This window comes from Acinetobacter gandensis, assembly GCF_001678755.1.
Taxonomy (GTDB): domain Bacteria; phylum Pseudomonadota; class Gammaproteobacteria; order Pseudomonadales; family Moraxellaceae; genus Acinetobacter; species Acinetobacter gandensis.
Window position 1 is genome coordinate 1 of sequence record NZ_LZDS01000028.1, and the last position, 57,671, is coordinate 57,671.

Below are 57,671 nucleotides of genomic sequence, written 5' to 3' on the forward strand. Positions count from 1 at the left end.
TAACAGTTGTGCTGGCGACAATAGCAAGAGTGAACCACCTGATCCCTTCCCGAACTCAGAAGTGAAACCTCTTAGCGCTGATGGTAGTGTGGGGTTACCCATGTGAGAGTAAGTCATCGCCAGCTCATTATTCAAAATCCCCCTAACTCTTATGAGATAGGGGGATTTTTTTATGCGATAAAAATAGAAATGGTAACTTTAAGTAAGAAGAGCATGAAGGAGAACCCCAATTCTTGTTTTAATTAATCCATTGAAAAGTCATTTTCAGCTAAGGCGAAAAATGAATAAAACAGTATAATTACATCAAATTTATAATTTTTTATAGGGAATCTTAATGTTCAAGAAAAAATTATTAGCGACAAGCTTATTATTAACAATAACGTTAACTAATGCTGGTGTTTATCAAGATAAGTTAAGTGAATGTCTAAGTAAGTCGACAACAGCTGAAGAAAGCCAAAATTTAACAGCCTGGATTTATTTAGCATTTTCGGCTCATCCAGAGATTGCAAAATATAATAAAGCAACCCCAGATGAAGTCGCTAAAATAGATAAAAATATGGCAAAATTATTTCAAGATTTATTAACAACCCGTTGTAAAACTGAAATAAAAGCAGTGACCGAAAATGAAGGTACAAATGCTTTAGCAAATGCATTTGAATTATTAGGAAAAACCGCTGCAGAAAGCCTTATGCAAAATCCAGCTGTAAACACACGAATTTCTGCATTTACCCAATATTTCGATGAAGAAGCAATCCGAAATTCAATGAAATAAATATTTAAAATTGTTTATGAACTTGGTAATTGATATTGGCTAAGTTCATCACTGACTTTTCTAAGTGAGTATAACAATTGTCCTAATAACACATCTTGAGAGGTTAAAAGGACTAATATCATTGGGTGTAGGGGATGGGAAATCGCTGTAAGTAAAGCTTTTCCATTTTCAGCATCTAATGTAATTGTTTGACAGCCTACAAGATTAATTTCATTGGTAAATGCTTGAACCATTGCCAAAATTGAACTGCTAACAGCGGCAAGCTTTCCAGAATTCTCAATATTTTTCTTTTGAATGGACTTTAATTCAAAACCATCAGTTGAGCATAACATTACATACTCAACGCCTGAAACATCCATAATTAATTCTTTCATTAAACTATGTGCATGCTCAATGAGTAGCTGTGGTGCTGTGCGACTTTTTCGTATAGATAAACTCATATGGACATAACCTTAAATAGAAAGTTGAACTTCAGCTTTAGCAATAAGTGTTTCAAGAATAAAAAGAATATCGGACTTCTTTCTAGCATCAATATAGAAGATAGGATGATGGGTTTGTTGCTGCTCTTGCCATTCCTTATAGAGCTTTGTAGATTGATACTGTGTACTATCTAAATGGGTGATAGCAATAATAAGGTTTTCATTATTTTTTGAAAAAAAATTCAAATATTCATTAATTTGTTGAATGGGATTGTTATGTGTATGATCAATTAAAATGATTGTACCTATAGCACCATTGCAAATTGTATTCCAAATAAAGTTGAATCGTTCCTGCCCAGGTGTACCATATAACCCTAATTTTATACCATCTTCGAGTGTAAGCTCACCATAATCTATTCCTACTGTCGTCAACATTTTTTGATGTGCATGCTGATCTGTATTTAAAGCCTCAGTACAAAGTACAGGAATATCGGAAATGCTTTGAATAGCAGTAGTTTTTCCGGCCCCCATTGTTCCGGCAAAAACGATTTTGTATTGCTGTAAAATCATATTAAAATTTATATTCCAAGTTTTTTTCTAAGGCTACGGAAAAGTTGCTGTAAAGGTTTTGACGATTGTTCTACAACTTGTTGAGTATGGAATACGGTAGCCATAGCAGGTATTTCTTCAATCATGTTTGCAATGTCACAAGCAAAAAGAAATCGATTAATGAAATTTTGACTTAATTGCATTTTTTCAGCGACATATTGCGTTGAGCTACCTTCCATAAAAAATGCTGACATTTTCAGTAATGATTTACGTTCGATACAGTCGATAGGTTGTGGCCAATGCAAAAGTCTATAATGTTTTGAAAAAGTAGGGGTTTCATAACCTACGTAGTCCCAAACAAACTGCCATAATCCATGTTGTAAATTGATTGATTTAGAACTGTATTTGAAGTTAACAACAGTATTTGTATCAGCTGGTATGAGTGTGAGTTCAGATTTTTGCAAAATTTTTATCTGAGATTTAATCCAAAACTCATTGTTAATGTTATCAATCAAGCCGATTGGATTTGTATCTAGTAAAATGAGTAGACGTTGGTGATTATTGATTTGTGTAAATAGATTAGAGAATTGTTGATGACTTAATTTATACTCAACATCTTTAACTATCGGTTGTAATATATTATTTTGCAGCTGATTACAAGTTTGAGTTAAGACAGTATTAACTAACCAAATTTCAAATTCTGTTGGATTAGTTAGTGGCAAAAATAAAGTGTCATGTTGGATTTTATTGGCATGTAATTCATTTTTTTTTAGTTTGAGTATAATTAATCGATTATGCTTAATTTTATTTATATTCGGTAAATCAATGAAGTCATCATTGATTAATAGTACTTGAAGTTTGCTATCAGCAATGTGTGTCCAATGAATAGTGATATTTGTTGCTAACTTATTTGAAATAATCGATTTAATTTCATTGATAACATTTAGATTTAAGCCAAAGACTGAAATATATAATGTGTTATTCATGCTAGATTCCACAAAAGTGGGTTATTTCAGTTGAAATAACCCAATTAGAATTAAGAAAAATCTAATTCTTTTTCGAAACGTTTAAGTTCGTGGCGTGCCATAGCAAGGTTAGATTTACTGCGGTCTAATACTAGATAGAGAAATAAAGCTTCATTTGAATCTAGTGGACGAATTAAGTGATATTGTTTACCTAAAGTAATTAAAATATCTTCGATTGAATCGTTTAGATTTAATGCTTTGGCAACTTTACGCTTCGAACGAACAACTTCTGTATTACCAGCAGCAGCTAATTCTAAGTCGATATCGTTATTACCTTGTGTAGCCAAAGCTAAACCACTTTCACTATCAACTAATGCGGCAGCAACAAAACCGTCAATTTCAGTTAATCCATTTAAAGATAATTTAGCCATTATTAACCCCAATAATTTATATGTTAATCAGTAATATATTTTTACTGATATGTACGATATTAACTAAATCTAATGAATAAACAATGCTGAAAAATTTCATGTGGTTGATTATTGTTAATCATAAATAAATGAAAGATTGTGAATAGAATATTTTAAAATTTTAAACATGTGTAATTGTGTAGAATATTTAAACTATATTGGTTTTTATTAACATTGGCAATATATAAGTATATTGTTTTTTATAGAATTTTTATTAATAGTTTTAAAGTATTATTTTATCTTTTTAATATATTAAAGATATTGTCTTATATAAAAATGGTATTAAATAAAAAATCTGTTTGTTTGTTAAATATTCACTTAAATATTAAATATAATATTTAAGCCAATCTGAATAATGCGACTTAAAGCACTTAATTGTAATTAAGTGTGTTTTGATTTGAAAAGTTCAATCCTACGTTTCATCGGATTGAACTTGGATTTATTACAGTGCACTTTTTAGATTTTTTTGATGTTGCTTAACTTGCTTGGCATATCGTTTACCTTGTTTCTTCATTTTTCTATTTGTATTGTAGGCTGTAGGGCCAACATTATAGTAAGCAAGTGCTTTAGGCATACTTCCAGCAGAATTCTTATACTTAGTTAAAATATACGTTCCACAATTAATATTTGTGAGTTCATCATATAGATCACCCTGACAGGTTGTTTGCCAATAACGCGGCATAACTTGAGTCAGTCCAACAGCTCCTGCGGGTGATGTGACGTAAGGCCTAAATGTAGACTCTTGACGTATTACCGCTGCAAGTAACAGGGGGTCGACGGCATATTGATCAGCTGTTTGTACAATATATGGTGAAACACGATTGGCAGTCTCTGGATTTACGGCATATGCCTTTTGAATACCTGTGGATAGCTTTGATGCACGTTTGGCAACAGAACCACCACCTAAGGATGAGCAGCCAGTCAAAATTGAAGCGGTAAGCAAGACACTTAAAATTTTGAGGTGATGGTTTTTAGCGGTTTGAATAGTTAAAGAAACGTTATGTAATTTATTCTGTATCAATTTCATAGTTCAAGTATTTAGCCAGATCATATTTACTGGCTTTGATCTTATGAATCTGGCTTAGAATGGTCAAGGTTTTCTCTATTGAACCTCTACAGTGTATTTGTAATATACGCTTATTTTTTCTACATCAATCAATAATAGATAATAAAATAGCCCACTTTGGGTGGGCTATTTTATTGCAGTTTCTCTTTTCGTACATTTTCCATGTGCAGCTAAACTTATTATTGTTGTTTTATGTTGAGAGGAATTTCCGTTTCCTTCATGACATCTTAAGGATTTGTATCAATACAGTCAGTCGTTATTCACTTGATCTTATGTAAGCTAAAACGGCTAAGTCTGTCTCTTAAAGATATAAACTGTTTGGAGATGTTGAACTATACGTTTTTCAACATCCAAATTTCACAAGCTTGACTATGTCCTGTGTTTCCTTTCGGCGCTTCTAGATGTTTAAAACCCTTTTTTTCATATAGTTTAACGGCTTGCCCAAGAGAAGCTGTAGTTTCGAGGTAACAGGCCTGAAATTGATTGTTTCGCGCGAATTCAAAGCATTTTTCTAAAATTTTGGCTGCAAAACCATGTCCACGTAGTTCAGCTAAAAAATACATTTTCTGGATTTCGAGAATATCGTCTGAGCCTTTGAGTGGTGATAAACCACCGCCACCAAGGATAGTACCTTGTTCATTTTCAATGACCCAATATTGTGAGTTATGTTGGGTATAAACTTCGTAAAGATTATCTAAGATAGGGTCTGCAACTGCAAAACCAGATTCTGCTGCTAAGCCAAACTCTGCTGAAACTTTACGAATAATAGCGGCAATAGCTGAATTATCTTGAGCTTGAATAGTACGTATACGAAACATATTGAATTAAAAAGGTAAAATAAAAGATGGATTGTTTATAGACCGATGTCATAAAAAAATCCATCTTTCAGTTGTAGATTTAAACCGATTATTTTAATTCACTTGAACTTTTGCCAAGTTCACGACGTGCAACGATGAGTTGTTGAATTTGTTGGGTACCTTCAAAAATATCCAAGATTTTTGAGTCTCGTGCCCATTTTTCCAATAGTTCATCTTCGTTATATCCAACGGATGCTGCTAATTCTACACATTTAAGTGTTATTTCATTACCTACTCGTCCTGCTTTTGCTTTAGCAATAGAAGCTTCACGTGAGTTTGGTTTTTTATTATCGGCCATCCATGCAGCTTTAAGCATCAATAAACGCGATGCCTCCCATTCAGCTTCCATTCTATAAATTTGAGCTGCGATATTTGAACTTTGTAAAAATGGCGTTACATATTCCGCATCAAGTTCATCTTTAAAAATTTCTTTGATTCGCTCAAGTGACGCTTTAGCACAACCAACTGCCATTGCTGCGACTAAAGGGCGTGTATTGTCAAAAGTTTCCATGACACCAGCAAAACCTTTGGCTACATCAATTTCTGCATTTCCAAGCAAATTGGCCGCAGGAACGCGACAATCAATAAAGCTAATCGCAGCGGTATCGGAAGCTTTAATACCGAGTTTGTGCTCTAAGCGCTCCACAGACATACCTAGTGTGCCTTTCTTAACTACAAAAGACTTGATGGCTGCACGACCTAATTTTTTATCTAAGGTTGCCCAAACCACAACTGAATCTGCACGTTCACCAGAAGTCACAAATATTTTTTCGCCATTAAGTACATATTCATCACCATCTTTCGTCGCCGTGGTGCGAATGGCAGCTGAATCTGAGCCACAGTTGGGTTCAGTAATCGCCATGGCTGCCCAAGTGCCTTTAAGGCGTTCTAGTTGCTCATCATTTGCAACGGCAGCAATAGCTGAATTTCCTAATCCTTGGCGCGGCATACTCAGTAAAAGTCCTGTATCGCCATAACACATCTCTATCACACTTAAGGCTGTCGACATGTTCACGCCATTTTTATTTCCACTATCTGTATCACCACGCTTGTTTACCGCAGCACCTGCATTCATGCCATCTCCACCGTCGTTCATGCCATCAACGAGTGATGACAACATATCTAATTCCTTAGGATATGCATGTTCGGCTTTGTCATATTTACGTGAAATAGGGCGGAGCACATTGAGTGCAACTTCGTGTGCTTGATCGATCAGCATTTTGAATTTTTTTGGATTTTGTAAATTCATGATTTATTCCTTATTTTTTATACTGATCTAAGCATGTAAGCCAGAGTGTAAAATTGCAGTGGCACGTAAATCACGGTACCAACGTTCAACAGGATGTTCTTTGGTAAAGCCATGACCACCTAAAATTTGCACACCATCAGTACCAATTTTCATGGATTTTTCAGCACAGAGCAGACGAGCTAAATAGGCTTCACGATGAAAAGGTTTACCTGCCTCAGCTAAACTTGCAGCATTTAAAATCAACATATGCATAGCATCTAGCTCAATAGCCATATCTGCAATCATAAAAGCGACACTTTGACGATGTGAGATGGGTTCACCAAAGGCCGTTCGTTCGTTGGCATATCGAATACAGTATTTTTTAACGGCTGTAGCAGTGCCTACAGCGATTGCACACCACATCAAATTGCCTAAATCAACAAATGCGCTGTAGTTAAAATCATCATCACCTAAACGTTGAGCAGGCGTCTGATTAAAGTTGAGTGTTACCGTTTCCGTTGCTTTTAATCCCATTGCTGGGGATTTTTTTGCGCTGATGGTTTGATCACGTTGTACTACAAATATTTCGGGTTGGCCGTTTAGCATGGCTGATACTAAAATTACATCAGCTTTCTCACCGAGTATGACTAAGGTTTTTTCACCACTGATTTTATAGTTTGAACCATCTGCGATAGCGCGGGTTTTTAGTTGCATGGGATTAAATGCAGCCGTTGCTTCTTGGACGGCAAATGTTGCGATGATGTCTGCGTCTTCAGCAAATACAGGTAAATATGTTGCTTGAATAGATTCTGAGCCCCATTGTGTTATTGCATTGATACAACTAAAGGTCGAAAGCAACCCAGCTGTAAGGCTAAAATCACCTTCGGCAAGCTGTTCTGCAATTAAGATATTACTGATAATATTTTTCTCTGCAGCTACGCCGCCCAAAGCTTCAGGCAGGGCATAATAATTTAAACCTAAATCTTGTACATGCTGCCAAAGGACGTCAGGAAATTTTTCATCCTGATCTGCTTGGTGAGCAAGCGGATAAAGTACTTCACTGGCAAATTGCTGCATTGCTTCAGCAGTCATGTGCTGTTCTTCGGTCAAATTTAAATCGAACAATGATTTTTGCTGATTAGGTAGACGTTGCTTATGTACATCCTTATTGGTTTTAAAGGCTTTTTGCGTATGGCTCAAGGTTTTAAATCCAGCCTTTGAACCTTGATACAGCGATTTCTCAACCAATTTGCGTAATTTAAATTGATCTAATACGTGACTACCAGCCATTTTTGTTAAAAGAGAAAGCCCAAATCCTTGTGCCTTGTTTACCATATTGGTCATTGTTGTTTTCCATTCACCTTGTTCTATTTTTATGCTGACATGGCGCTTACATAAAAACCATGTCAGAAGTGACATGCTTAATTGTCAATGATGAACGGCTTTGGCTGGGTGGTATGTAAATATAAGATATTAAAATTATTAAATTTATTGAAAAAATAAAATGAATGTTTTTTTTATTAATTGACTTGGCTGACATTTTTTCAACCAAGTCGTTGGCGAATTGTAATTAAAATTATTGATACTTTTGAATCATACGACGTACATTGGTTCTCGCCTCAATGACGGTCATAAACGTATAAGCACCAATAAATTTACGGCTAATAAACATAAACTCTTTCGGTGGAACAGAGAAATAACGCGATGCCATTGATTTAGACGCTTGTTGCATAACACGACTATGTAATTGGCTTTTTTTCCAATCATAGTGATTTTGCTCGTCCATAACGCCAGCAGGGATGTTTGGATTATTTTCATTGCTACTGAATGCTTCAGTCGCAAGTAAGAAAACTTTAGCCATATCTGGCTTGATACTTTGTGGAATGCCATCAAAGAATTCATAACCTGTCATGGCTTTCACCATTTGATCCGAACTGTGGTTATAACCTGCAGTAATTAAATTACGAGCGACGTTAAGTAAATGTTCATCGAACTGACGAATTGCACCGAAGTCGAGTAAAACAATCTTATCAAGTACATCGGCACCATTGCCTAGACGTACCAAGTAATTACCAAAGTTTGGGTCAGTTTGCATTTCACCCCATTCGAAGATTTCACGTACGGCAATTTCAAGAGAAGCTTCGCCTAATGCATTACGTCGCTCTTGAGGTAGCGAGAGCATGACTGGGCTATTAATGGGTACGCCACGTTCAAATGTCATACACAACACTTGATTGGTTGAGTAGCCATCAATGATTTGCGGCACAATATAGCGTGGATCTTCTTTTAAGCGCGAAGCAAAACGGCGTGTCGTATCTGCTTCAATTTTATAATTGACTTCGCGGTGCATCATTTCACGCACTTCATCAAACCATTGATCAAATTCACGGGTTTGAGGCACCATACGGGTGAGTTTCAGCATGTTTTTGAATAGATTCATATCTGAATCAATAGCATCTGCCACACCCGGATATTGAATTTTTAAGACCAGCTCTAGGCCATCAGATTTGCGTTTTGCACGGTGCACTTGCGCTAAAGATGCTGTACCCAGAGGCTCATGATCAATAACTAGATCATCAAGTTTTGAACCGAGTTGATCTTGTAGTTGAACTTTTATTGCAGGCCATGCCAAAGCGACAGTCTGGTTGTTAAGTGTATTTAAGGCTTGCGTAATTTCTTCTGGCAGGAAATGCTCACCATATAAAGCCATCATTTGCCCAATTTTGACGATTGAGCCTTTTAATTTTCCAATTTCTGCGACGAGATATTCAGCCTGATCTTTCATCGCTTTTTTACGTTTTTTCTCTTTTTCTTCTTCACTTGAAAACATAGAAGTAGCGTTAGATGCAGCCCAACGAGTACCTGCAAGCAATGAAGCTTTAGCGATAGATAAGCGACGATCCATAGAGGAGGTTTTCAGTTGTTTAAGCTTATCGTTCTGATCTGACATGTAAATTAAATCCTTTAATCAGCAATTCGCAGAAAAATACATTGTATCGAATTCTAGCGTTTCTTAACGTATTAAAATAGTTCAACTTACTGAATCAGCAGTAAGGTTATGCAAACTGATTACTAAAGCTTTATTTTTAAGCAGGATTAGAGATCAAATTTTATAGATTAAACTTGATTTTAACGCTGCTGTTTCGCTGTAACTCAAGTTTGTGTGCTTCTATATGTTGCTTAATCAAGTTGTGCACTTCAGTGTGAGTAAAGCCAGAAGCGTAACCTTTTACAATGACGATACTGGGCAAGCTGAAAAATAAAGCACGCGCATTTTCAATCGTTGCTTGAGGGAAAATATCCAAATCAACCAACATTTGCTGAAAATATTTTTTTTCAGATTGTACGGTTTGTGATTGGGTGTCGTCCCAATAGCTTTGACGCATAGCCATCAAATTATTATGTTTGTAGCTCATATTTAGCCCAAAATAAAACTTAAAATTATCAATGGGGGTAAAAGTACAGACTTAAAGGGCTTTTTATCACTAACCGATAAACACTCTTTTGATAAAAGAAATATTATTAATCGTTTCAATTTAAATCATCATTGAGTAATTAGATCTAAGTGAAGTATATGACTTTAAAAATGAATCGATTACACAGATGTTTGAAAAATGATTTTCTAGAATGAATAAAAACATAGTTGCATGATCAATAGGGCCAAAAACAAGGTATCATAAGCCGTTTAAAAAATTATGACCTTGGAGACGCCTTAAGTGGATCGACCGACTATTAGCCCTGAACATTTACAGGAAGCAGCTGAAAACTTAACGACAATTCGTGATTTTATTCGTTTTGGTGTTACAGCTTTACGTCAATATGATGCTCACTTAGGTCAAGGTACAGAAGATTATGTTGCTGAAAGTTCAGCACTGGTATTACAGACATTATCTCTTGATTGGAATGCAAACCCAGAGATTTTAGATTCTAAATTGCTTCCAAGTGAAATTGCAGAATTCTTGGCATTACTTGAACGTCGTATTAACGAGCGTATGCCAACGTCTTATTTACTAAACTTAGCTTATTTCTTTGGTAAGCCATTTTATGTAGATGAACGTGTTTTAATTCCGCGTTCACCAATTGTTGAATTAATTGAAAATCGTTTTGCACCTTATTGTTTAGGCGAAAATGGCGAGATGGGTGCTGCAGTGAACAATCTGCCAGAAAACCCAAATCCAAAAACACCACAACGCATTTTAGATATGTGTACAGGTTCAGGCTGTATTGCTATTGCATTAGCTTATGCATTTCCAGATGCCGAAGTGGACGCAACTGACTTATCCAAAGAGGCTCTTGAAGTTGCGCAAATTAACTGTGAACATCATAACAAACAGTACCAAGTTGCTTTGCTTGAGTCTGATTTATTTGCAAAAATTCCTGCTGAAAATCAATATGATTTGATTGTGTCAAATCCACCATATGTTGATGCTGAAGATATGGCCGATCTACCTGATGAATTCCATCATGAACCAGAAATGGCATTGGCAGCAGGTCAAGACGGCTTAGATCTAGTACGTAAAATGTTAGCGCAAGCTGCGGATTACTTAACTGAAGATGGATTGATTGTCATCGAAGTCGGCAACTCTGAATGGGCGATGCGTCAAAACTTTAATACTGTTGACTTCTACTGGTTACAGTTCCAACGTGGTGGCACAGGTATCTTTGCTTTAACTGCTGAGCAGTGCCGCAAATACCGCGATTTATTCATTCAATCTGTTCAAGCATAAGGAGTCGTTTGACATGGCAGGTAATAGTATAGGGCAACTCTTCCGTGTAACGACTTGTGGTGAATCTCATGGCGTTGGCTTAATGGCTATCGTTGATGGGGTTCCACCAGGTATTGAACTTTCTGAAGCTGATTTACAAAAAGACTTAGATCGTCGTAAGCCGGGGACGTCTAAGTTTGCAACTCAGCGTAAAGAACCAGACGAAGTTGAAATTATTTCTGGTGTATTTGAAGGTAAAACAACTGGTACATCAATTGGTTTGTTGATTCGAAATACGGACCAAAAATCAAAAGATTATGGCAACATTGCACAAACTTTTCGTCCGGGTCATGCTGACTATACCTATACCCATAAGTATGGTTTCCGTGACTACCGAGGTGGTGGTCGTTCAAGTGCACGTGAAACTGCAATGCGTGTTGCAGCGGGTGCAATTGCTAAGAAGTTCTTATTTGAGAAATTTGGTATTGAGATTCGTGGACATGTGACTCAAATTGGAACGGAAAAAGCAGAAAAACTGGATTGGAATGAAGTACCAAACAATCCATTCTTCTGTGGTGATGCTGATGCAGTCCCACGTTTTGAAGCTTTAGTGACCTCACTTCGTGAGCAAGGTACAAGCTGTGGTGCAAAACTTGAAATCATTGCATCAAAAGTGCCAGTAGGTTGGGGCGAGCCTGTATTTGATCGTTTAGATGCAGATATCGCCCATGCCATGATGTCAATTAACGCAGTAAAAGGCGTGGAAATTGGTGACGGTTTTGGCGTAGCTGAACAATTCGGTCATGAGACACGTGATGAGTTGACGACAGATGGTTTCCTTGCAAATCATGCTGGCGGTATCTTAGGTGGTATTTCTAGCGGTCAGGATATTCGTGTTTCGATTGCGCTGAAACCAACGGCTTCCATCACGACTCCGGGCAAAACTATTACCATTAACCGTGAAGATACGGATGTCCTGACCAAAGGCCGTCATGATCCTTGCGTGGGTGTACGTGCAACCCCAATTGCTGAAGCGATGCTAGCAATTGTTTTGATGGATCACTTCATGCGTCATCGTGCACAAAATGCCGATGTTGTTGCTCCATTTGCACCGATTGAGCCAAAATAATGTAGCGCTTTATTTTGTGTGTAAAGTCAGACTTCGGTCTGACTTTTTTATTGATGAAATTTAGTAAAAGTGAGGATGAACAAAGGATAAAATTCAATGAGGCTTAACTTTATTTGCTCTAAGCCTTTGAAGTAGTTGTTCTTTATTGATGTCAATTTGATCAGCATTTGTTTGTGTTGAAAGTAGATGACGTGGTTTCTCACCTAAAAAATATTTAATACGTTCAGCATTGGCACCTGACGGATGGGGTAAACCACTCAAGATTTGTTCTTGCTTTAAATAGCCTAAGTTAGATATATAATTGAGTACCTCATCAACACCTTTACCTAAAGGAATATATAAGGCATTAGGAAGTTGTAGAACCATTGGAATAAAATAGTCATAAATATGTTGTTTTAAAAAGTCATTTTTTAGCATGGACGGTGCTGATCCAGCATAATTCTTAGCATGAATGAGTATGCACTGCTGTAATGCAGAACACAGCTGAACCATTTCCTGATGATCTGTAAACAATTCTGAGGTGGATGAAATTCCAAGTCTTTCATTAAGACCGATATGATCGAGCAATCGAGTTAAGTTGTGGCGAATTGCTCCACTAAATGCACCGCTATTCTTTGCAAGATTTAAGGCTTCTTTTTCAGGTAAATTTAGTACTAAGGCTGATTGCATCGCTAAAAGTGCATTTCGCCATTGCTGCTGGCCTGGGCAAATTCCAACGATCACGACTTTAGCCTGAGTATTTATGGCTTCAAATGGTGCATAAAAACTTTTTATCTTTTCACTTTGTCCAACTAACAACAAATCACTTTGAGTTAACTCATCAATTGGATGTGATGCGATGATTGAAGCGAATTGTGCGTAAAGTGCTGAATTGGGCATGGCAAAAATAATTTAAAAAAACTGCTCAATCATATTCTAATTCTTAATAATGAAAATCAATAGCTTAGTCTTGAAATTAACGATATAGAACGTCTTTAAAAATAAAAATTAACAATAATTTGAAAATTAGGGCTTGAGCTTTGGTATAAAAATTGCTCATATCTAGTTAAGGCAAAATACAAATATGTGCTGAATAACAAACCACAGGTGGTTGCAGGAGAGAAGCACGAGATGTGCTCGCCGAAGGAGCAAGTTCCCCCAGGAAACTCTCAGGCAAAAGGACTGTAATCATCCATAAAATCTGGAGAGAAGTAAGCACGACTTACTCACCGAAGGGGAAGGTTAGCCACATCATGGCTCACCGAAGCTCTCAGGTATCAATGACAGATGGGGCGAGCATAGGAAATAAAATTTCCAAGGAGCCTATATGTGTCATATTGTTGTCATTGGAGCGGGTATTACAGGGGTTACGACCGCTTATGAATTAGGTTTATTGGGATATAAAGTCACAGTTGTTGATAAACATTTATATCCCGCAATGGAAACATCATTTGCCAATGGCGGGCAACTTTCAGCATGTAATGCTGAAGTCTGGAACCAAAAAGCCACTGTGCTGAAAGGCATAAAGTGGATGTCGCAAAAAACAGCACCGTTGTTACTCAACCCAAGTTTTAATTTGCATAAGTACTCATGGCTCTTTGAGTTCATGGGGCATATTAAAGATTATCGTGCCAATACGCATGAAACAGTACGTTTAGCCTTGATGGCGCGTCAACGTTTGTTTGAAATTGCAGAAAATGAAAAACTACAATTTGACCTCGAAAAGCGCGGTATTTTACATTTCTTTCATAATCAACATGATTATGAAGTTGCAACTCAAGTCAATAATATGCTCTGTGAGGGAGGGTTAGAGCGTCATCCTGTAACTTTGGCTGAAATTAGACAAATTGAACCGAGTTTGACGGGTGAATATTATGCTGGATTTTATTGTCCCGGAGATGCAACGGGAGATATTCATAAATTTACCACTCAGCTTGCTAAAGCCACAGAACGCTATGATGTAAATTATTTATGGGGCTTTGAAGTCACTGATTTTGAACATCATGATCATGGTGTAAATTTACGCTTAAAAGCAAGTAACGAAAACATGGTAGCTTCAGAAGAAACAGAAATACTCAAAGCTGATGCAGTCGTGGTCTGTGGTGGTGTTGGAAGTTATGAACTTGCCCATAAATTGGGAGATCGCGTCAATGTTTATCCAGTTAAAGGATATTCAATTACAATTAACTTAAATGATGAAGAAAGTCAGGCAAATGCACCTTGGGTGAGCTTACTTGATGAAAGTGCCAAGATTGTAACTTCACGATTAGGAGAAAATCGTTTACGTGTCGCAGGTACAGCCGAGTTTAATGGCTACAATCGCGATATACGTGCTGATCGAATTCAACCATTGATTGATTGGTCTAACCGCAATTTTAATCTTTCAACTGAGCATGTAGTGCCTTGGGCAGGACTTCGACCAATGATGCCGAATATGATGCCAGTCGTGAATGCGGGCAAACGAGAGCATATTTTTTATAATACAGGCCACGGTCATTTAGGTTGGACTTTATCTGCTGCAACGGCTGCGATGATTAGCCAACAAGTCGCACGTACACATCCAATTTAAGGCAATGTATTAAAAAGCCTCAATTATTGAGGCTTTTTAATTTTTTAGAATTAATCGTATAGTCGATAAATCCCAGAAAACCGCTCACAACCTTTTTGCGTAGTTTGTACAGAAAGCAGTGCTTTGCTGTAGTTAAAGGTGTACTTACAGTCATTTTCATTGTCTGTAATTTCAGTTTTTTGATTTGGTGTTGTGTAGGCTAGAAACGGAATCGTTTGCGTTTCTACGCGATTGTTAGGATTGCGGTAGGCAATACCTTCAATTTTGATTCGGTCTTTAGTCAACTGATGAACTTTTAGATGCACAGGCGAAGCTGCAAAATGACCATTTTCAAATTTTAGAAAATGCTGAGTTAGGCTCTGATTCATTGAGGTATAAATATTCAAATCTTCATGACGTAACTCAAACTGCTGCTTAAAACAATCTAAGTTTTTACATTGTTGAATACGGTTATACCACAGTGTTTGCGTATCGATGAGTAAACGTACTGGTGCATCAGTAATAAGTTGTGCAGTCAAAAATAAATTGTCTAGCTTTTCGCGAGGTTCGTCTAAAGCCTTAGAGCAATATTGCTTCTGTGATGCATGCTTCGGTTGTGTGCAGTCAATACTGTTCGCATGGGCCATACCTGTAAAACAGTGCCCAAATAACACAATTAAGCCGAATTTTTTGATGATATTTATATCAGTTTTCAACAGCATGATCGCTTATACTTTCACTATGTTGCGCTTGCCCACACTATAGCGAAATAGAAAGTGGGAATACAAGATTTCAATTATTATTTTCTAAAGGATTTATGCCGTGATTGCTCAAATTCGTATTGGTCAAGGAATGGATGTACATGCTTTTGACAAAGGTGACTTCGTTACTTTAGCGGGTGTACAGATCCCACATACACATGGCTTAAAAGCTCACTCAGATGGTGATGTTGTACTGCACGCATTGTGTGATGCTTTGCTAGGCGCATTAGCACTGGGTGATATTGGACAGCATTTTCCAGACACCGATGCAAAATTTAAAGGTGCTGATAGTCGTGTGTTACTCAAGCATGTCTATCAACTCATTTTAGATCGTGGTTATGTGTTGAATAACGCAGATATCACCGTGGCGTGTGAACGCCCAAAACTTGCAAAACATAACTTAGAAATGCGTCAAAGTATTGCCGATGTATTGCAAGTTGATGTTACACAAATCAGTGTGAAAGCGACTACAACAGAAAAGCTAGGGTTCACTGGACGTCAAGAAGGTATTTTATCAACAGCGACGGTTTTGATCACTCACGCAAAATGATCAGGGTGAATCAGGGCATGTTGTAAATCTTGTGTTGCTTTACGGCCTTGTAGCTGTACAGCGACAGCATGAATTAAGCCTGTCCAAGTTTCATTTGGTTCCCAAATTTGATGCAAGTGTTCTTGTGCTGTAGGCATGTCTATATCCATAAAATATTGGCGATATAGATACATTAAACTGCTGACACGGAAGTTTTTAGCACAGTGTAGCCACACAGTTTGGCCTTGAACCAAATGATCAATCATGTCTAGTACCAATAAACATTGGTCATCAGATGGTGTGTCCCAAGAAATAGGAATTTGAATATAGTTTAGCCCTAGATCCAAGCAAATACGATCTTCATTGTCGATGTGATTCGATGCATCGGTAAGCGCTAAATTGATGACTGTTGAAACACCATATTCTTTAATTGTTTGCAGTTCAGTTGGCGATGGTTGTCCTGAGGTCAATAAGTGCTCATGTATATATTGGAAGTTTTCAATATGACTTAACGTATTTTCGATTTCATTCATTAGACTTATTTCCCCTTAAAAGTAAAACGCCATCTTTAAGATGGCGTTTTAGTCACTTAGCGAGTCGGCAAGACATCTTTAAGTGCTTCATGCATCTCTAACAAGACTTTTTCAGTTGTATCCCAATCGATACAACCATCAGTCACTGATTTACCATATTCGAGGTCACACAGGTTGACAGGAATATCCTGACGACCACCTTTTAAGTGACTTTCGACCATAATACCCACGATTGACTTGTTGCCGTCAAGGATTTGTTCAGTAATGTTTTTCAACACAAGGGGTTGTAGGTACGGGTCTTTGTTTGAGTTCGCATGACTAGTATCAATCATAATTTTGCTACTTACTTTGGCTTTAGCAAGAGCAGCTTCCGCTTCAGCTACAGAGCCTGCGTCGTAATTTGGTTTACCGTTACCGCCACGAAGTACAACGTGACCATAAGGGTTCCCGCTTGTACGAATAACAGAAACTTGTCCTTGATCGCTTAAACCTAAGAAGCTGTGGCCATGTTTAACCGATTGCATCGCATTTGTTGCAACAGTTAAACCACCATCAGTTCCGTTTTTAAAACCGACAGGTGATGAAAGACCAGAAGACATTTCACGGTGAGTTTGACTTTCAGTTGTTCGCGCGCCAATAGCAGACCATGAAATCAGGTCTTGGTAGTATTGTGGTGAGTTCGGGTCTAATGCTTCAGTTGCACAAGGTAAACCTTTTTCATTCAACTCAAGTAAGAGTTTACGACCAATGCGTAGACCTTTTTCAATATTGAATGAGTCGTTCATATCAGGGTCATTAATGAGACCTTTCCAACCGACAGTAGTACGTGGTTTTTCAAAATAAACACGCATCACCACATAAATTGAATCTTTAATTTTATCACTTAACGCTTTTAAGCGATCTGCATAATCATGCGCAGCGACTGTGTCGTGAATTGAGCATGGGCCAATGACAACAAATAGACGTTTGTCATTACCATCTAAAATATTACGAACAGTTTCACGGCCTTGTAGGACTGTTTGATAGGCAGTTTCAGTCAGAGGTAACTCTTTTTTTAGTTCTGCAGGAGTAACAAGTGGCTGAATGCTTTTTACATTCACGTCATCAATGTCGTTTTGGAAAGTAGAATTAGACTGTAAAGTATTCATTGCCGTCACTGGTTTGAGTATACAAAAGGTTGTTTCGTGACCCGAATATAACATGAATGTACCACTCAAATGTTATAAAAAAGATCAATAAGTCTCTGAAAAAAAAGTGATGAATCGGGGAGTTAATTTAAACCTGAGTGTTAATTGCTGCAGGTGCAGCAAGTGTTGCAACCACTGGCTTTTCTACAGGTTTCGCTTTTACTGGATTGATAATGAAATTCATACCTAGCATAAATAGCGTGATACCTAAAACTTTACGGATAACTTTTTCAGGTAAACGTGAACTAATGAGCGTACCAATGATAATGGCAGGAATAGAACCACAAAGTAACCAACCTAATAAATGAAAATCGACGTTACCTGAACTCATATGTCCTAAACCTGCAACTAAAGTTAGGAGCACAGCATGTACAACGTCTGAGCCAATAATTCGAATCATTGGTAAATTAGGGAACATTAAAACCAATGCCATAATACCGAAAGCACCTGCACCCACAGATGATAAGGTCACAAATACACCTAGAACGATACCCATAATGATAATTAGAGCGCGTTTATTTTTGGCTTGTAGATTAACGCGTTCTAAGTCAGAACTCATGTCGTCGAATTCAGATTTTTTACGGAACTTATTAAAGAATTGTTCAATATGACCACGGAAAATAATTGAGATCCCTGTCAGGGTCAGCATGAAGCCAAGCACCATTGTTAAGACCGTTTTATAGTGCGTAGATTGGCTTAAATAGTTTTCAAGTACCCAGTGTGTGGCAAATGATGCAGGAATACTTCCGACAGCTAGCCAGATGACGATGGGCCAAACAATGTTCATTTTACGGGCATGGACTAAAGAACCACAAAATTTTGAAATTGCGGCATAAAGTAAGTCCGTACCAATTGCAATGTGAGGTTCAATTTTATATAGGCTAATTAATATTGGGGTCATGAGAGAGCCACCACCAACACCGGTAATGCCTACGCAGAAACCAACTACTACACCTGCCAGAATGAACTCTAAAGGACCAACCATTGTTATATGCCAAATATCAAAAAACGTGCATATGTTATGACTAATTCATATAAGTCGTTGTCTCGATTAGTGATTTACTTGTGAAAAAAATAGATAAAGATTGTTTGCAATGAATATCTTTTTATTGCTTCAGTGTTTGTATATTCTTATTTTTGTGTAATTCATAAGTCAAAATGAAGAAAATAGATAACAAAAATGAAAAAAGTAAATATTTATTTTTTGAGTTTAAATTTGCTGTTTGATCAATTGATTTTAATCCTTCTTTAAAATTGGAATAAGAAAATATTTGTATGGGTTTAATCATTAAACAAATTTAAAAGCATTCGAATGCCAAGACTAAATATAAAAACACTATGGTAAAATACAGCAAAATTAAGAGGACATGCACTTGCAAAATCGGAAGCTCAAAATAGGTATTGTGGTCGGAGAAGTTTCCGGTGACACATTGGGTGCAAAACTCATCCGTAGTTTTCGTGAGCAGGGGATAGATGCCGAATTTGAAGGCATTGGTGGTCCACAAATGATCGCTGAAGGCTTTAAAAGTTATTTTCCGATGGATATTTTATCGGTCATGGGTATTGTTGAAGTACTTAAAGACATTAAAAAACTTTTTGCGGTACGTGATGGTCTGGTTGAAACCTGGACAAAAGAGCCTATCGATGTATTTGTCGGCATTGATGCACCAGATTTTAATTTAAGACTGTCTAAAAGCCTGAAACAAAAAAATCTACCAATTAAAACCGTGCAATATGTTAGTCCTTCAGTATGGGCATGGCGTCAAGGCCGTGTGCACGGAATCAAAGCCAGTATTGATTTGGTACTGTGTCTATTTCCATTTGAAAAAGCATTTTATAAAAAATGGGACGTACCGGCAGCATTTGTCGGACATCCATTGGCAAGCCAGCTCCCTTTAGAAAATCCAATAGCTGCGGCTCAGCAAGAACTTGGTTTGGATCAAAGGACCAAGCACATTGCATTGTTACCAGGCAGTCGTCGTGGTGAAATTGAGCGATTGGGGCCATTGGTTTTGTCTGCAGCAGAGAGCATTAGCAAAAAGCATCCTGAATATATCTTCTTAATTCCAGCCATTAATGATGCGCGTAAGCAACAAATCGAGGCTTTGTTACAGCAATATCCGGAAGCTTTACAAACGAAAGTCCGCATAATGGAAAATACTGACACCGAATCTAAAATTGGTCGTCAAGTGATGAATGCATCGAATATTGTTGCTTTGGCATCGGGTACAGCGACATTAGAAGCCATGTTATTACACCGTCCAATGGTAACGTTTTATAAGCTGAATTGGCTGACGTATCATGTGGTGAAATTTTTGATCAAAATTCCTTATTATTCTCTACCCAATATTATTGCGGGTAAAAAGGTCATTAGAGAATTGATTCAGCATGATGCTACACCTGAAAATTTGGCGTCTGAAATTGAAAAATTGATGAATATTGAAACTGCGCAAATTCAGTCGATGCAGCATTTGACCATGCATAAGCAATTATTGGCAGGTAACAGTGAAGATCCAGTGCAATCTATCTTGAATACATTAAATCAATAATGCGTTTGAGTTGAATGAATGTGTTCCTATTGTTTCGTTTTACATTAGATGTGGGAATTTTAATTCACTGATATTTTTTGTACTTGAAACTGCTGTCGATATTGTGTTGGTGTGAGGTCATAAAACTTTTTAAAAGTTTGGCTAAAAGCTGTTTCAGATGAATAACCAACACGATAGGCAATTTGCTGAATGGTAAGTTGGCCCATTTTTAAATGTTGTGCAGCCAGACGTAAACGGTGCTGTTGCAAATAGGCCAATGGAGTTTCACCAACTATCTGTGTAAATAAACTCGCAAATTTTGAACGCGACATACAGCATTGTTCAGCCAGACTTTCTACCGTCCATGGCTGTTGTGGTTGTTCATGAATGGCGGCCAGTGCATTCGATAGTTCAGGGTGACTGAGTGCATGTAACCAGTTACTTGAGTTTGGCATTGCCGCAATATAATCACGTACACATTCTATAAATAAGATACTCACTAAATGATCCAAAATTTTGTCGCGGCCTGGGCGGATTTGATTCACTTCGACAGCTAAAAACTGCAAGCCGATTTGCAGCCATTCTGGTGCAGTGCTGCTCATAATATGTTGAATATGCAAAACATTCGGTAATGCATTAAACAGTGGTCGCGCCATAATGCTGTCGACATGCCCCCGAATTGCAAGCATCAACAATTCTTCAGTTGTGTCTGATTCAGACGGATTTAAATCTACAGTTTTATGTCGCTTTTCTTGAAAGAGCGGTGTGATATTGAGTGACTCAACTAAAGGATCAATATGAATAGATCGGCATTGATGATTTTGGCCAGATGGAATTAAGCATAAATCGCCAGCTTCAAGTTGAATCTGTTCGTTGTTAAGTTGTACTAGGCACTGACCCGATATAACTACATAGGCAATCATTGCGCCATGATCTTGGAACTGAAATGACCACGCTTGTTTAGATTTTAGATAAATATATTCTGAACGGTGTAAATGAATATCATCAAAAATTTTACTTAAAGCATCCATATTTCAAATATTTACTCATCTTAATTTTATAGTAAAACATCATCTTTATGTGCTTTAAGGCCAGCATATATCCATACATGCCAAAGACGATCACATAGTTTTTTTGGACGCTTAAAACTGTTATCGCAATCCTTATTTGTTGAATATAAACACAGAAGAAGTAAATAGGGAAGATAAGAGCATGAATGCACCAGTAAAATTAAATGAACAGCAGCTTGCACAATTGGAAAAGAAAATTGGCAGTGTTTTAGATAGAAAACGCTATGGCTGGCTACTCAGTCCAGGCTTACCTGTTATTGGAATGGGGATTTTAGCCGGCTATCATTTTGGTCCAAAATCGACAAAAAAACTGTTTGCGATGGGGGGACCACTGTTGTTGCATGTGATCATTCCCGCTTTAGATGCGTTGATTGGTGATGATGCTAACAATCCAACAGATGATGATATTAAAGTCTTGGTGAATGATCCGTATTATGACCGCATTGTAAAACTCTTTATTCCACTACAAATGGCTGCGAACGCTTTCGCAGGTTTTGTAGTGACACGTAAGGATGTATCACTGATTGATCAATTGCTGCTTGGTATTTCAATGGGGGCAATAAATGGTGTTGGGGTAAATACAGCGCATGAACTCTGCCATCGTCCGCATAAAAAAGATCATTACTGGGCGCATGCGACACTAGCACCTTTGGGTTATAGCCATTTCCGGATTGAGCATCCATACGGTCATCATAAACGTGCTGCAACACCTGAAGATCCTGCATCTTCAAAAATGGGCGAAACATTTTATGAGTTTTGGCCACGTACCGTATTTGGCGGAATTAAGTCAGCGATTCGAATTGAAAAGCAGAGATTAAAACGTAAAGGTTTAAGCTTCTTTTCCAAAGAAAATGAGCTGTTTCATGGTTGGGCGATGAGTGCTGGTTTCCATGCCGCTATGCTAAAAGTGTTTGGTGTGCGGGTCACGCCATATTTAGTCACTCAAGCATTTTATGGGGTGAGCCTGTTTGAAATTATTAATTATATTGAACATTATGGTTTAAAGCGTGAGCAAAAGGCTGATGGCAGTTATGCGCGTACGATGCCTGAACACAGTTGGAACAACAATAATATTGTGACGAATTTATTTTTGTATCAATTGCAGCGTCATTCTGATCATCATGCCTATCCAACTCGACCATTTCAGGCACTACGACATTTTGATGAAGCGCCAGAATTGCCAAGTGGTTATGCAACTATGTTAATTCCGGCATTAGTACCCTCACTATGGTTTAAGATGATGGATAAACGAGTTTATGATCATTATGAAGGGGATTTGGACAAAGCTAATATTTTTCCTAAACGCCGTGCAGCGATTTTAAAGAAATTTACTTCAAGTGATGTTTAATTTGGGCTTGATTCATCATTAAATCAGGCTCCACACATAAGAAATCCCGATACATTCGGGATTTTTTTAGTTAGAAATTTGAAATTGGTCTAACTCGTATGGAGCTTTCTAAATTATGAAGTTTTTAAATAAAGTCTAAGACCACCAATAACGCAAAATATGGAAGAATACTGGCGCAGAAAAGCAAATAGAATCAATTCGATCCAACATACCACCATGACCTTGAATTAATTGCCCCCAATCTTTCACACCGCGATCACGCTTAATCGCAGACATGACCAAACCACCAAAGAAACCAAAAATACAGACAATCAAACCAATAATTGTGGCCTGTATATAATTAAAAGGTGTTAGCCAAGACATTACCACGCCAAGCGCCGTAGCTAAGACAATCCCGCCAAGTAAGCCTTCAATGGTTTTAGATGGGGAAAGAACGGGTGCAACTTTGTGTTTGCCAAACAGCTTACCGCAGACATATTGCAGCACATCGGAGGCTTGCACTACCATAATCAACCAAATAGCCAACCAAATTTTTTCACCGCTGAAACCGGGCAGTTTTAAATTTAACAGTGCAGGCACATGCGAGATACAGAACACACTGATCATCAGTCCCCACTGTATTTTGGCGCTGCGCTCTAAAAAGCGCGTGGTATCTTCTTGTTTTAAAGTGGCAATTGGAATGAGTAAAAACACGTACAACGGGATAAAAATCGAATACAGCCCGTACCAATCGATATAGACCAAATAGTATTGGTAAGGAATAACAAAATAAAAAGCAATCAGCAGAGGAAAATAGTCGCCACGGCGTGTTGGCAATAGGCTAATGAATTCACGTAGGGCGAACAGCGAAATCAGTGCAAATAACACCACGAAGGCTATTTTTCCTAGCATGATGGCTGCACCCAATACCAACAACATGACCCACCATGCATTGATACGTGCATTTAAGTTGTCGATGACAGGGGCCGGAGCGTAGCCAGCTCGGAGTTTCAGGATATAACCGATCGTTGATGCAAATACCAAAATGGCGGCAAAGATACCAAACAATAAATAGGTCATTTGTGCATTACTTAAATCCATTATTGGTACTCCAATGCTTTAAGTTTCAGCAATTCAGCTTGGGCATAATGTAAAAAGTCTGCTTTACTCTGCTTTTCATCATGGATTAAAGGCTGCCCAAAAATCACCGTGGAAAGTAGTGGCAAGGGAACCAATGCACCTTTGGGCATGACGCGTTTTAAGTTTGAAATCCAGACTGGAACCACCTCTACATCAGGAAACTGAGTTTTTAAATGGTATAAGCCGCTTTTAAACTCTAATAGTTCAACATCATCATTTAGATTACGCGTGCCCTCAGGAAAGAAAATAATTGAATAACCTTCTGCCAAAACATCTTTTACAGGCTGTAAAGGGTCTTGATTATTCACTCGGTTACGTTGAATGGTCACACCGGTAAAAGTGTCCTGAATCAAAAAGCGTCGAAAACCATCCTTTAACCAATAGTCTGATGCCGCAATCGGGCGTGTTTGTCGTCTTAAATCGGTTGGCAAAGATGACCACAGTAGGATGAAATCGATATGACTGTTATGGTTAGCATAGTAAATCCGCTGTTTCATCACAGGTTTGCAGCCGACCCAAAGGCTACGTGCGCCAGTGAGCAGACGTGCACCTCGACGAGTAAGATAGGCAATGAACCGAGCCAATGAACGGCTTAAAATATTCCCTCGTTTATTGGGACGAATAATCGTGTTATTGGAATCTGGCGTGGGTAATGTTGGCATGATGTTCTTTATAGTTATCTATCGATAAAGCAAAAATATGCAAATAAAAACGGAATATTGCAAGACCAAGAGCAGAATTTGAAGCCTAAATAAACCTTTGCAAGCTTGAAGTCGAACTGACCAAGTACGATTGGCTTTGGCGGGCGGCATTAGATTTAGAGCAATCAGACTCTGATCCAGTTCAGTAGTTAGCGATTCAAGTTGCACATCTTGAGATGTGCTGTTAGATGGCTGACTCAGCATCTCTAAGATATCCGCATCAAATTGAACACGAATACTGACAAAATGTTGTAGGGCGATCAGCAGCAAACAGATCAAGCAAAATAAGCTATCTAAAATAAGTGATTGGCGATGCCAAATAAGCAGTAAGAGACTGAAAATAAATGCTAGATATGCAGAGCAAAGTAATCCCTTCGAGCAATTTAGCAGCTTGGCAAGTAGTCGCATTTGCATGGTCATGGTGCTAAACCTTTAAGTTTAAGGCGATAGATATCAAGTTGCTTGATTTGAGCTTGATTTAAGACTACCCATGGACGTGCATGACGAATGATTCTAATGCAATCTTCAACAGAATGTTCGGGATAATGCTTGAGTAAAAATGCAGTGAGGACAGCGCTACTTCTAGAATAGCCCAGTGCGCAAAATACCAAAACTTCGGCATTGTGAGTCGATTTATCAATTGTTATATCAAGTCCAATTAATTCATCTAAAACAATTACTGCTTGCTTGAGCTGTGTCGCTTGCAAAGGAATTAAATCTAGGCTGAGAATCTGTTTATAATTTTGGTCATCTTGCTTCCGTGCAATAGGCATTTCAGCGCAGCAATCCAAGCAGGCTTGATAGTATTGAAGGTGTTGTTGATTTGGAATACGACCTAAATATAGATCATGCTGTTGAAAATGGATAATTTTTGAATCTTCTTGATGCGATCTTGTCCACAAACGGCTATTGAGCCACGCAAATAGAAAATAAGGCGCGTAAAGTAGCCAAGCTGCAATGGTCATTTGTCCATTACTTTGCTTCTGGAATAAATGCGGTCGATTGAAAAAGTAAGCCAATGCGACCATCAATAGACTCGATGCCGGATAAAGTAACCAAAGCCAAGCGCCTTTAGCATTGGCAAGCGCGGCTAAAAAAAATGCACCGAGTAGATATAAGCCACCAATTTTCAGATGTTTAAGCGTTAGGCGGCTAGTTAGATTTTTTGCCAAAGGTGATTGAACTTGTAGAGGAAATAACCATAAACACAGTGCACCTACGAGAATGCCTGTTGGGATATCAATAAAATGATGCTGCCAAGTGGTCAGCACGGATAGACCAATTAAAAATGCCCAAGCATCGACGAGAAATTTTAATTTTCCTTGGCTATGACGACGGTAAAACTCCCACAAAATCACCAACAGAACAATGTGTAAAGACGGGGCTTGATTGAACGGTTTATCGAAGCCCATCAATACATCAAACCACAATCCAAAAAATCCGCTGAGTTCCGGACGTTCAAAACTAAATTTGAGCGGGAACAGCAAAAAGCAGGTAATAGAAATAATCTGTGCAGTAAATAGCCTAAGTACATGCTGTTTTAACTCAAAACGATTCCAACACAGCAGTAAAGATAAGCCATAAAATAAATCAATCGACCAATAAGGCACGATACTCCATGGCCAAAGCGGGATGTATTTCTCCCAAGCAAAAACGATGGATGGGACTTGAGACAGTCCAGATGTGTATTGATTTGCAAAGCCATAGCTAAGAAAAAAGAATGGCGCAAGCACCGCTAGGCAGAGTAGACCGAGCTTCCATGTGCCATCTTGTTTGTTTGAATCTAGCATGCTGTTCACCCATTTAGATTTTTTGAGCGACTGAAACGGTGAAAATACCAAATTCATCAATAACTTGATCGATTTTTTTAAATCCAGCTTGTTCGACTAAGGCATCCATTTCTGCTTGAGAACGAAGACGCATCACCCAAGCATCTCCTTCGCGATGTGAGGTCAACGCACGAGCAATGAACTCTTGTTGTGGATGCCAAATTTGTCCTGTATAGATCAAGTAGCCTTGTGATTCGATCGCTTGGCTAAGACCTGTTAAGGATTTGCGTAGTAGATCGTTATCACTAAATAATTCATAAAGTCCTGATACCACGGCAAGGGTAGGTTTGGGTTCTACACTGGCAAGTGAAGCAGTATCAAAAGCGTCGGCTTGGACAAATTGGGCAAGATCAGTTAGACCACGTTGCTCAATCATTTTCTGTCCCGCTTCTACATTTAGGTTGCTGTAATCGCGCAGCAAAATGGAGTCAGGTTGCTGCGGAAGCTGTTGAACGGCATCCAATATATAGCGACCATGACCCGCAGCAATGTCCATAATTCTGACAGCTTGCTGATTTTGAATGATCTGATTGGCATATTTTTTCAGCATGGCTTCAATATTTTGCTTACGTACACGAATACCACGCCAGCCAATGGCATTTAAATATTGGCGATCAATCAACTTGCCAATGGGATTGGAACTCTCAGTCCGGTTGCGATAAACAAAGTCGAGTGTACTGCCAGAGTCATAGCCTGTATCTTCCCCAATTTTTAAGCCACTGGAAAACATGCTGCCAATTTTTAGATTTTGCTTGGTTAGATTCCAAAAGGCGTGTTTAAGCGAGTTTTTAGGAAGTGTAGAACTCAAAGTTTCGGCAACGGCGCAACTTGAGCCAATTTTATCGGCATTTAAGACATTCGGTGCTGCATAGTTTTGTGCAAAGCATTGCAGAATAAAACGTCGAATTTTATCAGTTGCAATCTGACGTTGCTTTTCGCCTAAAGTATCGTGGTAAAAGCCATCCAACACATGAAACTCTTTTAATGGATGTGGCAGTTTTGCATAAAATTCACGTTGAGGTTTTTGCTGAACCACGAAGTCTGAGCCTGAACAAAGAATTTGCGTTGGCACAAAAATATGTTGTGCATCTTGAACAATCCGTTCTGACGCTGCATACAGACCAAGTAACATTCTGACTGAAATGGCGCGGGCAATTTGAGGGTCGGTGTCATAACTTTTTGCACGCTCTTGATCGTGCGTGAGCATTTTTGCTTTGACATAACTGTTAATAAAAAAGTTACCGCGTACTTTACTGAGTAAATTTAGACCTGGTTTTGCAAAGGGCACATATAATTTAATATCAAAGGCAGGTGAGGCTAAACACAGCGCACGAATTTTAGGTGCATAGTCATGTACCCATGTTGCAGCTAGAACCGCACCGACACTCTGAGCAACTATGGCAATGTTTTCTGGCTGGATGTTGTACTCCGCATGTAAATGTTGGACGAAATATTGGATATCGTGTACACATGCAGAAAAACTCGGTGCATCTCCTCGTTCACCCGGAGATTGACCATGACCACGGGCATCCCAGGCAAAAAAATCAAACTCGTTTAAACCCAGTTCTTCAACCAAATGTGCCATTCGTCCTGAATGCTCATGCCCACGGTGAAACAAAATCACGGCTTTTTTCTTACGATTACGTTTTGGTTCTGCGTTTTCCCAATGCTGATAAAAAAGAGCAGTGCCGTCGTGGCTAATAAACGTATGTTGTGTGTTGTTATACATGGTTAATTCTCTTATAAAATTCAAATTTCTTGGTTTTAAAAAATTAAAGCTAAAAATCGCAGCTCAAAAGTGCGTGGTTAAAATGATTTATTCAGGTATATGGATACTGTTTTTAATACGGTTAAAAATGGTCACTGCAAGTAACAAAATAATGATGATTAAAATGCCATTACAGATCTGAGACAGCAAGCTCAGACCAAAATCAAACATTGAATATGCTGCTATAACAATGCAAATTAGGCTAAAGGCCAAGGCACGATCACTTTTCCCCATTGGGCCATCATAACGGCGTTCTGCTCCAATGAGGGGTGCCATGACCCCTGTATATTCAGACAATATCGAAAGAAAACAGGCAAGTAGCAGTAGTTCTGCTTGAATAAATGCAAAACAAATCAAACTGAAATATAAAGCAGTGTCAGAGATGACATCGCATAGTTCATTGTAAAAAGCACCAAGTTTAGATTGCTGATTAAATTCACGAGCCAACATGCCATCAATTGCATTAAAAGCCATCCGAATGAGCATCCAAAGGGGAAAGATCAACAATAAAAGCCCGATGCCATGTTTAGAAAAATAAATATAAATGAAACTTGCAACAGCTAAAGAAATAAACATAGCAAGCAAAGTGATTTGATTTGCGCTAATACCTATTGTGTAAAGAGATTTAACTAAGGGCCGAAGTAAATTTTGAAAGGCGGGTTTAAGTTGATAAATCGAAGGCATATTATTGTTGTAGCATTATGTTTTGCATGAATTTTATACGCTAGTTGGTTTTGCTTACAAGCAAATCAATGTTAAAGATTGTCAACATCAGTCTTAAGGTCGTAGGAAATGTATTGGTGTCGAATTTTGATTGCTGAAAGGCATATAATAAATAAAGCCGTAGAGTAGTAATGGAAAAACGAAAAAGTAATGACTCCTGCAACTAAACTTTTAAAATCCAACAAAATAGAATTTACAATTCATGAATATGAACACGATCCAGATGCCAAAAGTTTTGGCTTAGAAGCAGCTGAAAAACTTGGCTTAAGTGTTGATGTTGTGTTTAAAACCTTAATGGTTACCGATGATAAAAATTATTTTGTCGCCGTTTTACCGGTTGAATATCAACTAAACTTGAAAAAGGTCGCTTCAGCGTTTGGCTGCAAAAAATTAAAAATGGCTGATCCTAAAGATGCAGAGCGTTTAACTGGATATCTGGTGGGTGGGATTAGTCCTGTTGGTCAGAAAAAGCGTTTAAAAACAGTCATTGATGCTTCGGCAGCACAGCTCGATAAAATTTATGTCAGTGGTGGTAAACGTGGCCTGGATATTGGTTTAAAACCACAAGATTTAGCCAAGGTGTTAGGCGCGGAATTTGCCGATGTTTTAGATGCTTAAGTCATAGGCCTAAATATCTTAAACATCACTGTTTGAAGAAATAAATTAAATGAGCCTTTATTTAGAAGCGTAAAGGCTGTTTTATTTGCCAGTATATTACGAGTAGCCGATGACAACTGGGCTTATCAAAAAATGAATTGTGTTCTGTAATACAATGCCGCCACGTTTAAATTATTCAAAAAATAAGAGCTAAGCCAGCTTACAAAATAGGGGTGGCTTAAGCCACATCGATTGGTTATAACGTAGCCACTAAAAATGGATAACAAAAATAATGGATCGTAATAACAAGCTGTTTATTGCCGCTAGTTTAGCCAATGGTGCAAGTTTTTCTATGATACTTCCTTTGCTCGCACCTTTAATTCGAGAGCTCAAACTATCCGAATTACAAGGTGGTGCAATGGTGTCTATTGGTGCATTACTGATGGCAATTTCTGCGTTATACATTTCTAAAAAGCAAAACAAATTTTCAATTTATCAATTACTCAGCATTGGATTGGTGGGTATGGCGATCACTTGGGGGCTTTTTGCTGTGGTATTGAATTACGGATTAAGTGCTCAAGTAAGTCTAGTGGTCTTGTTTAGTTTGCTCATGTTTGCGCGTGCAGCAACTGGTGTATTTATGGCGATGCCACAAATTGCCTTACAAAGTTATGTCATGACGACCAATAACAACGAACAACAACGTTCGCAGGCTATGGCTAAATTCGGCGCATTAAACAGTGTCGGTGTCATTGTAGGACCATTACTGACGACCTTATTATTAGGTCTTGGTGGTATGATGACGCCGCTATGGGGTGCAATTATTATATTAAGTCTGATTTCAGGCATCGTTATTATAGCTTTTGAACCGCAAACTTTAACTTTTCAAAAGTCAGAAATTATTAATAATGAGTCTGTATCTAAAACTGCATCCAATTTTGGTATTAAACAATGCTATGCATGGTTGATACTAGGCTTTAGCTTGTACCTTGCCATTGTTACTGTCAATTTGACTGCTGGCTTTTATATTCAAGATCGTTTTGATATGAATGCAGCACAAGGTGCAGTGCATTTTGCAGAATGTTCGTTGATTGTTGGAATTTCGTTAGTACTTATGCAGACTCTGCTTGCAAAGTATTTAAGATGGTCAGTCTATCGCTTGCTTTGGGTAGGGCTGACGAATATGGTTTTGGCGCTAAGCATCTCATCTTTTACTGCTAATCTAAGCATCTTCCAAGCAACCTATGTGTTGTATGGAATTTCAGTCGCATGTTTAATTCCTGCCTTTAGCACAGGAGCCGCACAATCAGCTCCAAATCACTTACAAACCAAAGTCGCGAGTTGGTGCACTGCAACACAAGCTTTAAGTTTTGTGATTGGACCCATAATCAGTACAGGCTTATATCAATGGCATCGGGCATTTCCCTATTATTTCTTATTATTCGTGATGCTAGCTTTAATGATATTTTTTATCTTATTTAGCAAAATGAAAGTTGAGCATACGGTATCGAGTAATGAGGAAATGATTTAATCGTTACATAGAGAAAATATGGTTTGGCTTAGATAAATCGCAAATGACCCTACAGTATTTTGCTTACACAATGTTACTTGTGAGATGTCTAAGGTTACAAATAGTCATGAGATTGCTTAATAATTGATTAAAAAATAACCTAAATTGTTTCATTAAATCTCAAATGAATGGATTGTAAAAATACTCCTTTATGCTTTTAGCATTAAAACAATAACGGAGTTTAAATGCTTAAATTCAATAATGATCTTGTACTGGGTGCAATTTTTGATATGGATGGAACAATGTTTGATACTGAGCGTTTACGGTTTCAAACCTTGAAACAGGCATCTCTAGAATTGACTGGTGTGGAGTTTTCTGAATCATATTTAATCAACTGTCTCGGTTTAAGTGCACAAAGTGCGCATCGACTGGCTCAAGAAGAATATGATGAAAACATTCCCTATGCTGAAATTCGTAAACGTGCAGATGAGTTGGAGTTAGAAAGTGTACGTAAGTACGGTGTGCCCATTAAAAAAGGTTTGGTACAAGTACTTGAACGATTACGTAAGTCTGGTTTACGTATGGCTGTGGCAACTTCAAGTCGTCGAGCTATTGCAGAAGAATATTTAATTAATGCCAATGTTTATAAATTCTTTGATGTCTTGGTTTGTGGGGACGAAGTTGAGCAGGGCAAACCACATCCAGAAATTTTTATGCGGGCGGCGCAAAAACTTAACTTAAAAACCTCAGAGTGTTTAATGTTTGAAGACTCTGAAAATGGTGTCACTTCAGCCTATGATGCTGGCGGCATTACCATGTTGTTTAAAGACATCAAAACACCGAATGAAAATATGCTATCCAAGGCACATTATTATTATGAGTGTATGTATGACTGCCTATTAGAGCTTGATCCATTTACTGCACATTTAGAAATGCCAAAGGTTCAAGAAGCGTTTCCACAGACACTAAATCAGTTAACTGTTGGAATTCATGGTTTTGGTGCGATTGGTGGTGGCTATTTAGCGCAAATTTTATCGCATTGGGATGGCTATACTCGCCCCAAAAAAATCTATGCTTCTACACGTAATCCACTGTATCGCTCTGCGGTAAATGCTTTTGGTACCTATTGCATTCGCTACGGACAACTGTCTTATGATGAACGTATAGAAAATATGGAGGTTATTGATGCTGAAAATATTCAGCAAATGCAGGATATGTACACGCAATCGAGTCTAGTTGCGATTTGTTTACCTGAAAAAGCCATTGCTGAAGAAGCTAAAACCATTGCACAGGGGTTATATGCGCGACATATTGCTCACGATGAAAAAGCGATTGAGCCGCTCACCTTACTGATTATTTTAAATAAAGTCGGCGCAAAACAGTTATTAATACAGCATCTCAGCCAAGCTTTAGAAGATTTGGCAGGTCAAGATGTTGCAGACCAAATTATGCGGCATCACTATTTCTGTGACACGGTGGTAAACCGCATGGTTTCGAAACTGACTGATCAGAATCTTTATCGTCAACTGCGTATTAAATACAATATTTTTAAACAGTTTCAATTAGATGAAGTTGAAGCAGATGATCAAATTGAAATTGAAGATGCGACTCGGCTCAATCCTGAACAAGAACGTCAAGCGACTTTGTATGTAGAGGATATGCGTCGTAATTTTCATCCAAGCCATATTTTGCAAAGCATGGATTTAATTCTATTCAATGCTGAATCAGACATGCCTATTTATGTGGAAAATAACAGTCCATTGCTGGAAAAAATGCGCCAAATGATTTTGGTCGATGATATTGATGAAATTCAATTAATCAAAAATCGGTTATGGAATGGTGTGCATGCCATGTTGGCCTGGAAGGCTGTAAGTTCAGGACATCAAACAATCGGTGTCGCGTTGGCTGATCCACAAGTCAAGCAATTCATGAAAGTATTATTAACTGAAGTGCAATCAGGGTTGACACAGTCCATCGCACATCATGCCCAAGATCTTAGCCGCTTGACTCAAAGTTTTATAGACTCTTGTGAACATGCCTATAAAGATCCATCTGCACGTGTCGCACGTGATCCATTACGTAAACTTTCAGTTAATGAACGAGTGTTGGGCTCACTTAAAACCAATTTGCAATACGAACTAAATACATGCCATTTAGAACAAGGCATTGTGCTAGGTATGGTATATGCGGTGCAGGTTGAAGGATTATCAACTGAACAAGTCACTGAATATATTCAAATTCAATTTGCAAAAATGTTTATTGCACTTCGAGGTGAACGTCAGACTGAAATTCAACGAATTGAACAGGATGTGATAAACGCGTTTCAACACGCTATCCAGCATGATTTAAAGCCTAAAAATGCGGCGAATAACTCATCTAAGTCGGTGAAGCAAGAGCAAATAGCTCAGTTCGTTTGAACGCATCAAGGAATGTATCCACGTTTACTAAAAAATTTAATTAACACACTCAAAGCCGAATGAAATATTCGGCTTTGTTTATAAAGGAAGGTAAAATATCTAAAAATGAATGAAATTCAGTTTTAGATGAATATTACTAAATCAAAAACCAGTCAAGTCGATTTCATTTCATGTTTTAATAAACAGTATTAATTTTCAAGTGATTAAGTCGTGTTTCTTAAACCATCAATGCCAGTCGTTCCTACGCTGAATCAGGACTATCCTGCGTGGCATTTGGGACGTGAGCATTATGCGTTATGGTATTTAGAAATACTCGATCCTGATTTATTGGCATATTTAGCTACAATTAGAGAGCATTTCTCGGATATTTTATATACGCCGAACACGCGTCAATTTCATATAACTTTGTTTATTTGCGGTTTTTTTAATGCGTTGAATACTGCTGATGCCATTCTAGCCGCTGAAAAAAGTACGTATAACGATAATTTTTCCGAGCAACAATTCAAACAACAGCAGCGACAGCTTCAGCACTTATCCTTCACGAATATTCAATTGAAAACAGGTCAAATTAATAGTTTTCAAAGTGCTTTATTTATTGAAATTCAGGATGATTTCGAACAACTCGCGCAGATTCGACAATGCTTAAATATGAATAGCGATGAAATTGCACCTATCGAATATTGTCCGCACATCACATTGGGTTTATATAAACATGCAATGAACAGTGATGACGTATTTGCGCGTATTGCTAAACTGCAACAACAGCAATTTAATATTGATTTTCACCAGTTAAGTTTTGGTAGTTATCAGGCGCAGCTCTTACAAGGCCCATTAACTGTTTATGAACAATATCCATTGTTCGCTCATATTCACGGCTTAGACAAGGAACAGCAAATAGCATGATTCAATTGATACTAGGTGGCGCACGTTCAGGAAAAAGCCGATTGGCTGAACAAAAAGCCAAAGACAGTGGCTTAAGTGTAACGTATGTTGCGACAGCGCAAGCCTATGACGATGAAATGCGTGAGCGAATACAGCATCACCAAGCAGACCGTCCTACAGATTGGGGTCTGGTTGAAGAACCGCTGTATTTAGCCGATCGCCTAGTGCAAATTGATCAAGCCAATCAACTTATTTTGGTGGACTGCATGACTTTGTGGATGAGTAATTTATTATTGAATGAACAGAAAGATTTTCAGTCGCAGCAATGCCAAAAATTACTTGAAGTGCTTCCGACCTTAAAATCCGAAATTATTTTAGTCAGTAATGAAACTGGACTAGGCGTTGTACCTATGGGGCAACTCAGTCGTAAATTTGTCGATGAATCTGGCCGCTTACATCAACAACTTGGTCAGATTGCTGACCACGTTGTGTTTTGTGTGGCCGGTTTTCCTATAGTGTTAAAAGGAGAAAGTAAATGAGCTGGTGGCTTGAAGCATGTAAACAACCAAGTATTGACGCAAAACAACAGGCTGAAGCACATCAGTTACAACTGACCAAACCAACGGGCTCACTTTCTGAATTGGAAAATACCGCAGTTCAACTTGCTGCGCTACAAAATACTGTAAAACCTCAAGTTGATTTACCATGGATCACCATCTTTGCAGGCGACCATGGGGTAATGGAAGAAAATATTTCAGCCTATCCGCAAGCGGTAACTCGCCAGATGTTGCAAAACTTTACGACTGGTGGTGCATGTATCAGTGTAATTGCCAAAGAATACCAAGCCAAACTGCAAGTGATTGACTGTGGTTCTGTGGGTGAAGCATACGAATATGCAGGTGTGGAGCGCTATTGCATTGCACAGGGCACAGAAAATTTTGCCAAAACTGTAGCAATGACCGAAGCGCAATGTCTACAAGCTTTAAACCTTGGGCGTAAAAGCGTTGAAGATGCTGTAGCCGCGGGGGCGTCTATTTATGTCGCTGGGGAGATGGGTATTGGTAATACCTGTTCAGCGTCAGCAGTGGCTTGCTTTTTACTCAATGAACCTGCAGAAAAATTAACTGGTGTGGGAACAGGTATTCGCGCTGAACAATTAGCACATAAAAAGCAGGTCATTGATCAGGCTTTAGCATTGCATAGAGACTATGTTGAAAATGATGCATTCAAAGCGTTGTGTGCTGTGGGCGGTTTAGAAATTGCCGCTATGACCGGTGCTTATATACGCTGTGCGCAATTGGGCATGCCGATGGTGGTCGATGGCTTTATTACCACGGTATCTGCGTTACTTGCGGTGCGCCTGAATCCTGCCGTGCGTGATTGGATGCTGTTTGGACATCAGTCAGCGGAGTACGGTCATGTGCGTTTATTATCAGAACTGAATGCAAATCCATTACTCAAGTTGAATTTACGTTTAGGTGAAGGCAGCGGTGCGGGCGCAGCATTAGGCGTGATTCGCTTGGCATGCAGCCTGCATAACAATATGGCAACTTTTGCTCAAGCTGCCGTCATTGGTGAAAAAGTTTAAATGGAACATTTCCGTTTAGATATTCTGCGTCATGGCGAAACCGAGTTGAGCCATACATTACGTGGCTCAACCGATGATGCATTGACAGAGTATGGCTGGCAGCAAATGCAGCAAACGATCACTACTGCATTGCATGAAATTAATGCGAAAAGTCAGCCAGCTTGGGATGCCATATTTACTTCAGATTTGCAGCGTTGTCGTTTATTTGCTCAGGACTTATCTAAGCAATTAGATACTCCTGTATTTCAAAATGCGCAATTTCAAGAAATGCATTTTGGTGATTGGGAAGCGGTGTCTACCGAGCAAATTTATCAACAAAGTCCTGAACTGTTGTCACAGTTTTGGCAAAGTCCAAGTACATATACGCCACCAAATGCAGAAAGCATGCAACAGTTTCAACAGCGCATAGATTTAGGCATTCAACAAATCGTAAAGCTTACGCAGAAAAATGCATGGCAGCGCGTATTGTTGGTTTCGCATGGCGGCGTGATCAAGCTTTTAAAATGTTTGGCCGAGCAAAAACCGTTGGATGATTTGTTAAAAATGACTGCTGAATTGGGGCAGCTGAACGCGTTTAGCATTTACGATGCAGCGCATATTCGTCTTTGGGAGCAAAGAAAATGATGCCATTTTTTATTGCTTTACAGTTTTTGACGACGTTTCCCATCCAACTCAAAGCCATGCCGAGCAAACACCAAAATGGTCAATCTTTGCTGTTTTATCCTGTGGTGGGATTGATCATTGGCGGCATATTAGCGCTGCTCGCGTTTACACTACAAAGCCTGCCGATTATTCTGCTCAGCAGTATTATTTTGGTTGTCTGGATCTGGCTGACAGGTGGTTTGCATTTAGATGGTATGGCAGATACTGCAGACGCGTGGGTCGGCGGTTTTGGTGATGCTGAACGTACTTTAAAAATTATGAAAGACCCCGCCTGTGGCCCGATTGGTGTGCTGAGTCTAGTCATTATTTGCTTGCTAAAATGGTCAGCCATTTATGTATTACTGCAAAAGCAGCAATTTTTGGCGTTGATATTATTTCCAATTTTAGGCAGGCTCGCGCCGCTGTTTCTATTTCTCACCACCCAATATGTTCGTGAAAAAGGCTTGGGTTCATCGCTGGCCGAATATATACCGAGAACATGGGCATTGGTGGTTTTTGTACTATGCTTAGCGGCTAGTTTTTACTTTTCGTGGCTTGGGATGATCTGCCTTGTGGTTTTTGTTTTGACCTTAGTCTATTTGCGCCTCAAGTTTATTCAGCGTATAGGCGGTGTTACTGGTGATACCATTGGCGCAGCAATTGAAATTTCTGAATTATCGAGTTTGATTGCATTTGTGATTGGATTGCATTATTGGGTCAATTAACTTTTTATAGAATCGAAAGTAATGTGGTTGGATAATTGTAAAATTTAAACACCAAAAAATATTCGTAAAAAAGGACTTCAGCTGAAGTCCTTTTTTACATCTCAATATATTATTTTTTAAGAATTAGAATGAATAACCAATATTTAAACCATAACCAATCGCATGGTTGTCACTAAATTTACCGGCTTCAGTGTGTGCACCAGTAACAGCATCAGCATCGCCTAACCAGAAATATTTAACGCCTGCACCAATAAAGTAATTTTTTGCAGGGTTGAAACGTACACCTGTACCCACAGACCAATAGCCTTCAGTTGGGCCAAGTGTTGTTACGGGATTACCTGCACCAGTGTCATAACCGACAGAGATATTGGCACCCCAGTGATCATTAAATTTACGTGCAACACCCACAGTCACAGAGATTTGATCATCTTTATAGTCAATTAGATTAAAACCATTCGGTTTGTTAATCTCAGGTTTCATTTGACCTACGGCAGATGAGACAAGACCAAATTTATTTGGACGAACCTCAAAGTTTGACCAATTCACCCAACGTAAATTTGCAAAGGCAATGGTATTTGCCATGATGCCAGTTTGGAAATCAAGGTTAACCGATTGTGGAGTAGAAAAACTAAAGTTTCCGTCTGCCTGGCTTGCCTGACGCAAGAAAGGAACAACACCTGCTACAGCATCTGTGTCCAAGCCAAAATTTTCATAGGCATCTATTTTATGTTTGACTTCAGAACGATATGTAATTGAGGCTTTCAGGGCTATTTCAGGAATTTGATAAGCAGCACCTGCTAGCCAACCCCAAGACCAGTCCGTACCAGTTTCTAAATCATAACCGTTTAATACGGAATAAAGCTCACCACGCAATTTCACGCTACCATTTACAGACTGATACATCGGACCTGCATAAATATTCCAATTTTCATTAGGTTGGTAACCAATCAGCATTGAAATATTTTCTGTTTTGACTTGAACCGACGTACCACCTTGAGCTGTTGAACCGACCATACCCGTGGTGTAATTCAAACCATCGACAATTTTATCTGTCGGTTTTGCGACAAAAGCATTATCACCGCTGTATTCAGCATCTGCACCATAAGGCTGGTCATAAATCAAACCCAAAGTAATATGATCCGTCGCTTGGACTTTAATAGCTGCAGCAGGGAAATAGTAATCTCCCGCCATATTAGGTGCTGAATTTCCAAATTTATCTTGACCCGATACGCTTGGATCAAGCACGGAAATACCCGCTTCAGCATAATTACCCGGTTGAAGAAACGCACTAATTGATTGGCCTGAGCGATCAAGTCCGCCTGCATAAATCGTTGTAGTAGAAAATAGGCTAAGGAATATGGCAGTGTGGATCGCCGTGCGTTTCATATGGGATACCCCGAAAAATTAACGCGTGAAAAATACCATAAATAAATTTATATGAAAGGGCTTAATAAATTGTAAGTATCTAAAATAAAATGAAAAATAATAAAAGTACATTTGTATATTTATGATTTATAAAACATATTTAGATTTATCTTGACCATAATGACAGTTTTAGCCAAATAAACTGTTTGTTTGCTATTTAATCATTTTAAAATCAATGCTTCATTAATGGGTTATTCGAGTTAAAACTAAAAAGAAAAACACTCAGCTTAAATTTTGATTTTAGGCAGCTGAAGGTCAGGAAAAAAATTGTAGTGAAAATTTCAAGATTTAATATCTTCAATAAAAAAAGCCTTGATTCAGTCAAGGCTTAAAGAAACATTCTTAAAATTAAAAAGGCATCAAAAATAGATCAAATTTAGCCCAGAGCATAAACCACTAAGTGAATAATTGACGGGCCAAGTAAAACCATAAATACGCCAGCAAGCACCATGCTTAAACAGGCTGCGACGCCTTCTTCCTTATGACGCATAAAGGCTTTACTCGTACCAAAACCATGTGCTGCATTGCCTAACGCGGCACCTTGTGCAAAGCGAGAATGTAGTTTTAGTCCTGCTAAAACGAGATCTGCCAACGCCACACCTGCAATACCCGTAATCATGGTGAATAGAATCACTAATTCGACAGAACCGCCAATATTATTGGTTAGCTCCATTGCGAAAGGGGTAGAGATTGAACGTGCCATCAAACTGAACGATGTTTCTTGATCAAAATGAAATATTTTAGCCAAGTAAAAAGCACTGATCACACCTGCTAGCATTCCAAACACGATACCTAAACAAATACTGATGGCGTGCTTATGAATCACTTGGCGATATTCATAAATGGGGATAGCAAAAGCTACAGTTGCTGGCCCCAACATCCAAACAATCCACTGACTTTCTTGCATATAGGTATCGTAAGATACATGGAAAATGGTCATGAATACGATCAGTAGAAAGGGTACAAAAAGTGCTGGCGAAAACAGCATATAGGGGAATCTGCGATGCAATTTTTTAACCAGCACATAGCCGATTAAGGTCATTACAAAACATAATACAGACATACTATCGAATTGCATGAAATTCATAGTGTTTTACCTGCTGTATTGACGTCGATTGCATCATGTTCATTAGATGCTTTGTTTTTTCTTCCGTTTAATTTTTTTTCTAATTTAAAGCCGAGGGCGACCGTAAATGCTGTTATGACCATGACGCAAAGTGTACCAAGTACAACAGACAATACCAATTGCCATCCCGAAGTCAAAAATAACGCCTTATATTTTATCAAACCGACTACACATGGAATAAAAAACAAAACCAGTTCTGCCAAAATGAAGTCAGTCCCTTGTTTAATCCAATGCATCTTAAAAATGCCACTTAATAATGCAGCCAGTAGTAATAACAAACCAATAACACCGCCAGAAATCGGTAAGTTAAACCAGCTTTGAATACATGTACCGAGCCACCAAATAAAGATTAGTAGGCCAAGTTGAGAAAGTGTTTTTGCCAAAGAAATAAATCGCGAAGGCGTGTTTTGAGTATCCATGAGGAGAAAAGCAATTGGTACAAAGGAGATAGAGCTATTTTAAAAGTGTGTCGGATGTATAATTATGAATAATTAAATATAAATTATGCCTAAATGGAATAATATGGATTTTAAGAATCTCAAAGTCTTTGTCACTATTGTACAAAAGCAAAGTTTTAGTCATGCAGCAGAGAGCCTATTTGTCACTCAACCTACGATTAGTAAGTTAATACGACAGTTAGAAGAAGAAATTGGCGTTCCTTTATTCCATAAAGGAGATGCGGGGCGTAAACGTGAAGCACAATTGACTTACATGGGTGAGCAAATATATCAGCATGCGTTGGTTATTTTAAATGAGCAACAACGTATGTTTGAAACTGTGGCGCAGGTCAGAGCTTTAAAACAAGGAAAGCTCACCATCGGCTTGCCACCATTAGGTTCGGTGTTATTAAGTACCTTGATAGCACAGTTTCATAAGCAATATCCTAATATTGAGTTAAGTTTTTTTGAGGTAGGTGCGAATGGAATTGAAGACGCCATTTTAAAAAAACAAATTGATGTGGGGATTATTCTCGGACATTTAAAACCCGTACTAAGTGGTATTCAAATTATGGACTCACCACTTTGTTTACTTTCACGTAAAGAATCGCAATGGCGCAATAGAAACAAAGTGTCACTGATTGAACTTAAAGAAGAGTCTTTTCTATTGTATGCCGATACGTTCACGCTGAATAATATGATTATTCAAGCTTCAAACTATGTTGGTTTTGAACCGAATGTCGTGTGTAAAAGTAGTCAATGGGACTTCATTGCAAAAATGGTCGAATCAAATGTCGGTATTGCGCTTTTACCTAAAATTTATTGTGATCAGCTTGATCATGATAAATACAATGTAAGTGTACTGGAAAATCCAAATTTAAACTGGACCTTAAACATGGCCTGGAATACGACGGTTGCGATGAGTCCATCCACAAGAGCATGGCTTGAAATCATTGAAGATAATAAAGATCAGATCCATTTCTAACATGGAAATAATGATGAGAGCGTATGAGTCTGTACAAGACGTATTTCAGAAGTTTTTTAAGTTAAGCCATCATAGGGTGGCGATATCATTGATCGATAGTTAAGGGATTTTTATTGTGGAAAGTCTTTTTAATTGATCTATGTCGAAAGTAATTATTCTGGAACTTTAACTCCTTAGGAGATATACAGTCAATAGTTCTGTCTAGCATCATAAAGCCTTCAATTTAACAAACCCCACTTCATTTTATCTTTTATCAAAAGAACACGAAGCAAATGAATGTTTTTGCAAAAAGCTGATGAATGGATTAATTTGTTCATATAGGGTTTATTAACAGGCGTAATTTAAAGATGAAATGGGAAGACATTGGACAACAGCCGTGTTCAATTGCACGGGCACAATCTGTGCTGGGTGATCGTTGGACCATGCTCATCATTCGTAACGCCTTTATGGGGATTCGCCGTTTTGACGATTTTCAAGAAAATTTAGGTGTGACACGCCATGTTTTATCAGATCGATTAAAGCGACTGGTTGAAGAAGATATTTTAGTTAAACAACCATATATTGACCGGCAAGAACGTTTTGAATATCGCCTGACTCAAAAAGGTTTGGATCTATATCCGATATTGTTAGCAATGACTCATTGGGCTGATCAATATATGGATGGCGGTAAAGGCTCGCCAGTTGAATATGTTCACAAGCGTTGTGGTCAAACATTTAAACCTGTGATGGTGTGTTCATGCTGTGGTGAGCAAATACAGGCAAAGCAAGTAAAACCCGTATTTACTCAAGCCTATTTCAATGCTATGAATCAACTCAAACAGGCTTGATTTCTAATTTTTGAATTAGCTAAATACTTAATATTTAAGTTTATAAACAGACATTATAATATCAAATTATAAGCAGTTTGCTGGTTTTGGAACGCCCGCAAGTCGGCTTAAATGTCGAGCAACTAGGCCTGTATTAAATCTCTCTTGTAGTAGTGCATTGTTAATATCAGCACTAATTGTTTTCATTAAATATTTAATCAGTGGACGTGTTGCAGGCGAATGTCCAAATTGTTGATAGAACTGACGTACACCTTGTAAAATTTCATAATGCCAAGGGCTGAGTTGCAGGTCTAAAGTATTTGCCAATTCTTGGGCTACGGCTTCATTCCAAATAGTGTAATCGACTAAATGACCATCTTGATCAAGTTCGAGATTCATATTATTTCCGATATTTCTTTAAATACTCAATACAATATGAGTACTTATTTAAGTGTAATACAACGTTGATATTTTAAACACAAGTCCGCAAATTCTGCATAAGTACAGACATGCATATGGTTAAAGTGAACATCGCAACCTAATATTTGTGCGTCGTTGTCTAATACAAAACACGTTCCTAACTTTTGTATTTGTTCATCCGCAATATGTAAGACAGCTTCACCCATGAGGACTAAGGCATCGCCAGTGGTATAGACACTTTGTAATTGCTGTATATGTTGTAATGTATTGGAATAACAAGACTGTACAAGATAAAGACTATTGTTTGACATAGATTATTACTCACTCACCAATACAAGATATGGTCAAAACGCTGAACGAATTCAGTGTTGAATTCGATAAATTCAAGTTCTTGTTCAGATTTTTGAACAAATGGGTGTTGAGTATTTTTTTGCTCAATGAGTATTGGTGTTAAATCATAAAACTCAAAACTATCAACCATGTTTGAAGCAAGTTTAAAGGCATGCTTTAACTGATCAAATTGTTGATCTGTTTGTAATAGGCTTAGGGCAGCATCTTTAAGTAGTACTTTTACATCACAACCAAATGTAGCCAATACCATGGTGGCAGATAAGCTCTCATGCACTTGTAAACTTGCTAGATTTGCATGGGTGAGTACAACGAGTACAGTTTTCACAAAATATTCCTATTAAATCCAACAAATATTTGGAAATTTGAGACTTAGAATTGAATTAAGCGGTCAGCAGATTGCACGGCATCTGCAAGTTCACCTAAACCAACCAGTTCAAACTGATCTGCAAGGTTATGTTGCTGTAAGTTATGTCGCTGCGCATTTTCTGCATCGCTAATTCCTCGTGCTAAGGCTGCACTCACACAAACAGGTAGCCGGATCTCAAGCTTTTGCCATTCGCTTGTGAGTTTACGCTGATCGTCAGGTACCCATTGCAGGGCGTTTGCTACATTGACACCATCTTGATAAAAGAAAACCCGAAAGCTTTCATTTTTTTGTTTCAAAGCTTGTGCAAGGCCAAATGCATGCCAAGCATGAATTGAAGTTGGTGAGGAGGTAATTAGTAATAAAGTACTCATCGAAATTCACTTTAGAAATAAGCAGCTATACTTGCAGCTCATTCTGACTTGATAAGAAAACGTCATTATACAATGCTTTTTATTAATATCTGTATATCTCATTTATGATGAGTGATTATGCTCATTTCCAATACGTTGTTGATGAATGTGGTGGTATGCACAGTGAGTATAAATAACCCAAATAATGAATATTGGTAAACTACTTAAAGAGTATTATAAGATTTAAGAAAACAAATTTTTTAAAACAAGATATTGATAAATAGTAATAAAATATTTAAGTGGGCATATTCTATACGGCTGTCTTAATTTGCTTTATTACTTGATTTTAGATTATTCATCTATAAATGTGATAACATGTACAGATTCTAAGCAATGGCTTTGATCGAGTCAGCCATAATTTTTTCATTTTTATTGATAAATATTTTGAGTATTTACAAAGAAATGAGAAAAAATTGCCAGTCTCATCATTACAAGCCTGTTTTTTCCGCATCTGGCGGATATCTTTTTTGATCAATTTAGATCTGTCTTACAAGTAAAACGGAAAAGGGAAGGTATGTCTTCATTGAAACCGTCATGGTATTCCAATGTGAATCCAAATGTATTTATTAGTACTGTGCTAATTATCGGCATTTTTATTGCCATTGTTTTTTTAGCTCCCAATGCTTTTGATTTAATTACAAAACAGCTCAATCAATGGGTAACAGACTCATTTAGCTGGTTCTATGTACTCTCTGTAGCGATATTTTTAATTGTACTCATTTATATTGCTTGTTCGAGCATGGGTAAAATTAAACTTGGTCTAGATCACAGCCAACCGAAATATAGCAATAGCTCTTGGTTTGCCATGCTATTTACCGCAGGTATGGGTATTGGCTTAATGTTCTTTGGTGTTGCTGAACCTGTGATGCATTATGTTTCACCACCGACAGGCGAACCTGAAACAATTCAATCTGCACAGCAAGCCATGCGAGTAACTTTCTTCCACTGGGGCCTACATGCGTGGGCAATCTATACTATTGTTGGCTTGGCTTTAGCTTACTTTGCTTATAGACATAATTTACCTTTAAAAATTCGTTCTGCTTTATATCCACTTATTGGAAAAAAAATCTATGGTCCCATTGGTGATGGGGTTGATACATTTGCAACAATCGGCACTGTATTTGGCGTTGCGACCACACTTGGCTTTGGTGTTACTCAAATAAACTCAGGTCTTAATTATCTTTTTGGTATTGAATACTCCACGACTACGCAGCTTATCCTCATTGTGATTGTGACGGGTATGGCTTCGTTGTCAGTATTTATGGGCTTAGACAAGGGTATCAAAAGATTATCAGAGATTAATTTAGGGTTAGCCCTAGTTCTTTTATTGTTTGTATTTTTTGCAAGTTCAACCATCTTCATTTTACAAACCACCATACAAAATGCAGGTCAGTATTTCTCTAATTTATTCAATATGACCTTTAACCTCTACGCATATCAATCTGATGGTTGGATTGGTGGCTGGACAATCATGTATTGGGCATGGTGGATTTCATGGTCACCATTCGTAGGCATGTTTATTGCCCGTGTGTCTGAAGGTCGTACGATCCGTGAGTTTATTGTCGGTGTTTTACTGATCCCAACAGGTTTTACCCTGATCTGGATGGGGGTGATGGGTAATGCTGCACTTTTTAGCATTCTAAATGAAGCGAATACCTCCCTTGTTAGTGCTGTACAGCGAGATTCATCTGTAGCACTTTTTGAGTTTTTACATACCTTACCATTCTCAGGTGTAATGAGTTTTATTGCGACGATTTTGGTCATGCTGTTCTTTGTGACATCAGCGGACTCTGGTGCGTTAGTGACAGATTATTTAACTGCGAAATCTGAAAATTCGCCGACATGGCAGCGTTTGTTTTGGACTACATTAATGGCTGTCCTTGCCATTGTACTTTTATTCGCTGGTGGTTTAGGTGCCTTGCAATCAGCGACCATGTTGAGCGCATTACCGTTTACATTTGTGATGCTTTTGATTTGCTGGGGCCTGGTAAAGGCACTGCATTTAGATGCAACAAAAATGCAGGCATTACAAGATGCGCGTATTACCCCAAGGGCAATTCAAAATCCAAGAAGTTGGCAGCAGCGTTTAGGCCTTATCATGCATTACCCGCATACACGCGAAGAAGTAGAAAGGTATATTGATCAAACGGTAAGACCCGCTTTTACAAATTTGCAAAATGAATTTAAGCGCCGTCATCTAGATGTATCTATTCAAAATATTGATGATGGTCTGCAATTACGTGTAAACCATCAGGATGAGATAAATTTTATTTATCAAGTCGTGGTGCAAGAGAAAAATACGCCTAGCTTTATGATGGATTCGAAAGAAACTCAGCAGGACTATCAAGCTGAAGTATTTTTAAGAGAAGGTGGGCAAAACTATGACATTATTGATTGGACACAAGAAGACCTTTTACAAGATGTGATTGATCAATATGAACGACATTTGCACTTCTTAAATTTAGTTCGCTCAAAAAATCAATAGATCCTCATCGATTTATAAAAAACCGCCTTCGGGCGGTTTTTTATCGTAAATCCAATACAGTTGATACTCATAACTCCTACATATGCAACATTTCAAACTATTAAAATAATTATAGAATTCGCTTGCAGATTAACCGATTTAAGTGAAGTTTTAAGTCGGTTTTTAAGTTTTTTTATTCTCTGTGGATACGTTTTGAATAACACCAAAAAGACAAAATTAAACTGTAAAATACTGATAACTATAAGGAGTAGCTAAACAATGATTTTAGTGACTGGTGGTTTAGGCTTTATAGGCTCGCATATTGCCTTGAGTTTATTGGCTCAAGGACGAGAAGTTATTATTGTCGATAATTTATCGAATGCTAACTTACAAATACTTGAAAGATTGGAATACATTTCGGGCATGTATGTGCCTTTTGTAAAACTTGATATCCGTAATACTCCCGCTTTAAATAAAGTTTTCGAACAATATTCTGTCACGGCAGTTGTACATGCAGCTGGATTTAAATCGCTTGAAGAATCTGTACTTAAACCCCTTGAATATTATAATGATAATGTCAGTTGTATCATGAGTTTATTGCGTGCCATGCAGCGTACTGGCGTTAGAAATTTAGTACATCTATCAAGCCTTGCGGTATACGGTCAATCATCAGCTGAACTCGCTGAAGATACACCATTCAATTTTACCTACCCAAATCCCTATGTAAAATCTCAACAGATGGTTGAAGAAATCATACGAGATACGGCACGTACCGATAATGAGTGGAAAATAGGCATATTGCGCTTAAGCAATATCGCAGGTGCATTTGAGCATGCTGTACTTGGCGAGTTTGTTGCACCCTTACCCAAAAATATCGTGCCGCTGGCTATGCAGGTGGGGGCAATGCAACGTGAATATATTGAATTACGTAAGCAGGCTAAGACTGAGGATGGCACAGCTGAGCGCAGTTTTTTACATGTGCTCGATTGTTGTAAAGCAGTTTGGCTCTGCTTAGAGTCTTTAGCTTCACAACATAATGTTTGTGAGGCCTACAATATTGCAGGTGAATTGATCTCTATACAACATTTATTGGATGAAATATCCGAGGTTACCCAGTCGAGTATTAAAACGATAGAGTCAACATATTACCCAAATGAAGAATTTGACCAATTGGGTGCGAATGTTGAAAAAGCCGAGAAACAGTTGAATTGGAAAGCTGATCATAGTTTGAAAAAAATGCTTGAGGATGAATGGCGCTTTTACCAACAAACCTTAAGAGGTCAGTGAGTTAGGTTAAGACATATATTTTATTGATAATTTATAAATATAGAGCTTTGCCTAATTGTGGTTCATAAGAGTTCAGCTAAAATAATTCCATTGCTGAGGCTTTATTCGTAATTTTTAACCGCTTAACTCTTTGCGATTACTATTATCAAATAAACCACTTATTATTGATAATAATTATCATTTACAAGTCTTTAACATTTACATAAACTATAACGAATGAATTGATCTACACGCTGTTATAACGTGAAATGATTTTCTAAGTTTTAAATATTTCGATAAGGAAATGAGAAGATGCAAACACGTATTGAACATGACACGATGGGTGACGTTGAAGTACCAAGTGAGGCAATGTGGGGTGCACAAACTCAGCGTAGTTTGCAAAATTTTAAAATTGGCGGTGAACGTTTACCACGTCCCATGATCCGTGCGATGGGGCTAGTGAAGAAGTCTGCAGCAATTACCAATGCTGCACTGGGGCAAATTCCTCAAGAACTTTCGGGATATATTGTTAATGCTGCTGAGGAAGTCATTTCAGGGCATTGGGACTCTCAATTTCCTTTGGTTGTATGGCAAACAGGTTCTGGTACGCAAAGTAACATGAACTGTAACGAAGTAATCGCTAATATTGCCAACCAAAAATTAGGTAATCCACTTGGTGCACAAAAGCCAGTACACCCAAATGACCATGTCAACCGTGCGCAATCTACCAATGACTCTTTCCCAACAGCAATTCATGTGGCAGCTAGTCTGCAAATTAATGAATTATTGATACCTGCGGTCACAAAACTGCGCAATACTTTAGATGCAAAATCCAATGATTTTAAAGACATTGTCAAAATTGGTCGTACACATTTACAGGATGCAACGCCTTTAACCTTGGGTCAGGAATTTAGCGGTTATGTATCGCAATTAGATCACGGTTTAAAACGTTTAAATCAAGCGCTAGAGGGTTTGTACGAACTGCCATTAGGTGGTACAGCTGTCGGAACAGGATTGAATGCTCATCCTGATTATGCTGTAACTGCAGCAGAAGAATTGGCAAAACAAACAGGCTTACCATTTGTTACTGCGCCAAATAAATTTGAAGCACTGGCAGGGCGCGATGCGGCTGTTTTTACATCAGGCGCATTGAAAACACTTGCGGTAAGTTTGAATAAAATTGCAAACGATGTTCGTTGGTTAGCGAGTGGCCCACGTTGTGGTTTCGGTGAATTACGGATTCCCGAGAACGAACCTGGATCAAGTATCATGCCGGGTAAAGTAAACCCAACGCAAAGTGAAGCGATGACTATGGTTGTAGCTCAAGTTTTGGGTAATGACACGACAATTAATGTCGCAGGTGCTTCGGGTAACTTTGAGTTAAATGTATTCATGCCTGTCATTGCATTTAACTTATTGCAATCGATTCAATTATTAGGCGATGCGTGTAACAGTTTTAATGATCACTGTGCCGTTGGTATTGAACCAAACCGTGAAAAAATTGATCACTTTTTGCATGATTCATTAATGCTGGTTACTGCTTTAAATCCAGTGATTGGTTATGAAAATGCTGCAAAAGTGGCTAAAACTGCTTATAAAGAAGGAAAAACCTTAAAACAAGTTGCTGTTGAACTTGGACTGGTAACAGCTGAACAGTTTGATGAAGTGGTTCGTCCTGAGCAGATGGTTTCGCCAAATACCAAATAAGTAAGCGTGATATCGAAAACAATATAAATTGTGATTCGGAGTAGAAACCATTTTGAAAATGTGGTTTCTACTTTTTAATTTTTGCTCAAATTAACATTTTGAACAACGCTCGCAATTGTTATTTAGCTTTAGCATTGAATTAACTGTCATACTTGTTAAAATGCCTTTCTTTTTCTGTTTTCGTTTCTATTTAACATTTGTTTGAATAAAATTTTGCAAGACAGTGTTTTATCTAAGGATTTCCCCCAATGCTCACCATTTATTTAACAGATGCCCAAAAGCAAGTTCAATTTAAAGACTATCCGGGCGAGCATCCTGTTAAATTTGTCTTAAATTTTAAAAAGATTTTTCCGAGTGTAATGGAGCTTTTGCTACCAGTATTGCCTGAAAATGAAAATCTTGATGAAATGAGCTGGGAATCTACTACCACTGATTTTGAAAAATTCAAATTATTGCTTAGTGGTTGGGGCGTGATTGAGCTACGTTTAAATGCAATTGCACAGTATAAAGACCGTGCATATGCAGACAACTTAGTTAAAAAAGCCCAGCAAAAACGCAAAGACTTTAAAAAAGCTCAAGCAAAATTACAAACAGTTGAACTTGATTATCTATTTATGCACGAAGTACATGGTTTGATCGATGCAGAATTAGTTGAATTAGGTGAAAAATTCTATCTTCCAACTTTACGTGAGCTTTGGAAACATCAAGTCCCAAGCCAAGTGCTAGAAGCCAAATTCTAATAATGTAAAAATCCTCCACTTAGGAGGATTTTTAATATCTACAGCAGAACATCAGATTTACAAGTATTTATCGCTACTTCATAGTGGTCAATGTTTGGCAACTTTTTAATAGATGGTCAAATTTGGAATGTAATTTGCATTTCATATGAATATCACTCGCCTTATTTTAGGCTCATTTACATATATCATTTCGATAAGGACTTTATAACTATGTCAAATCAGTTTATTGATCTAATTACCAAACGCCGTACGATCTATGCAATTGGTAAAAATGTAAGTCAAACGCCAGAATATCTAACTGATTTGATTCAACATGCAATTAAACAAAGTCCATCATCATTCAACTCGCAATCTTCACGTGCAGTGATTTTGTTTAATGGTGAAAATGAAAAATTCTGGGCTTTAGTGGCAGATAAATTAAAGTCTTATGCAAAAGATGAGGAAAGTGCTGCAAAAACCACTGCGAAAATGGCAAGTTTCGCTGCTGGTGTGGGTACAGTATTGTTCTTTGAAGACCTAGATGTCGTAAAAAACCTACAAGCGCAATTTCCTTCGTATGCTGAAAACTTCCCAATTTGGGCAGAACATTCTACAGCAATTGCACAATTTGCAACGTGGACAGCTTTACATACCGAAGGCTTAGGAGCATCACTTCAACATTACAACCCAATTGTCGATGAACAAGTACATGCTGAATGGGACATTCCTGCTCATTGGAAACTTCGTGCTCAGTTGGTATTTGGTTCTGTAGAAGGTGAAGCAAAAGACAAAGGCTACATCGATGATGCTGAACGTTTTAAGGTTTTTCAATAATCGTTGAATACAACATAGTCGATGAATAGAGAAAGAGCTGCATTTGCAGCTCTTTTTATGTATAGAGGTTGGACAATGCTTTTCATCCATAAAAAAACATTGTCCGTTTTAGCTCATTGAGGATAGAGCTAAACTGGTGCTTAGAACCAACTTTCTTGCATATTTAGGCAAGTGTCATCGAGCTCATTTAATAACTGTGCTTGATGTTCAATTTCAGGAAGTTCCCAGCGTATAAAGTATTGCGCAGCTTGCAATTTTCCCGCCATAAAGTTTTGATCTTCCTCAAGCTCTGATTGCTGAAATGTGGCAACAGCCTTGTTTGCCATGTCCAGCCAAAGCCATGAGATAATAACTTTACCCATCATGTCGAGATAAAGCGCTGAGTTTGCAAGTGCTTGATCAACCTGACCTTGTATTAATACTTTGCCTAAACGTTGCGTGGTTGCTTGTACTATTGCCAGATGTTTTTGAAATAATGCAGCAAGTGGTTTCACACGTTCATCTTGAGCTTCAGCAATAGTGTTTTGCATACGCTGCATTAACAATATTAGACCTTTACTATTGTGCTGCCATAACTTACGGCCCAATAAATCAAGTGATTGAATACCAAAAGTACCCTCATGAATTGGGTTTAAACGGTTGTCGCGATAACATTGTTCAATCGGGTATTCACGGGTATAGCCCGCACCGCCCAAGACTTGAATTGCTAAATCATTGGCTTTGGGGCCATAGGCAGAAGGGAATGATTTTACCACTGGAGTAATTAGGTCCAGTAAAATAGCGGCATCTTCATTCTGATTGGCTTGATGCTCATCAATTAAACGTGCTGCAAATAAACAAAGTGCCAATGCACCTTCAACATAGGACTTTTGAGCTAAAAGCATGCGTTTAACATCTGTATGTTGAATGATGTTGACAGGTTTTGCTGCAGGATTTTTGTCTGAGACGATACGGCCTTGTGGTCGATTTTTTGCGTACTCAAGGGATTCTAAATAGCCACGATAACCAATCATCGCTGCCCCAAGTCCCACCCCAACACGTGCTTCGTTCATCATCTTAAACATATATTTAAGACCCGAACCTGCTTCACCAATTAAATAGCCATGACATTGCTCATGTTCGCCAAAACTTAATACGGTTGATGTTGTACCACGGTAGCCCATTTTATGGAGTAGGCCAGCAAGATGTACATCATTGTGTTCGCCTAAAGTGCCATCTGCATGCGTTTTAAATTTTGGCACGATAAATAAAGAAATACCTTTTACACCTTGTGGTGCATCTTGTATTCGAGCCAAGACCAAGTGAACAATATTTTCAGTAATATCTTGGTCACCGCCAGAAATAAACATTTTCTGACCTTTAATTGAATAGCTGCCATCTGCTAGTGGAATGGCTTTTGTCGTCAAATCACCCAACGATGAACCTACGTCAGGCTCTGTCAGTGCCATCGTGCCTGAGAAACGACCACGGAACATATGAGGAACGAAAGTATTTTTTTGTTCAGTGGTACCAAAAGCCTGAATGACATTTGCTGCGGCTGCTGTTAAAAATGAATATGCCACAGTAGATGGATTTGCCGACATGAAGTAAGCATTGGCAGCCATATTGATTAATGTTGGCAATTGCATGCCACCGAGTTCGTATTCATGTTGAGCGCAGAGTAAACCTGCATCGGCAAATTGTTTCCAAGCGGTTTTCACTTCAGCAATTGTCGTAACTGTTTTGCCATCAAAACTTGGTTCATCATGATCGGCTTTAGCATTATGGGGAGCAAAAAAATCATTGGCGATGCCATGAGCAGTTTCTAAAATGCTATTAAAAGTTTCTACATCATGTTCTGCAAAGCGAGGGAATTGGATCAGTTCCTGTGCTTTAAAAACGTCATAAAGTAAAAAATTTAAATCTTTATCATTAATAAGCTGCGTCATGGCAATAACCTAAAATATTGTAATTGACTCGAATGCTTACAGATTAGCAGTTGCCAGCTAGCCTTAGGATTGTCAATATTGACACTTATAGTGTTAAAAATGACAAAACGAGTTGCTATTAGAATGAAAAAAATTGTGATTTTGGCTTTTGATGGTGCTCTGGCCTCAGCAATTACAGGCGTAGTAGACCTATTTGCTATGGCAGGTGTGAGTTGGAATCGTATTCAAAAACAAAATGTGCAGCGGTTATTTGAAGTGCAAATTGCAACACAAGATGGTCAAGCCATTCAATGTATTAACGGTATCAAACTGCATGCTGATCTTGCATTTCAAGACATTAATCTAGCTGATGTGTTGATTGTTCCGACCATTGGGGCAGCAATTAATGATGTTTTGCAACGTAATGAGAGATTAATCGACTTTTTAAAAAAATATCCGGTAGATCGGCTCATTGCAGGAAATTGTACGGGCAACTTTTTTTTAGCTGAGGCAGGCTTGCTTAATGAAAGACATGCAACGACGCATTGGGGCTTTCGACAAATGTTTAGTGAACGTTATCCTTTGGTCAAGTTGAACACTGATCAATTAATTAGCCATGATCAAAATATTTATTGTGCGGGTGGTGGTCTTGCATGGTTTGATTTAGGGCTACATTTGATTGAGCGTTTCTATGGTTTTGATATCGCAATTCAGTCTGCTAAATCCTTTGTCATTGATTATCGCAGAGACAGCCAATTGTCTTATTCTTTACTCAAGATTGCGAAACCCCATCAAGATGAATTGGTACAGAAAATTCAAGATTATTTAGCGTGTCATTTTCATCAGAATATTGCACTGGAAGACATTGCTAAAACCTTTAACATCACAACAAGAACCTTAATACGACACTTTAAAAATGCGTTGGATGTTGCGCCAAATCAATATTTACAAGCGATACGGGTAGAAGCAGCACGAAAGCGTTTGGAGGAAACAGATCAAGCTGTAGATTTAATTATGCAACAAGTGGGTTATAGCGACCCAAGCTCATTTCGACGATTATTCCATAAAAAAACGGGGCTAACCCCGTTGGAATATCGCCGACGATTTAGTCGACGGTTTGCAGTATAGAAAACTTAAAATTTGATCATTCATTGGCCAACACATTTTTTGAAGATTGGCGGCCATGTAAGAGGTAATATGCCAAAATACAGCTAAAAGCAGCAAAAGCGCTATATAAATACAATTGCTCATAACCTATGTAGTCAAGCAACATGCCAATGAAGTAAGGTCCAAAACCAAGTCCAGCATCAAGGAAAATGAAGAATGTTGATGTGGCAAAACCCATACGTTCAAGTGGTGCACTTTTCACAGCGATGGTTTGACAGACTGATTGAATATTGCCATATCCCAAGCCAAGTAAACCTGCGCAGAGTAACAGCATCCAAGAACTATGCGTGATACTGAGTAAAATGAGGGCAATACCCATAATTATAAATGCAGGATAGATAATAATATTTTCACCTTTCCGATCCATTAAAGGCCCTGTAAAAGGACGCGAAATCAAAATCGCAATGGCGTACATTAAAAAGAAAAAAGAAGCTGTTTCAACTAAATTAATTTCTTTGGCATAAAAATTAATAAATGATAGTACGCCTGAATAACATATTGAGGCGAATAACATGATTAACGAAATGGGTACTGCATTAGGTTCTACAAATTGAGAAAACCAGTTTGGCTTTTTCGCAGCGACAACAGTTTCGACAGCTTTATTGGTTTTAGGTATATCAGGAACTTGTATCAGCCAAGCAACAACTAAACAGCATACAGCGATGACTGTTGAAACAACAAAAATGGATTGATATCCGACATTGAGCATCATCCAAATAGCAAGGAAAGGGCCAATCGCCGTACCTAAAGTACTACTCATGCTGTAATAGCCAATGCCTTCACCACGGCGTGATGCAGGTAGAATTTGCGCAATGATTGTACCGAGTACTGTTGATGCCATACCCATCATAAAGCCATGCATAAAGCGCACAAAGAGCAGCATGCTGACGCCAAAAGGGATAAAGTACAGACCAGAGAAAAGTAAGAATCCTGTCAGACCAACAATTAAAGTAGTTTTTCGTCCAAAGCGCTCAAGAAATTTACCAACCAGCAGTCGTCCCACTAACGTACCGACAATAAATAGGCCTGAAATTAAACCAGCTTGTGCGGTAGTTGCGCCAAGTTCTGCTACGGCATAACCGACAATCACCACAACCAAAAGATAAAATGTCAGTACCAACTGGAAATTGATTGCACTCACTAATATAAAATTGCGTGTCCATAAGGCGGCATTATTTTGCATGATCTTCACCTAATTTTGCGCATTCTAATGTCTGGATAATACGATTAAAGATACTGACTGATTGCTGTATATCATTGGGGAGAAATTGACTGATCAATGCTTTTTCAAAATGATCAATTTCAACAGAGCATTGTTTAAATAGGTCTTCACCCTGTGGGCTTAGTATTAGTTTTTTTTGTCGTTTATCTTCAGTTTCAACATGAATTAAAACATTTAAGGCTGTAAGTGCATGTACACGTTTCGCTATAGAAGGCTTTGAAACATTTAAATATTCAGCCATTTCAATGGATGTACAACCGCCTTTTTCACGAATGACAAACATAACTTGCCATAGGGAATAATTCAGTTGATATGGAAGGAGGAGTGTATTGACTTCGTCACTCATCATACGTGCGCAGCGCAATAATGAAGAACGGAATCCGAGTAGAGAATTCACAATGGTTAACTAGGGTAACTATATTTAAGGCAACTTTACGCCTTTTCATTTTAATGTACAAGTGAATGGGTAATATCCGAGATAAGTGGTCATACATAAAAAAGCCAATACGAATATTGGCTTTTTAATCACTTGAAAGATGAAAAATTAAATCTTTACATGATCGTTTTGCAGCATAGCAATGCTATTTACTCAACGGCAGCTTCGGCAGCAGCTATAGCGTGTTCATTATTTGTTGTATCGGTTTCTGCAATTACAACACTTTCAACGTCTGCATACGCTAATTCTTCGCCGCTTTGTTGTTCAAGTTGTTGTAAATATGCGGCTAGCTCTTCATCACTCATGTCTGGTTCACCTTCAGACATCATGGCTTGTTCTTCGAGTTGAGCTTGGGCCATATTGTTCATCATGCCTTGCATATTGAGCATAACGGGTATCATAACCAGTAAATACACGATCATTAGCACTAAGTATAAACTGCCTATCACTTTTTCCGTTTGTTCAGTCGGGCGTTTAATACCGTAATTATTCTCACCCTGTGTGCCTTTGGCAGCCATCACATAAATACTGAAAATTGTGCCAACAAGTGGGATAAGAAAAACTAAACATAACCAACCACTTTTATTTAAATCATGTAAACGTCTGATAGTAATACAGATCATGGCAACAAACATTGCAATGATAGATACAACAGCTAAAACGATAGCACTAATGCCTAAGGCAGAACTAAATAGCACATCAAAACTACGTTCAGCTGAAGTAAAAACTGCAAATAGTCCGAGCGCAACAGTAATGCCTAAAACACAGCTATAGATCATACCAATGATGAATAACCAAGCTAAATAAGACAGGCGACCAAAACGTCCTTCAGGTGATAAAGGATGATCGGCTTTACTCGTCGCTGTTTGATATTGATTTGAAGATGGAAAAGGATTTAATTCACTTGTACTGAGTTCTGTCATTTTTGTATCCAATATTTTATTTTTTATTTAATTCATAATGTTTATGCAGCAAGCGTATTTTAAGGAAAAACCATAATTGGTCAATTTTTATTTAAAATTTAATAGCAAGATTTTAATAACTAGGTTTTAAAAATAAGGACGACTTTAAATATTCAGCCGTCCTTGCGTAATTTTTTTATTTTTGCAGTTTACGATATTCTTTTGGACGCATAGGGCGGCTAGCCTTCCATAAACCCTTTTTTTGCTTACGCGCTTTGTCTTGTAAAGCCATCATGTGTTTTAAATGATTTTTATCGCGAATATATTCCTCATAAACCCATGCGGCGCCACGTTTTACCATTTCTTCATTCATACTTCTACGATAACGGTAAATCACACCAACACAGCGACCATAACGGTCTACATCCGTAATTTGTACACGTACAAATTTTTTATAAACCATAGATTTGATTAGCCGTGCTGATTCTTTACCATAAGCTTGAGAGGACTCAGGTGCATCAACATAAGCAAACCGTAGTTTAGTTTCAGAACGACGCAAATTCATTCGATAGCAGGTGAGTGTATCGCCATCACTAATACTAGATACGCGGCAAAGATAAGATTTGCCTTTTTTAAATGGTCTAAAAAAATCATTCAAAAAAACTGAGACTTTATAGACAATATAGAGGGTAATAAGGCAGAGAATTGCACCGAGTGCGAGTAACAAACTAGCAGGGAGATTAGACAACATAAAGCAGCAATATGTACAAATACATATTTTAAAAAATAAGTAAGTTATTTTAAAAGAAATTCAGTTTTTAAACTGTTGAATAAAACTACAAACAGTATTTCAAACCCTTATATAACAAGAGGTTGATCTTAAATTAGACAAATATTCATTGCATAAATCGAGTTTTAAAATTGTATAAATTTTTAATCAATAGCTCGCAAATAGCCTAAGCGAATAAAGTTCCTTTATCAAAATAGCCTAAGCAAAAATTTTAGAAAGTTCGCTTCGCAAAAAGGCATGTCTAGAATTATCTTCCAAGTCTATGTGCCAATACATCCCCATATTAATTTTAGGCAGATTTACAGGTACATCAAAAATTTTCAAACTATCTGCCACTTGTAAATGTGTCAGGATATTCTTTGGAATCGTTAAAATAGCGTTAGGTTGTTGAGTCAAAATTTGTAGCGCAGTTGAATAATGTTGGCAGCGTAAGAAGATTTGCCGTGAAAGTTTTTTACGCTTTAAATAAATATCTTCCACCAACACACCTGTACGACGTGAGGAAACACCAATGTGAGGGAATGAAAAGTAACACTGCTCATCCATTTGTGTATGTTGACTACATACCACAAACTCGTCTGTAACCAATTTTTGAAAAGCGACTTTGTCGCCAAAATTTTGTTCTAGATCAATAACAAAATCTATTTGCTGCGCAGCTAGGTCCGCGACTATCGTTTTACGGTCAAGTTTAAGACTTAAAAACTGAATGTCTAATTGGCTTTTTTGAAAATGGTGTACGAGTCTTGGAAAAATAATAGGTTCAATTTCATCATGCACTGCAATTT

At 38.1% G+C, this 57,671-nt stretch carries 58 protein-coding genes, 1 rRNA gene and 1 riboswitch (1 of these 60 running past the window's edge); of the genes, 24 read left to right on the forward strand and 35 right to left on the reverse strand.

Annotation, left to right across the window (positions count from 1 at the left end; translation table 11 throughout):
- The first annotated feature begins 10 nt into the window (after positions 1-10).
- A 5S ribosomal RNA gene (gene rrf / locus A9J31_RS12315) occupies positions 11-125 on the forward strand.
- Positions 126-334: 209 nt separating this feature from the next.
- Positions 335-772 carry a hypothetical protein gene (locus tag A9J31_RS12320; RefSeq protein ID WP_067766331.1) on the forward strand — a complete coding sequence of 146 codons (438 nt, stop codon included), beginning with the start codon at positions 335-337 and terminating at the stop codon, positions 770-772.
- A gap of 14 nt (positions 773-786) precedes the next feature.
- Here the strand turns inward: A9J31_RS12320 and A9J31_RS12325 are convergent, their stop codons facing one another.
- The 10 genes from A9J31_RS12325 to A9J31_RS12370 form a co-directional block, all read right to left on the reverse strand.
- On the reverse strand, positions 787-1,212 hold the full coding sequence (locus tag A9J31_RS12325; RefSeq protein WP_067766334.1) for a roadblock/LC7 domain-containing protein: 426 nt from the start codon (positions 1,210-1,212) through the stop codon (positions 787-789).
- 12 nt (positions 1,213-1,224) lie between these two features.
- The gene (locus A9J31_RS12330; RefSeq protein ID WP_067766337.1) at positions 1,225-1,761 is read right to left on the reverse strand and encodes a GTP-binding protein; all 537 of its coding nucleotides are present in this window, start codon (positions 1,759-1,761) and stop codon (positions 1,225-1,227) included.
- An 8-nt stretch (positions 1,762-1,769) separates the two neighbouring features.
- On the reverse strand, positions 1,770-2,726 hold the full coding sequence (locus A9J31_RS12335) for a hypothetical protein (protein WP_067766340.1): 957 nt from the start codon (positions 2,724-2,726) through the stop codon (positions 1,770-1,772).
- A 50-nt stretch (positions 2,727-2,776) separates the two neighbouring features.
- Positions 2,777-3,136: a roadblock/LC7 domain-containing protein gene (locus A9J31_RS12340; protein ID WP_067766344.1), complete on the reverse strand. Its 360-nt coding sequence runs from the start codon at positions 3,134-3,136 to the stop codon at positions 2,777-2,779.
- A 481-nt stretch (positions 3,137-3,617) separates the two neighbouring features.
- A complete protein-coding gene (locus A9J31_RS12345) occupies positions 3,618-4,202 on the reverse strand; it encodes a lytic transglycosylase domain-containing protein (RefSeq protein WP_081410325.1) in 585 nt (194 codons plus the stop codon).
- Between the two features lie 371 nt (positions 4,203-4,573).
- Positions 4,574-5,059 carry a GNAT family N-acetyltransferase gene (locus A9J31_RS12350; protein WP_067766347.1) on the reverse strand — a complete coding sequence of 162 codons (486 nt, stop codon included), beginning with the start codon at positions 5,057-5,059 and terminating at the stop codon, positions 4,574-4,576.
- An 88-nt stretch (positions 5,060-5,147) separates the two neighbouring features.
- Entirely contained in the window at positions 5,148-6,347 is a 1,200-nt protein-coding gene (locus A9J31_RS12355) for an acyl-CoA dehydrogenase family protein (RefSeq protein WP_067766350.1), read from the reverse strand.
- A 27-nt stretch (positions 6,348-6,374) separates the two neighbouring features.
- Positions 6,375-7,661 carry an acyl-CoA dehydrogenase family protein gene (locus A9J31_RS12360; protein ID WP_171256703.1) on the reverse strand — a complete coding sequence of 429 codons (1,287 nt, stop codon included), beginning with the start codon at positions 7,659-7,661 and terminating at the stop codon, positions 6,375-6,377.
- A 241-nt stretch (positions 7,662-7,902) separates the two neighbouring features.
- A complete protein-coding gene (locus A9J31_RS12365; protein ID WP_067766356.1) occupies positions 7,903-9,276 on the reverse strand; it encodes an ABC1 kinase family protein in 1,374 nt (457 codons plus the stop codon).
- 160 nt (positions 9,277-9,436) lie between these two features.
- On the reverse strand, positions 9,437-9,742 hold the full coding sequence (locus A9J31_RS12370; protein WP_067766359.1) for a hypothetical protein: 306 nt from the start codon (positions 9,740-9,742) through the stop codon (positions 9,437-9,439).
- 300 nt (positions 9,743-10,042) lie between these two features.
- On the opposite strand from A9J31_RS12370, the gene prmB reads away from it, so the two are divergent.
- A complete protein-coding gene (gene prmB, locus A9J31_RS12375) occupies positions 10,043-11,053 on the forward strand; it encodes a 50S ribosomal protein L3 N(5)-glutamine methyltransferase (RefSeq protein WP_067766362.1) in 1,011 nt (336 codons plus the stop codon).
- 13 nt (positions 11,054-11,066) lie between these two features.
- Positions 11,067-12,161, forward strand: coding sequence for a chorismate synthase (aroC, locus tag A9J31_RS12380; protein ID WP_067766365.1), 1,095 nt, complete (start codon positions 11,067-11,069; stop codon positions 12,159-12,161).
- Between the two features lie 93 nt (positions 12,162-12,254).
- On the opposite strand, the gene A9J31_RS12385 is transcribed toward aroC, so the two are convergent.
- A complete protein-coding gene (locus A9J31_RS12385; RefSeq protein ID WP_067766368.1) occupies positions 12,255-13,040 on the reverse strand; it encodes a hypothetical protein in 786 nt (261 codons plus the stop codon).
- 204 nt (positions 13,041-13,244) lie between these two features.
- Positions 13,245-13,335: riboswitch (glycine riboswitch) on the forward strand.
- A 132-nt stretch (positions 13,336-13,467) separates the two neighbouring features.
- Here A9J31_RS12385 and A9J31_RS12390 point away from each other — a divergent pair.
- Positions 13,468-14,709: a D-amino acid dehydrogenase gene (locus tag A9J31_RS12390; RefSeq protein WP_067766371.1), complete on the forward strand. Its 1,242-nt coding sequence runs from the start codon at positions 13,468-13,470 to the stop codon at positions 14,707-14,709.
- Between the two features lie 50 nt (positions 14,710-14,759).
- On the opposite strand, the gene A9J31_RS12395 is transcribed toward A9J31_RS12390, so the two are convergent.
- Positions 14,760-15,410: an A1S_1983 family putative colistin resistance protein gene (locus A9J31_RS12395; protein ID WP_067766377.1), complete on the reverse strand. Its 651-nt coding sequence runs from the start codon at positions 15,408-15,410 to the stop codon at positions 14,760-14,762.
- Between the two features lie 100 nt (positions 15,411-15,510).
- On the opposite strand from A9J31_RS12395, the gene ispF reads away from it, so the two are divergent.
- Entirely contained in the window at positions 15,511-15,999 is a 489-nt protein-coding gene (gene ispF / locus A9J31_RS12400; RefSeq protein ID WP_067766380.1) for a 2-C-methyl-D-erythritol 2,4-cyclodiphosphate synthase, read from the forward strand.
- Here ispF and A9J31_RS12405 read toward each other — a convergent pair.
- The 3 genes from A9J31_RS12405 to A9J31_RS12415 all read right to left on the reverse strand — a co-directional run bounded on the left by A9J31_RS12405 (position 15,987) and on the right by A9J31_RS12415 (position 18,683).
- A complete protein-coding gene (locus A9J31_RS12405) occupies positions 15,987-16,511 on the reverse strand; it encodes a protein tyrosine phosphatase family protein (RefSeq protein ID WP_067766383.1) in 525 nt (174 codons plus the stop codon). The two genes, ispF and A9J31_RS12405, sit on opposite strands and share 13 nt — an antisense overlap.
- 56 nt (positions 16,512-16,567) lie before the next feature.
- Positions 16,568-17,659, reverse strand: a complete 1,092-nt coding sequence (locus A9J31_RS12410) for a 3-deoxy-7-phosphoheptulonate synthase (protein ID WP_067766981.1) — start codon at positions 17,657-17,659, stop codon at positions 16,568-16,570.
- Between the two features lie 127 nt (positions 17,660-17,786).
- Positions 17,787-18,683: a sulfite exporter TauE/SafE family protein gene (locus A9J31_RS12415; RefSeq protein ID WP_067766386.1), complete on the reverse strand. Its 897-nt coding sequence runs from the start codon at positions 18,681-18,683 to the stop codon at positions 17,787-17,789.
- 388 nt (positions 18,684-19,071) lie between these two features.
- On the opposite strand from A9J31_RS12415, the gene lpxB reads away from it, so the two are divergent.
- Positions 19,072-20,247: a lipid-A-disaccharide synthase gene (gene lpxB / locus A9J31_RS12420; RefSeq protein ID WP_067766984.1), complete on the forward strand. Its 1,176-nt coding sequence runs from the start codon at positions 19,072-19,074 to the stop codon at positions 20,245-20,247.
- A gap of 59 nt (positions 20,248-20,306) precedes the next feature.
- Here the strand turns inward: lpxB and A9J31_RS12425 are convergent, their stop codons facing one another.
- A complete protein-coding gene (locus tag A9J31_RS12425) occupies positions 20,307-21,257 on the reverse strand; it encodes an AraC family transcriptional regulator (protein WP_067766389.1) in 951 nt (316 codons plus the stop codon).
- Between the two features lie 181 nt (positions 21,258-21,438).
- Between A9J31_RS12425 and A9J31_RS12430 the strand changes: the two genes are divergently transcribed.
- The gene (locus A9J31_RS12430) at positions 21,439-22,644 is read left to right on the forward strand and encodes an alkane 1-monooxygenase (protein WP_067766392.1); all 1,206 of its coding nucleotides are present in this window, start codon (positions 21,439-21,441) and stop codon (positions 22,642-22,644) included.
- A gap of 135 nt (positions 22,645-22,779) precedes the next feature.
- Here the strand turns inward: A9J31_RS12430 and A9J31_RS12435 are convergent, their stop codons facing one another.
- The 6 genes from A9J31_RS12435 to A9J31_RS12460 form a co-directional block, all read right to left on the reverse strand.
- Positions 22,780-23,724 carry a phosphatidate cytidylyltransferase gene (locus A9J31_RS12435; protein ID WP_067766395.1) on the reverse strand — a complete coding sequence of 315 codons (945 nt, stop codon included), beginning with the start codon at positions 23,722-23,724 and terminating at the stop codon, positions 22,780-22,782.
- Positions 23,724-24,425 carry a lysophospholipid acyltransferase family protein gene (locus A9J31_RS12440; RefSeq protein WP_067766398.1) on the reverse strand — a complete coding sequence of 234 codons (702 nt, stop codon included), beginning with the start codon at positions 24,423-24,425 and terminating at the stop codon, positions 23,724-23,726. The genes A9J31_RS12435 and A9J31_RS12440 overlap by 1 nt, the downstream gene beginning before the upstream one ends.
- 18 nt (positions 24,426-24,443) lie before the next feature.
- Positions 24,444-24,884 (reverse strand): hypothetical protein, encoded by a 441-nt coding sequence (locus A9J31_RS12445; protein ID WP_067766401.1) that lies wholly within the window; start codon positions 24,882-24,884, stop codon positions 24,444-24,446.
- Positions 24,881-26,254, reverse strand: coding sequence for a phosphatase PAP2/dual specificity phosphatase family protein (locus tag A9J31_RS12450; protein WP_067766404.1), 1,374 nt, complete (start codon positions 26,252-26,254; stop codon positions 24,881-24,883). Before A9J31_RS12450 ends, A9J31_RS12445 begins: the two co-directional genes overlap by 4 nt.
- A gap of 13 nt (positions 26,255-26,267) precedes the next feature.
- The gene (locus A9J31_RS12455) at positions 26,268-28,022 is read right to left on the reverse strand and encodes a bifunctional alpha/beta hydrolase/class I SAM-dependent methyltransferase (protein ID WP_067766407.1); all 1,755 of its coding nucleotides are present in this window, start codon (positions 28,020-28,022) and stop codon (positions 26,268-26,270) included.
- 87 nt (positions 28,023-28,109) lie between these two features.
- On the reverse strand, positions 28,110-28,745 hold the full coding sequence (locus A9J31_RS12460; RefSeq protein WP_067766410.1) for a CDP-alcohol phosphatidyltransferase family protein: 636 nt from the start codon (positions 28,743-28,745) through the stop codon (positions 28,110-28,112).
- Between the two features lie 189 nt (positions 28,746-28,934).
- Between A9J31_RS12460 and ybaK the strand changes: the two genes are divergently transcribed.
- The 8 genes from ybaK (at position 28,935) to A9J31_RS12500 (ending at position 37,145) form a co-directional block, all read left to right on the forward strand.
- Entirely contained in the window at positions 28,935-29,402 is a 468-nt protein-coding gene (gene ybaK / locus A9J31_RS12465; protein WP_067766414.1) for a Cys-tRNA(Pro) deacylase, read from the forward strand.
- A 271-nt stretch (positions 29,403-29,673) separates the two neighbouring features.
- A complete protein-coding gene (locus A9J31_RS12470; RefSeq protein WP_067766417.1) occupies positions 29,674-30,912 on the forward strand; it encodes an MFS transporter in 1,239 nt (412 codons plus the stop codon).
- 224 nt (positions 30,913-31,136) lie between these two features.
- Positions 31,137-33,308 (forward strand): bifunctional mannitol-1-phosphate dehydrogenase/phosphatase, encoded by a 2,172-nt coding sequence (gene mtlD / locus A9J31_RS12475; protein ID WP_067766420.1) that lies wholly within the window; start codon positions 31,137-31,139, stop codon positions 33,306-33,308.
- A gap of 210 nt (positions 33,309-33,518) precedes the next feature.
- Complete coding sequence (locus tag A9J31_RS12480; protein ID WP_245668234.1) at positions 33,519-34,211, forward strand: 2'-5' RNA ligase family protein; 693 nt, start codon at positions 33,519-33,521, stop codon at positions 34,209-34,211.
- The gene (gene cobU, locus A9J31_RS12485) at positions 34,208-34,729 is read left to right on the forward strand and encodes a bifunctional adenosylcobinamide kinase/adenosylcobinamide-phosphate guanylyltransferase (protein WP_067766426.1); all 522 of its coding nucleotides are present in this window, start codon (positions 34,208-34,210) and stop codon (positions 34,727-34,729) included. Before A9J31_RS12480 ends, cobU begins: the two co-directional genes overlap by 4 nt.
- Positions 34,726-35,778, forward strand: coding sequence for a nicotinate-nucleotide--dimethylbenzimidazole phosphoribosyltransferase (gene cobT, locus A9J31_RS12490; RefSeq protein WP_067766429.1), 1,053 nt, complete (start codon positions 34,726-34,728; stop codon positions 35,776-35,778). The genes cobU and cobT overlap by 4 nt, the downstream gene beginning before the upstream one ends.
- Positions 35,779-36,402, forward strand: coding sequence for a histidine phosphatase family protein (locus A9J31_RS12495; protein WP_067766432.1), 624 nt, complete (start codon positions 35,779-35,781; stop codon positions 36,400-36,402).
- Positions 36,399-37,145 (forward strand): adenosylcobinamide-GDP ribazoletransferase, encoded by a 747-nt coding sequence (locus A9J31_RS12500; RefSeq protein WP_067766435.1) that lies wholly within the window; start codon positions 36,399-36,401, stop codon positions 37,143-37,145. Before A9J31_RS12495 ends, A9J31_RS12500 begins: the two co-directional genes overlap by 4 nt.
- A 123-nt stretch (positions 37,146-37,268) precedes the next feature.
- Here the strand turns inward: A9J31_RS12500 and A9J31_RS12505 are convergent, their stop codons facing one another.
- The 3 genes from A9J31_RS12505 to A9J31_RS12515 form a co-directional block, all read right to left on the reverse strand.
- Positions 37,269-38,531: an OmpP1/FadL family transporter gene (locus tag A9J31_RS12505; protein ID WP_067766437.1), complete on the reverse strand. Its 1,263-nt coding sequence runs from the start codon at positions 38,529-38,531 to the stop codon at positions 37,269-37,271.
- A 415-nt stretch (positions 38,532-38,946) separates the two neighbouring features.
- Positions 38,947-39,612 (reverse strand): LrgB family protein, encoded by a 666-nt coding sequence (locus tag A9J31_RS12510; protein WP_373685021.1) that lies wholly within the window; start codon positions 39,610-39,612, stop codon positions 38,947-38,949.
- Positions 39,613-39,653: 41 nt separating this feature from the next.
- Positions 39,654-40,115 carry a CidA/LrgA family protein gene (locus A9J31_RS12515; protein WP_067766440.1) on the reverse strand — a complete coding sequence of 154 codons (462 nt, stop codon included), beginning with the start codon at positions 40,113-40,115 and terminating at the stop codon, positions 39,654-39,656.
- Positions 40,116-40,218: 103 nt separating this feature from the next.
- Between A9J31_RS12515 and A9J31_RS12520 the strand changes: the two genes are divergently transcribed.
- Positions 40,219-41,118 carry a LysR family transcriptional regulator gene (locus A9J31_RS12520; RefSeq protein WP_067766442.1) on the forward strand — a complete coding sequence of 300 codons (900 nt, stop codon included), beginning with the start codon at positions 40,219-40,221 and terminating at the stop codon, positions 41,116-41,118.
- 347 nt (positions 41,119-41,465) lie between these two features.
- Positions 41,466-41,945: a winged helix-turn-helix transcriptional regulator gene (locus A9J31_RS12525; protein ID WP_067766445.1), complete on the forward strand. Its 480-nt coding sequence runs from the start codon at positions 41,466-41,468 to the stop codon at positions 41,943-41,945.
- Between the two features lie 66 nt (positions 41,946-42,011).
- On the opposite strand, the gene A9J31_RS12530 is transcribed toward A9J31_RS12525, so the two are convergent.
- Genes A9J31_RS12530 through tusD form a run of 4 tightly spaced genes read right to left on the reverse strand, consistent with a single transcriptional unit; the run spans position 42,012 to position 43,433 of the window.
- The gene (locus tag A9J31_RS12530) at positions 42,012-42,323 is read right to left on the reverse strand and encodes a TusE/DsrC/DsvC family sulfur relay protein (protein WP_067766448.1); all 312 of its coding nucleotides are present in this window, start codon (positions 42,321-42,323) and stop codon (positions 42,012-42,014) included.
- Positions 42,324-42,367: 44 nt separating this feature from the next.
- On the reverse strand, positions 42,368-42,655 hold the full coding sequence (locus A9J31_RS12535) for a DsrH/TusB family sulfur metabolism protein (RefSeq protein WP_067766451.1): 288 nt from the start codon (positions 42,653-42,655) through the stop codon (positions 42,368-42,370).
- 14 nt (positions 42,656-42,669) lie between these two features.
- A complete protein-coding gene (locus A9J31_RS12540) occupies positions 42,670-43,020 on the reverse strand; it encodes a hypothetical protein (RefSeq protein ID WP_067766454.1) in 351 nt (116 codons plus the stop codon).
- A gap of 44 nt (positions 43,021-43,064) precedes the next feature.
- The gene (gene tusD / locus A9J31_RS12545) at positions 43,065-43,433 is read right to left on the reverse strand and encodes a sulfurtransferase complex subunit TusD (protein WP_067766457.1); all 369 of its coding nucleotides are present in this window, start codon (positions 43,431-43,433) and stop codon (positions 43,065-43,067) included.
- Positions 43,434-43,986: 553 nt separating this feature from the next.
- Between tusD and A9J31_RS12550 the strand changes: the two genes are divergently transcribed.
- The 5 genes from A9J31_RS12550 to A9J31_RS12570 all read left to right on the forward strand — a co-directional run bounded on the left by A9J31_RS12550 (position 43,987) and on the right by A9J31_RS12570 (position 50,462).
- Positions 43,987-45,957: a BCCT family transporter gene (locus A9J31_RS12550; RefSeq protein ID WP_067766460.1), complete on the forward strand. Its 1,971-nt coding sequence runs from the start codon at positions 43,987-43,989 to the stop codon at positions 45,955-45,957.
- A 258-nt stretch (positions 45,958-46,215) separates the two neighbouring features.
- On the forward strand, positions 46,216-47,223 hold the full coding sequence (locus tag A9J31_RS12555) for an NAD-dependent epimerase/dehydratase family protein (RefSeq protein ID WP_067766463.1): 1,008 nt from the start codon (positions 46,216-46,218) through the stop codon (positions 47,221-47,223).
- Between the two features lie 291 nt (positions 47,224-47,514).
- Positions 47,515-48,909 carry a class II fumarate hydratase gene (gene fumC / locus A9J31_RS12560; RefSeq protein WP_067766466.1) on the forward strand — a complete coding sequence of 465 codons (1,395 nt, stop codon included), beginning with the start codon at positions 47,515-47,517 and terminating at the stop codon, positions 48,907-48,909.
- Positions 48,910-49,157: 248 nt separating this feature from the next.
- The gene (locus tag A9J31_RS12565) at positions 49,158-49,649 is read left to right on the forward strand and encodes a hypothetical protein (RefSeq protein WP_067766469.1); all 492 of its coding nucleotides are present in this window, start codon (positions 49,158-49,160) and stop codon (positions 49,647-49,649) included.
- Positions 49,650-49,859: 210 nt separating this feature from the next.
- Positions 49,860-50,462 carry a nitroreductase family protein gene (locus tag A9J31_RS12570; RefSeq protein WP_067766472.1) on the forward strand — a complete coding sequence of 201 codons (603 nt, stop codon included), beginning with the start codon at positions 49,860-49,862 and terminating at the stop codon, positions 50,460-50,462.
- A gap of 140 nt (positions 50,463-50,602) precedes the next feature.
- Here the strand turns inward: A9J31_RS12570 and A9J31_RS12575 are convergent, their stop codons facing one another.
- A complete protein-coding gene (locus A9J31_RS12575) occupies positions 50,603-52,390 on the reverse strand; it encodes an acyl-CoA dehydrogenase (protein ID WP_067766474.1) in 1,788 nt (595 codons plus the stop codon).
- Between the two features lie 123 nt (positions 52,391-52,513).
- Here A9J31_RS12575 and A9J31_RS12580 point away from each other — a divergent pair, with 123 nt between their 5' ends.
- Complete coding sequence (locus A9J31_RS12580; protein ID WP_067766990.1) at positions 52,514-53,497, forward strand: GlxA family transcriptional regulator; 984 nt, start codon at positions 52,514-52,516, stop codon at positions 53,495-53,497.
- Between the two features lie 16 nt (positions 53,498-53,513).
- On the opposite strand, the gene A9J31_RS12585 is transcribed toward A9J31_RS12580, so the two are convergent.
- The 5 genes from A9J31_RS12585 to A9J31_RS12605 form a co-directional block, all read right to left on the reverse strand.
- The gene (locus A9J31_RS12585) at positions 53,514-54,719 is read right to left on the reverse strand and encodes an MFS transporter (RefSeq protein WP_067766477.1); all 1,206 of its coding nucleotides are present in this window, start codon (positions 54,717-54,719) and stop codon (positions 53,514-53,516) included.
- The gene (locus A9J31_RS12590) at positions 54,709-55,104 is read right to left on the reverse strand and encodes a helix-turn-helix domain-containing protein (protein WP_245668236.1); all 396 of its coding nucleotides are present in this window, start codon (positions 55,102-55,104) and stop codon (positions 54,709-54,711) included. Before A9J31_RS12590 ends, A9J31_RS12585 begins: the two co-directional genes overlap by 11 nt.
- Positions 55,105-55,343: 239 nt before the next feature.
- On the reverse strand, positions 55,344-56,117 hold the full coding sequence (locus A9J31_RS12595; RefSeq protein WP_067766483.1) for a DUF805 domain-containing protein: 774 nt from the start codon (positions 56,115-56,117) through the stop codon (positions 55,344-55,346).
- 175 nt (positions 56,118-56,292) lie between these two features.
- A complete protein-coding gene (locus tag A9J31_RS12600; RefSeq protein WP_067766486.1) occupies positions 56,293-56,847 on the reverse strand; it encodes a thermonuclease family protein in 555 nt (184 codons plus the stop codon).
- Between the two features lie 237 nt (positions 56,848-57,084).
- On the reverse strand, positions 57,085-57,671 hold the 3' portion of the coding sequence (locus A9J31_RS12605) for a LysR family transcriptional regulator (RefSeq protein ID WP_067766489.1). It continues 331 nt past the right edge of the window; the window shows 587 of its 918 coding nt (coding positions 332-918); its start codon lies beyond the right edge, outside the window; the stop codon is at positions 57,085-57,087.

Bases quoted from the DNA above. Each gene is read 5' to 3' on its own strand.
- A9J31_RS12555 (WP_067766463.1), top strand. From the start codon at position 46,216: ATGATTTTAGTGACTGGTGGTTTAGGCTTTATAGGCTCGCATATTGCC.
- A9J31_RS12360 (WP_171256703.1), bottom strand. From the start codon at position 7,661: ATGGTAAACAAGGCACAAGGATTTGGGCTTTCTCTTTTAACAAAAATG.
- A9J31_RS12455 (WP_067766407.1), bottom strand. From the start codon at position 28,022: ATGTATAACAACACACAACATACGTTTATTAGCCACGACGGCACTGCT.
- A9J31_RS12565 (WP_067766469.1), top strand. From the start codon at position 49,158: ATGCTCACCATTTATTTAACAGATGCCCAAAAGCAAGTTCAATTTAAA.
- A9J31_RS12470 (WP_067766417.1), top strand. From the start codon at position 29,674: ATGGATCGTAATAACAAGCTGTTTATTGCCGCTAGTTTAGCCAATGGT.
- A9J31_RS12320 (WP_067766331.1), top strand. From the start codon at position 335: ATGTTCAAGAAAAAATTATTAGCGACAAGCTTATTATTAACAATAACG.
- A9J31_RS12345 (WP_081410325.1), bottom strand. From the start codon at position 4,202: ATGAAATTGATACAGAATAAATTACATAACGTTTCTTTAACTATTCAA.
- A9J31_RS12525 (WP_067766445.1), top strand. From the start codon at position 41,466: ATGAAATGGGAAGACATTGGACAACAGCCGTGTTCAATTGCACGGGCA.
- aroC (WP_067766365.1), top strand. From the start codon at position 11,067: ATGGCAGGTAATAGTATAGGGCAACTCTTCCGTGTAACGACTTGTGGT.
- A9J31_RS12590 (WP_245668236.1), bottom strand. From the start codon at position 55,104: ATGAGTGACGAAGTCAATACACTCCTCCTTCCATATCAACTGAATTAT.
- A9J31_RS12500 (WP_067766435.1), top strand. From the start codon at position 36,399: ATGATGCCATTTTTTATTGCTTTACAGTTTTTGACGACGTTTCCCATC.
- A9J31_RS12405 (WP_067766383.1), bottom strand. From the start codon at position 16,511: ATGAATGAAATCGAAAATACGTTAAGTCATATTGAAAACTTCCAATAT.
- ybaK (WP_067766414.1), top strand. From the start codon at position 28,935: ATGACTCCTGCAACTAAACTTTTAAAATCCAACAAAATAGAATTTACA.
- A9J31_RS12365 (WP_067766356.1), bottom strand. From the start codon at position 9,276: ATGTCAGATCAGAACGATAAGCTTAAACAACTGAAAACCTCCTCTATG.
- cobU (WP_067766426.1), top strand. From the start codon at position 34,208: ATGATTCAATTGATACTAGGTGGCGCACGTTCAGGAAAAAGCCGATTG.
- A9J31_RS12435 (WP_067766395.1), bottom strand. From the start codon at position 23,724: ATGGATTTAAGTAATGCACAAATGACCTATTTATTGTTTGGTATCTTT.
- A9J31_RS12350 (WP_067766347.1), bottom strand. From the start codon at position 5,059: ATGTTTCGTATACGTACTATTCAAGCTCAAGATAATTCAGCTATTGCC.
- A9J31_RS12335 (WP_067766340.1), bottom strand. From the start codon at position 2,726: ATGAATAACACATTATATATTTCAGTCTTTGGCTTAAATCTAAATGTT.
- A9J31_RS12450 (WP_067766404.1), bottom strand. From the start codon at position 26,254: ATGCTAGATTCAAACAAACAAGATGGCACATGGAAGCTCGGTCTACTC.
- A9J31_RS12495 (WP_067766432.1), top strand. From the start codon at position 35,779: ATGGAACATTTCCGTTTAGATATTCTGCGTCATGGCGAAACCGAGTTG.
- A9J31_RS12515 (WP_067766440.1), bottom strand. From the start codon at position 40,115: ATGGATACTCAAAACACGCCTTCGCGATTTATTTCTTTGGCAAAAACA.
- A9J31_RS12355 (WP_067766350.1), bottom strand. From the start codon at position 6,347: ATGAATTTACAAAATCCAAAAAAATTCAAAATGCTGATCGATCAAGCA.
- A9J31_RS12440 (WP_067766398.1), bottom strand. From the start codon at position 24,425: ATGCCAACATTACCCACGCCAGATTCCAATAACACGATTATTCGTCCC.
- A9J31_RS12330 (WP_067766337.1), bottom strand. From the start codon at position 1,761: ATGATTTTACAGCAATACAAAATCGTTTTTGCCGGAACAATGGGGGCC.
- A9J31_RS12520 (WP_067766442.1), top strand. From the start codon at position 40,219: ATGGATTTTAAGAATCTCAAAGTCTTTGTCACTATTGTACAAAAGCAA.
- A9J31_RS12460 (WP_067766410.1), bottom strand. From the start codon at position 28,745: ATGCCTTCGATTTATCAACTTAAACCCGCCTTTCAAAATTTACTTCGG.
- A9J31_RS12535 (WP_067766451.1), bottom strand. From the start codon at position 42,655: ATGTCAAACAATAGTCTTTATCTTGTACAGTCTTGTTATTCCAATACA.
- fumC (WP_067766466.1), top strand. From the start codon at position 47,515: ATGCAAACACGTATTGAACATGACACGATGGGTGACGTTGAAGTACCA.
- A9J31_RS12445 (WP_067766401.1), bottom strand. From the start codon at position 24,884: ATGACCATGCAAATGCGACTACTTGCCAAGCTGCTAAATTGCTCGAAG.
- A9J31_RS12370 (WP_067766359.1), bottom strand. From the start codon at position 9,742: ATGAGCTACAAACATAATAATTTGATGGCTATGCGTCAAAGCTATTGG.
- A9J31_RS12570 (WP_067766472.1), top strand. From the start codon at position 49,860: ATGTCAAATCAGTTTATTGATCTAATTACCAAACGCCGTACGATCTAT.
- A9J31_RS12425 (WP_067766389.1), bottom strand. From the start codon at position 21,257: ATGGATGCTTTAAGTAAAATTTTTGATGATATTCATTTACACCGTTCA.
- A9J31_RS12385 (WP_067766368.1), bottom strand. From the start codon at position 13,040: ATGCCCAATTCAGCACTTTACGCACAATTCGCTTCAATCATCGCATCA.
- A9J31_RS12585 (WP_067766477.1), bottom strand. From the start codon at position 54,719: ATGCAAAATAATGCCGCCTTATGGACACGCAATTTTATATTAGTGAGT.
- A9J31_RS12575 (WP_067766474.1), bottom strand. From the start codon at position 52,390: ATGACGCAGCTTATTAATGATAAAGATTTAAATTTTTTACTTTATGAC.
- A9J31_RS12390 (WP_067766371.1), top strand. From the start codon at position 13,468: ATGTGTCATATTGTTGTCATTGGAGCGGGTATTACAGGGGTTACGACC.
- A9J31_RS12595 (WP_067766483.1), bottom strand. From the start codon at position 56,117: ATGACAGAACTCAGTACAAGTGAATTAAATCCTTTTCCATCTTCAAAT.
- A9J31_RS12600 (WP_067766486.1), bottom strand. From the start codon at position 56,847: ATGTTGTCTAATCTCCCTGCTAGTTTGTTACTCGCACTCGGTGCAATT.
- A9J31_RS12530 (WP_067766448.1), bottom strand. From the start codon at position 42,323: ATGAATCTCGAACTTGATCAAGATGGTCATTTAGTCGATTACACTATT.
- cobT (WP_067766429.1), top strand. From the start codon at position 34,726: ATGAGCTGGTGGCTTGAAGCATGTAAACAACCAAGTATTGACGCAAAA.
- A9J31_RS12415 (WP_067766386.1), bottom strand. From the start codon at position 18,683: ATGGTTGGTCCTTTAGAGTTCATTCTGGCAGGTGTAGTAGTTGGTTTC.
- A9J31_RS12395 (WP_067766377.1), bottom strand. From the start codon at position 15,410: ATGCTGTTGAAAACTGATATAAATATCATCAAAAAATTCGGCTTAATT.
- tusD (WP_067766457.1), bottom strand. From the start codon at position 43,433: ATGAGTACTTTATTACTAATTACCTCCTCACCAACTTCAATTCATGCT.
- A9J31_RS12430 (WP_067766392.1), top strand. From the start codon at position 21,439: ATGAATGCACCAGTAAAATTAAATGAACAGCAGCTTGCACAATTGGAA.
- A9J31_RS12510 (WP_373685021.1), bottom strand. From the start codon at position 39,612: ATGACCTTAATCGGCTATGTGCTGGTTAAAAAATTGCATCGCAGATTC.
- mtlD (WP_067766420.1), top strand. From the start codon at position 31,137: ATGCTTAAATTCAATAATGATCTTGTACTGGGTGCAATTTTTGATATG.
- A9J31_RS12505 (WP_067766437.1), bottom strand. From the start codon at position 38,531: ATGAAACGCACGGCGATCCACACTGCCATATTCCTTAGCCTATTTTCT.
- A9J31_RS12340 (WP_067766344.1), bottom strand. From the start codon at position 3,136: ATGGCTAAATTATCTTTAAATGGATTAACTGAAATTGACGGTTTTGTT.
- A9J31_RS12410 (WP_067766981.1), bottom strand. From the start codon at position 17,659: ATGAATACTTTACAGTCTAATTCTACTTTCCAAAACGACATTGATGAC.
- A9J31_RS12325 (WP_067766334.1), bottom strand. From the start codon at position 1,212: ATGAGTTTATCTATACGAAAAAGTCGCACAGCACCACAGCTACTCATT.
- A9J31_RS12580 (WP_067766990.1), top strand. From the start codon at position 52,514: ATGAAAAAAATTGTGATTTTGGCTTTTGATGGTGCTCTGGCCTCAGCA.
- A9J31_RS12550 (WP_067766460.1), top strand. From the start codon at position 43,987: ATGTCTTCATTGAAACCGTCATGGTATTCCAATGTGAATCCAAATGTA.